The following is a 55062-nucleotide window of genomic DNA, read 5'->3' on the forward strand; positions in this document are numbered from 1 at the left end:
CCCCGCCCGCCGCCGAGCCCCCCGCCCGCCGCCGGGGGGGGCCCCCCCCCCCCGCCGGGGGGGGGCGCCCCCCCCCCCCCCCCCCCCCCCCCGCCTGTTCGGCGAACTCGTCCCAGGTCCGGGCGGCTTCGAGCCCGTAGTGGTCGAACAGGTCGGCGCGGTAGTGCATCACCATGGGCTCGACGTCCAGCGGCACGGCGAACACCCGGCGTTCGAAGGTGGTCAGGCCGAGCGCCTGCGGCAGCAGCTTGCGGCGCAGACCGTCGCTCATCAGGTCGGTGATGTCACGGGCCACGCCGTCGATGGCGTATCCCGGGACCTGCGGATACTCAAGGGTGGCGACGTCGGGCGCGTTCCCCGCCCGGGCGGCGTTGCTGAGCTTGGCGTAGCCGCCCTGCCCGCCGGAGGGGATCTGCTGGAACTCCACCTGGACGGTGCGGTGGGTGCGGTTGAACGCGTCGACCACTTCCTGGCTGCCGCGCAGGGCGGACCAGAAGGTGATGCGGGTGGTGGTGCCCGTGCGGGCCGACGATGCACCGTTCCCCCCGCTGCAGGCGCTCACGGCTCCTGTCAGGGGTAGGGCGGTCATCGCGGCGAGCACGGAGCGACGGCTGGGTCGTCCGGGCATGGCGCCTCCGCGGCTCCTGCGGGTCCGCGCGGGTGCGGACACGACTCTTCGAGACACCCGGAATCCTGAACGCCCTGCCTCAAACGGTCAATAGATCGATCAGAAGAAAATGAAACGCTCAAACGCTCATTCGTCGAGCGGTTCGGCCGGCCGGTCCGTCGACCCCCGCACCATCAGCCGCGGCAGCAGCTCGACGCGCCGGCCCGGCTGCCGGCTGCCGGGCGCCTCGGACAGCCGCTGGAGCAGCAGCTCCGCCGCCGCGTGCCCCACCTCGGCCTTCGGCGGCGACACGGCCGTCAGCGGCGGCGAGGCGAGACCGGCCACCACGTCGTCGTACGCCACCACCGAGCAGTCCTGCGGCACCCGCACCCCCTCCTCCGCGAGCCGCTGGACCACCATCAGCGCGTCCGCGTCACCGTGCAGCACCATCGCGGTCGCGCCCACCTTGCGCATCAGCACCGGCAGCTCGGCCGTCTCGTCCGCCGAATACGGTCCGTCGACCCCGGCCTCCGGCGCGACCAGCGTCCACGCCCACCGCTCCACCAGGGGGTGGGCCCTGGCGATCTCGGTGAAGGCGGCCCGCAGCGAGCGGGCGGTGGGACTGTCGTGACGGGTGGCGAACACGATCCGCCGGTGCCCGAGCCCCACCAGGTGCTCCACCGCCAGATGCGCGCCGTACCAGTGGTCCGAGCAGACCGAGTCCAGGGCGTGCAGCGCGCTGCCGCGCCACGGGCGGCGCTCCATCAGCACCGTCGGCACCCCGGTACCGGCCAGCCACTCGTGGTCGGCCTCCTCGTCGGCCCGGCCGCGCCAGCGCGGGGCGATCAGCAGCCCGTCCGCCCCGTCCGCCAGCGCCCGCTCCACCAGCGGACGCTCGGCACCGGACGCCTGCGGCGCGAGGTGCAGGGCCATGCGCACCCCGGCCCGCTCCAGGACCGTGCGCGCGCCGTGCAGCGTCTCGGTGAGGTAGGAGTGCCGTACGGGAACGACCACGGCCACCCGGTCCCCGCCTGCCGGAACCGGATCGGGGGCCGTCTCCCGGGCCGGCAGCGTCGACCGCACGACCCCGTGGCCGCGGCTCAGCCTGCCCTCGCGCGTCAGCTCCTCCACGTCGCGGCGCACGGTGACCACCGAGACCTGCAACTCGTCGGCGAGGTCACGCACCCGCGCGGTACCGCGCGCCTGGACCGCCGCGAGTATCCGCTGGCGCCTGAGATCGACCGGCTCCCGCATCAGGTCTCCCCACCCGAGAATGTTCGTTTGAGCGATTCCGCGTCATCATAACGATCGCTCGCGCCGGGTGCCGGTGTGTCCCTACGGTTCCGGGTCGGAGAGGAGGCGGCCCAACGGGCCCAGGTCGAGGTTCAGGTCGGAGCGGCTCAGGCCGTGCTGGGCGCACAGGTCGTCCATGCGCTCGTCGAGCAGCATGAGCGCCGTGCCGAGCCGGTCCTCCTGCTCGTCGCTCAGCGTCCCCTCGTCGAAGCGGCGCACGGCCTGGCGCTCCATGAGCTGGCGCAGCAGCTCCACCACGGTCAGGACCAGCGCGGCCAGGTCGTTGGTGACCCGCTCCGGATCCAGGTCGAGGGCGTGGGCCCCGGCCGCGGTCACAGCGGCCCGCTGTCCGGCCAGGGAGCGGGCACCCGCTCGTTCACCGACGACAGCAGGGCGTGCAGGGAGATCCGCACCAGCGGCACGTCCGCGACGGCCAGCACCAGATCGCCGCTGACCACGACCCCGGTCGCCAGCACCCGGTCCAGCAGGTCGACCAGAGGCACCCCGACCGGTGCGTACGGCTCCGGACCGCCCCAGGGCACGGGGGCCGGGCCCGGCGTACGGGCGTCCGGGACGGTCATGCGGGGACCTCCTGAACCGGGCCGGCCTGCGGGTCCTCGTCCCAGCGCGCGAAGGAGTACGGGATCCACGGGCCCGAGGCGTCCACCCGTACGGCCGGATGCCGGCCGTCGGCGGTGAGCCGCGCAAGCGCCTCGGCGAAGGCGGGGCGCCGCGCGTCCTCCACCAGGTAGGCGATGTTGAGCAACTGCGGGGCGCGGCGGCCCGTCAGCCGCTCGCTCTGCGGGCGGTGCCGTGTCGCGGCGACCGCGTACCGCCGCAGTTCCGCGTCGACGGCCTCCGCCTCGGCCAGTGCCTTGTCGTGGGCGCTGCGCCGGTCACGCCGCCGTGCGCTCACCCGGCTCAGGTAGGCGCGTCCGCCGGCACCGCCGGAGCCGGTGGGCGCACCGGTGTCCGGGGCGGCCCCGGACGGGGCATCGGCGGCGTGCACCTTCACCGCCCACTCCGTACGGTCCCGGAGGCGGTCGAGCAGTGTGTCCAGCACCGGTTGCCGGGCGGTCACCGCCCGCGCCGCGGTCAGGTCGCCGCGGTACAGGGTCGCCATCGGCAGCGGCACGACGGGGCCCCGCCCGGCCGCGGCCTCGACACCCCGGTGATGGGCGCGCGCGCAGCGTTCCAGGTCGGCGGGCCGGTTGAGACGCTCCGTCAGCGCCTCCTCGTCGAACAGGGCCGCGGGGACGTCCTGGACGACCAGGCACAGGCCGCCCGCGCTCAGGACGCGCAGCGGACCGCCCTCCTCGTGGCCCCTCGCCGCTGCCAGCGCCGCCGGGTCCGGCGGGGTGCGGGTGACGGCGAAGGCGCAGACGATGCCGGGGTCGGCCGATCCGGCGGCGGTCGTGCTCATCGCACGGCTCCCGTCGTCTGTTCGGCGGCCCCTTCCAGGGCGTCGAGGCGCTCCCGCAGCCGTGCGTTCTCCTCGGCGAGCGCGTCCCGCGCGGCCCGGGAGGACAGCGCGGGATCGGTCTCCCACCAGTCGATGCCCGCCTTCTTCGCGGTGTCCACCGAGGCGATGAACAACCTCAGGCGGATCGTCAGCAGTTCGATGTCGAGCAGGTCGATCTTGATGTCGCCGGCGATGACGATGCCCTTGTCGAGGACGCGTTCGAGGAGGTCGGCGAGGCTGCCGGACGGGGGCCCGTAGGGCTCCGCCTCCAGGCCCGGGTACCGGTGGTCGAGGTCGGTCACCGCGTACTCCCCGCGGCGGCGTCAGCGACGCGGGCGGGCACGTCCGTCGTCCTCGTCGTCTTCCTCGTCCGCATACGGCTCCTCCTCGTCGTCCTCGTACTCGTCCTCTGCGTCCTCTTCTTCGTCTTCACCGTCGTCGTCTTCGTCGTCCTCGTCGTCTTCGTACCGGGACTCGTCGGGTTCTTCGCTGTTCTCCTCCTCCAGCGCTTCCTCGTGGCTCTTGACGACCTCGCCCTCGCGGATCTCGCCGCGCCAGCCCTCGATCTCCTCCTCGTCCGCCAGCGTCACGTGCCGCGCGAAGTGCTTCAGATCCAGCCGCAGCCGGCGTCCCTGGGCGCGCCAGAGGTTGCCGGTCTTCTCGAAGAAGCCCGCCGGGTAGTACTCGACGACCACGACGACGCGGGTCAGCCGGGGCGCCAGTTCGTGGAAGCTGACCACCCCGTTGGTACTGCCCTTGGCGCCCTCGGAGGTCCAGGTGATCCGCTGGTCGGGGATCTGCTCCTGGACGGTCGCCTTCCAACTGCGCGTCGAGAAGGCGATCTTGGCGGTCCAGTCCGAGGTCACCTCGTCGTGGGGGCTGACGCTCTGGACACCCTTGGTGAAGCCGCTGAAGTCCTGGAGCTGCGTCCACTGGTCGTAGACGGTGCGCAGGGGGACGCCGATGTCGACGGTCTCCATGATGTGCGTGGCCTTGACGCTGCCACCGCCGCCCTTGGAGCTGCCACCGCCGCCCTTGGAGCTGCCGCCACCGCCGCTCTTGCCGTTGCCACCGCCGCCGTTGGAACGACCGCCGCCGTTGGAGCGACCGCCCCCGCCGTCGGAGCCGCCGCCGCTCTTGGAGCCGCCGCCGACCGACTCGGTCAGGCGGTCGGTCAGGGACCCGACCCGTTCCCCCGCCTTGCCGACGAGACCGTGGCCCGCCGCGGAGAGGTAGCCGCCCAGCGCGTCCTTGAGGTCGCCGAGGGGAGACGTTCCGCCGTCGTCCTGCCGGTCGGGGGTCATGCGCGCCCACCCCCGCGCCCGGCACCACGGCCCGCCGTCCGCTTCGCCGGTCCGGCCGCCTTCCCGGCGGCGGTCGACTTGGCGGCGGTCTTCTTGGCCGCCTTCTTCGCGGGCGGCGCGGCCTTGCGCGGCGGAGCCTTCTTGGCCGTCCTGCGGGGCGGCGCGGGCCGACGGTCCTCCTCGCGCTCCTCCTCGTCGAAGTAGGCGTCCTCGTCCCGGGTGTCGTCGCCGTCGTCACGGCCGTCGTCCCGTCGGCCCCCGCCGGCGAGCGCGTCGGTACGGTCGCGGAGGGTGTCCGCGAGGCCGGTGAGGCGGCGGTTCGCGGCGGCGCTGACGGCCGCGCGTCCGGCGGTCAGCAGCTCGCCCCGGACCTGGTCGCTCAGCTCCTGGAACTGCGGGGCCCGTTGCAGGCTGCCCAGTCCCTGGCCGAGGACCTGGCCGGGGGAGAGGCCGACGCGCCGGCCCACGAGATAGGAGCCGACCGCGAAGGCGAGCTTGGCCTTCTTGGTGCGCCCCAGAAGATATCCGCCCGCCACGGCAGCCGCCATGGCCGTCCTGCTGTCGTTCATACGTGTCGTCTCCGCGCTGGATTCGTGGTGGTGGTACGGCCGGTGGGCCGGGCCGGGCGTTCCAGGAGGGTGAGCAGACGCTCCTCCTCCCGTTCGAAGGCCGCCTCGTCGATGGCGCCCTCGTCCAGGGCCCGGTTGAGCGCGGCCAGCCGCGCCTGTACGGCACGCGGGTCGTGGGCCTGGCGCCGGGCTTCCTGAAGCAGGTGGTCCGCGATCCACGCCGTGCCGCGCACCGGTGCGAGGGGCAGCAGGAGGAGACCGCTCACGATGCCCATGCGGTCACCGGCCGGCCGGTGTCGCGGGGCGCGGGTCGACGAAGCTGTAGCAGGGCAGGGGCCCGGTCACGCTGAGGGCCAGCCGGTCGCCGCAGGCCCGGGACCGCTCCGCCACCGCTTGCCTGAACCGCGGTTCGTCCCCCTCACGCAGCAGGAACGACGCGCTGAGGACCTGTTCGTCGTCGGTCGTGCCCTGCACAGTACGCACCGCGAGCGGTGCCAGTCGGTCGACGACCTCGCGGGCAGCACGCCGTGCCTCGCGGCGCACGCCGAGGGCGATCGCCTCGCCCAGCCGGACGTTGGCCTCGTAGTCCGGCCGCCGGCGGGTCCGCAGGGCCAGATTCCGCAGCTTGTCGTCTCGGCGCACCAGGTCGGCGAAGTGGCCGGGCACCACCGTCCCCTTGACGTTGAGTTCCACGCACCCTCGTACGTCTTCGAGCTGCCGCGTCAAGTGGTCCGCGTCCGAGCGCAGTTGGGCGAGCAGGGTGTCGGTCCGCGGGCTGAGGACGGCGAACCGCATGGGCAGCACCGGTCCCTGCGCCGCCAGTTCGTCCAGGACGGCCTGGTGGGCCAGCAGATCACGGCGCCGGGGACGCAGCCGCGGGGGCGCGGCCGACACCGCGGCGCACAGCCCGGACTCGGTCAGCAGCCGCACGGTGGCGCCGTCGACGCCGTGGGACCGCGGGGTGCGGATCCCGGCGGGCGCGATGCCGTAGACGTAGAGGGCCTTCGGCGCGGCGGCCGGCTCACGGGCGGCTTCGGGGGCTGTGGTGGCGGGCGCGGTCATCGGTCCTCCTCCTCGGTGCGCCGGCGGGGGCGGGAGCGGGGGCGGTCGTCCTCGTCGCGGGGACGTGCGGCGGAGCGGCCGCGCGGCCGCTGCGTGCTCCTGGTGCGCTCCGCGCGTTCACGGGGCCGGGTCTCCGTCTCCTCCGCTTCCTCCTCGTGCCCGGACGCGTGCTCGGGCGTGAGGACGTCGCGCACCTTGTCGGTGAGGGAGCGCGCCGTCCGCTTGGCGCCCGCCTTGCCCACGGTCCTGGCCACCGGGCTGCCGAACATCTCGGGCACGGTCTTGGAGCGCACGTCGTGCTCCAGGTCCAGCCGGTTGCAGGCCTCGGCGAAGCGCAGATAGGTGTCGACGCTCGCGACCACGATGCGCGCGTCCACCTTGAGGATCTCGATGCCGACCAGGGAGACGCGCACGAAGACGTCGATGACCATGCCGCGGTCGAGGATGAGTTCGAGGACGTCGTAGAGGGTTCCGGCGCGGGGCGCGCAGACGACCTCGTCGTCGTAGGTGATCATGCGGTGGTCCTTCCGGGCGCGGGCCTCGCGGCCCGCTCACTGGTCCTGGGCACCGCGCCGGTAGCGCGCGATCCTGCGGTACTGGATCAGGTCGCCCGCCGGGTCCAGCTCGACCTCGTAGGTGGCGAGCAGACTGGTGGTGTCGGGGATGCGTGCCACCTCCAGCACGTCCACGTCGACGATCCAGCCGCCGTCCTCGCCCCGGCACACCGCGGAGACCCCTTCGAGGTGGTGCCGGATCAGCTCGGACAGGGCGTCGGCGGCGTGCCGGGCGGCGTCGCGCGCGTCCCGCACGCCACGTTCGCGGGTGGCCGTGGAAGTGGAGCGGCGCCGTCGCTCGCCAGGTTCTGTCATGCTGCCCACTCTGACCGCGGGACCCCGGTCCGCGCGTGCGCAGTTACCCCATCCGGGGCTGGCCCGTGCGCCGGCAGTGCAGGAAGAGGTGCGGCTCCGGCCGGGCGTCCGGGTGGGCCGGGGTGAACATCGACGCCTCCTCGGCCAGCACCTCCAGGCCCGCGTCCTCGGCCAGGGCGACCAGTTCCTGCGCGGGGAAGCTGGTCACACGCACCGGCTGGCCCATGAAGGCGGCGTCGACGCCCTCCACGTCGAGCGGCACGGTGGCCAGCACCAGGTAACCCTCCGGCCTCAGCAGCCGCACAAGACGCCGTACGAGATCCGTCTGCTCCCGCCGGTCCAGCTGGAGCAGCGAGAAGTACACGCAGACGGCGTCGAACGAGCCGTCCTCCAGCGGTACGTCACGGACGTCCGCGCACCGGAAGGTGGCGGCGGGCACCTGCCTCGCGGCCAGCTCCACCATGACGGGGGAGACGTCGATGCCCAGCACCTCGTGCCCTGCGTCCGCGAGGGTCTCGGCGGTGGGCCGGCCGGTCCCGCTGCCCACGTCCAGCACCCGGCTGCCCGGCGCGAGCCGCGCCAGCAGCCACTCCAGCGAGTGGCGGTGCTCCCTCGACCCGGCGAACGCCTTCTCGTACTCGGCGCCCAGCGCGTCGAACGCGGCGGCGGCCCGCGGGCGGTCCTGGTCGTCGGTCACGGCGGTCCCTTCGGTGCGGCGAGCCGGTGCCCCGGGCATCGTTCCACCGGGAACGAGCCCCCGGCAAGGGGCCCTTCGGACGAGGGGTCCCACGCCGGGACTAGCTGTCGTCGTCCTCCGCGGTCCCCGGCTCGGCCATCCGGCGGTGCACGGCGGCCTTGACGCGGTCCGGCAGCACCTTGTCCGCCACTCCCTGCGCCTTGGTCTTCGCCGAGCCGGTGACCAGCTTCCCGCGGCCCTTCATGACGGCGTCGAACGCCTGCCGGGCGACCTGCGCCGGGTCGTCCTTCGGCATGGTGCCGACCTTGGTGTCCTCCATGCCCGCCCGGCGGAAGAAGTCGGTCTCCGTCGGCCCCGGCATGAAGGAGGTGACCGTGACGCCGGTGTCTCCGACCTCCTCCTGGAGAGCCTGGGCGAAGGACTGGACGAACGACTTCGACGCGTTGTAGACGGACTGGAAGGAGCCCGGCATCGTCGCCGCGACCGAGGACGTGAACATGAGCCGCCCGACCCCACGTGCCACCATGTCGCGCACGAGGGGCTTGGCGAGCCGCACGGTCGACGTCACGTTGAGGTCGATGACGGACTGGTCGTCAACGAGGTCGGTGTCGACGAAGGCGCCGCCCTGCCCCACCCCGGCGTTGAGTGCCGCCACGTCCACCGCGAGCCCGCTCAGGGCGGCGACCAGCTGGTCCACGCCCTCGGGGTTCCTGAGGTCCGCGCGTACGGCCCGTACCTCCACGCCGGTCTCCCGCAGCCGCCGGGCGGCGTGCTCCAGCCGTTCGTCCTCGGCGTTGACCACGAGGTCGTGGCCGTGCTCCGCGAACAGCGCCGCGAGTTCGTACCCGATACCGCTGGAGGCCCCAGTGACCAGGGCGAGCGGCCTGCTGCCGTCCATGGCTCCTCCGTCCTCGGCGCACCCGCGCCCCTGACGTCCGCCGGGTGCCCCGATCCGGGCCTTCGCACCCTCACGGACCGGCACCCGGCCGCACCGCTCACCGCGGACGGGCCCCGTCCAGCGCCAGGTCCACCAGCCCCCGTACGAGTACGTCGGCCGGCGGTGCCCCGCCGAGCAGCACCCGCGTGAACAGCGGACCGCTGACCGCCTCGATCAGCAGCCCGGGATCGGTGTCCGCGGCCAGCTCGCCCCGCTCGGCGCCGCGCCGGACCATCACCACGGCGCGGTCCAGACGCTCGCTCCAGTAAGGGCCGCGCCGGTCCTCCAGGGTGTCGTCGTGCTCGACGCTCAGCCGCAGCAGTGCCCGGCCCTGCGGGGTGGCGAGGAGCCGCGCCAGGGCGGAGAAGAACGCCAGCAGGTCGTCCCGGACCCGCCCGGTGTCCGGGACCGGCAGCGCGGCGTCCAGTTCTGTGGTCAGCGCGTCCAGGATCAGGTTCTCGCGGGTGCCCCAGCGCCGGTACACGGAGGTCTCGTGCACCCCGGCCGCCCGGGCCACGGCGCCGACCGTCGCGCCCGCCAGGCCCTGGCTCGACAGCAGCTCCACCGTGGCCGCCAGCACGGCCTGCCGCATCCGCTCCCCGCGGCGGCGCAAGGGTGGGGCGGCGGGTTCCGGTGAGCTCATCGGACCAGCGTAAAGCAAGTGGCCCTGCGTTGGGTGTACGGTTAACGCAAGTCGACCTGCGATGGTCCGCTGTGGACCGTCCCGAGGCCGCCGCCGCACCGAGGAGGTCCCGCCATGGCGCAGATGCTCGCCGCCCGCCTGCACGTCCCGAGCCGCACCCTGCGGCTCGAAGAGGTGCCCCGTCCGCAGCCGGGCCCCGGGGAGGTGCTGGTCAAGGTCGAGGCGGCCGGGGTGTGCCTGTCCGACGTGCACCTCGTCGACGGCACCCTCACCCCGCTGCTCCTCCAGGGAGACACGGTCACCCTCGGCCACGAGGTCTCCGGCACCGTCGCCGAGACCGGTGCGGGCGTCACCGCGTGGTCGCCGGGACAGCGGGTCGTGCTGCACGCCGGCGAGGCGCGGGACGGGGCCGTGTACACCCGCGGCGTCGACTACGACGGCGGCTGGGCCGAGTACGCCCTCTCCGCCGCCGACGCGATGACGCCGCTGCCCGACGCCATCCCCTTCGAACAGGGCGCGATCATCCCGGACGCGGTGTCCACCCCGTGGGGCGCGATCACCGAGACCGGCCAGGTCCGGCCCGCCGAGGCGGTCGGCGTATGGGGCGTCGGCGGCCTCGGCGTCCACGCCGTGCAGCTGCTCCGGGCGATCGGCGCCTGCCCCGTCGTGGCCGTCGACCCCAACCCCGTCGCCCGCGAACGCGCCCTGGCCGCCGGTGCCGACCTGGCCCTGGACTCCGCCGACCCCGAGCTGCGCCGGACGGTCCGGGCGGCGACCGGGAGTCTCGGGCTCGCCGCCGCCTTCGACTTCGCGGGTGTGCCGGCCGTGCGGGAGCAGGCGGTCTCCGTCCTCGCGCCCAAGGGGCGGCTGGTCCTGGTGGGTCTGACCGACAAGCCGCTCACCGTCACGGACGGGACCCGTTTCAGCTACCTCCAGCAGCGCGTCCTCGGCCACTACGGCTCCGACATGCCGGTGGCCCTGCCCCAGCTCCTGCGGCTGATCCAGGGCGGCCGCCTCGACTTCTCCGGTTCCGTCAGCGGGGTGCTGCCACTCGCCGAGGCCGCCGAGGCGGTCGCCCGGCTCGAGAAGAAGCAGGGCGACCCGATCCGGCTGGTGCTGCGCCCGTGAGGTGAGGGAAACCTGAGAATTCCAGCGGCGGTTGAACGCTCCGGCCCCCGGTTCCGTATGGAGCCGGGGGCATTTCATGTCCAGTCCGTCACGACACAGGAGCACGCCTTGGGACACAACAGGCGCAGACGCCCGACCGGGGCGCGGCGCGCGACCTTCGGAGCGGTCGCGCTGATACTGGGGGGCAGCGGCCTGGTGGCCGTCAACGTCTTCGCCTCCGCGACCGAGTCCGGCAACGCCGCGGTTCCCCTGGGCAGTTCCGGTGTCGCCGCCACCGTCGACTGCCCCGACCTGACCGAGCGGCTCACGGCCGTCCCGGAGCAGGCCAGGCCGGAGGTCGACAAGCAACTCGCCCAGCTCGACGAGCAGATCGCCGCCGCGTACGGCGGGCTCCAGGAAGCCGCCCGCACCGCGGACGACGGCACCGTCGACGAGGCCGCGATCCTGGACCCGCTGAAGAAGGAGCGCGCGGCGACCATCGAACGCATCGCCGCCGCCGTCGGCCGGGCCGGTGACCGCCCCGAGGGCCTGGACACCCTGGCCCAGTGCACCCTGCGCCGTACAGAGATCGCGTCGACGGACGCGGGCAGCGGCAGCCCGGACGAGCAGGGCCAGGGGCAGGAGCAGGGCCAGGGCCAGGAGGACGGCAAGGGCGAAGCGTCCGGTGACGAGCAGCAGCCCGGCAACGGCGGACAGGCCGGCAACGGCCCCGTGGCCGCGGACTACGCCGACATCAAGTCCGTCCAGCCCGCCGTCGAGCGGGCGGGCCGCAAGAAGAACGCCTCGACCGGCTCCTTCGCCACCAGCTGCGGTGTCAACGCCGAGGGCCTGTTCAACTCGGACAACCTGATCGCCGCCCCCGGCGTCGGCAACGGAGCCCACCACTTCCACGACTACGTCGGCAACCAGGGCAACAGCGCCTTCGCCAGCGACGACGACCTGGCCGCCGCCGGCACCAGCTGCGCCGACCAGGGCGACAAGTCCTCGTACTACTGGCCGGTGCTCCGCCTCCAGAACGGCACCGCCGAGCAGGACGCCGAGTCGCCGGGCGGCGGCATCGAGGGCAACGCGGGCGAGATCGTGACGCCGGCGGAGGTCACCCTGACGTTCGAGGGCAACGAGCGCGGCAAGGTCACGGACATGCCGCGGCTGCTGCGCATCATCACCGGCGACGCCAAGGCGTTCGTCAACGGCGACACCAACGCGAACGCCTCTTGGAGCTGCACCGGCTTCGAGGACCGGCAGCTGAAGGACAAGTACCCGCTCTGCCCCTCGGGCAGCGACGTGGTGCGCACCTTCACCTTCCAGAGCTGCTGGGACGGCCGCAACATCGACAGCGCCAACCACCGCACCCACATGGCCTTCGCCGCCGCCGACGGCAGCTGCCCGGAGGGGTTCCGGCCCGTTCCGCGACTGGTGCAGCGGGTCGTGTACGACGTGGCAGCGCCGAGCCTGGCGGACGGGGGCAGGACCGTCCCGCTCTTCGCCGTGGACTCCTTCCCCGAGCAGCTGCACAAGCCGGTCACCGACCACAGCGACTTCATCAACGTCTTCGACGAGGACCTGATGCGCGAGATGGTCGAGTGCATCAACTCCGGCCGCGAGTGCGGTGCGGACACGCCCCCCGGGTCCCAGCCGGGCGAGGGTGAGGAGCAGCCGGGCGACGGCGACGGCCAGACCGCCGAGCCCCCGGCCGAGCAGACCGCCACGGCCTCCGCACCCGCGGACACCGGCCAGGACGACCAGGCGGGCGGAGCGGACGACGGAAAGGACGACGGGAAGGGGGACGGGAAGGCCCCCGGCCAGAACGACGGCCAGAACGACGGCCAGAACGACGGCCAGAACGACGGCCAGAACGACGGCCAGAACGACGGCCAGAACGACGGCCAGAACGACGGCCGACCTGGCGGTGCCGAGACCGCACCCCCGGCCACCCGGACCCAGGACGCCGGTGCCTCCGCGAGTGCCGAGCCCAGGGCCGCGACGACACCGGCGGACACCCCGGGCGACGTGAGCAGCGCCGTGGCCGCACCCGGAAAGACCCAGAACACCGGCAACGGTGGCAACGGCGGCGGTGCCGGGTCGGCCCCCGAGCCGCAGGCGCAGGGCGGGCTCGCCGAGACGGGCTCCGGTCTCGGGCTGTGGCCCGCTGCGGTCGGCGGCGTGCTCTTCGCCGGCGGGTGTGTCCTGCTGGTCCGCTCCAGGCGACGCGTGCTGTGACGGCTGCGGCAGCGGCATGACGACGGGTGGGCGGGGCATTCCCCCGCCCACCCGCCGGGCCGAGACGCATCGAACGCGTCGAAGGTGTCGAACACGCCACCGCGCCGCGGGAACTGGCTCATTCGGGGTGTTGTCAATCTCTTTACCCGGGCGCAGCCTGGTCTGCGAAACGTCTTGGGAGCGCTCCCACTAGTGCTCGCCAGGTCCCGCACCGTCCCCCCACGTGAAAGAAGGACCCATGACTTGTCATGATCGCGTCAATAAGGTCATGCCTGCCGGAAGAGCCCGACGGGTGACGACCCTCGCCCTCAGCACCCTGACCGCGGCCCTGCTCACCCTGATCCCCTGGAGCGGCACCGCCGTCGCCCACGGTTCGGTCGTCGACCCCGCCTCCCGCAACTACGGCTGCTGGGAGCGCTGGGGCGACGACTTCCAGAACCCGGCCATGGCCGACGAGGACCCGATGTGCTGGCAGGCGTGGCAGGACGACCCCAACGCCATGTGGAACTGGAACGGCCTCTACCGCAACGGCTCGGCCGGGAACTTCGAAGCCGTCGTTCCCGACGGGCAGCTCTGCAGCGGCGGCCGGACCGAGAGCGGCCGCTACAACTCCCTCGACGCCGTGGGGCCCTGGCAGACCACGGACGTCACCGACGACTTCACCGTCAAGCTCTACGACCAGGCCAGCCACGGCGCCGACTACTTCCTGGTCTACGTCACCAAGCAGGGCTTCGACCCCGCCACGCAGGCCCTGACCTGGGGAGACCTCCAGCAGGTCGCGCGTACGGGCAGCTACGGGCCCAGCCAGAACTACGAGATCCCGGTGAGTACCTCGGGGCTGAGCGGCCGGCACGTCGTCTACACGATCTGGCAGGCGTCCCACATGGACCAGACGTACTTCCTGTGCAGCGACGTCGACTTCGGCTGACCCGCCCCGTCCCCGTCCCCCACCCCCGCCGGGCGCACCGCGTCCGGCGGGGACACCGGTCGGGACACGGCCGGTGCGACCGTGGGCCGAAGCGCTCCGCGACCATCCCCGGGTGCGGTATACGTCCCCTCATGGACTACTGCGACCTGGGTGGTGCTGCGCCACGGACCACTGACCCTTCGGGGCCGTGTCAGACGTTGACGCCGAAGTCCGCGGCGATGCCCGCCAGCCCCGAGGCGTAGCCCTGCCCGACCGCGCGGAACTTCCACTCGGCCCCGTGCCGGTACAGCTCGCCGAAGACCATCGCGGTCTCGGTCGAGGCGTCCTCGGACAGGTCGTAGCGGGCGATCTCCTGGCTGTTCGCCTGGTTGACGACCCGGATGAAGGCGTTGCGGACCTGGCCGAAGCTCTGGCCGCGGTTCTCCGCGTCGTGGATGGAGACCGGGAAGACGATCCGGTCCACCTCGGCCGGGACCGCGGCGAGGTTCACCTTGACCGCCTCGTCGTCGCCCTCGCCCTCACCGGTGAGGTTGTCACCGGTGTGCTCGACCGAGCCGTCCGGGCTGGTGAGGTTGTTGTAGAAGACGAAGTGCCCGTCCGAGAGCACCTTGCCCGACGCGTCGAGGAGCAGCGCGGAGGCGTCGAGGTCGTAGTCGGTGCCGGTCGTGGTGCGCACGTCCCAGCCCAGACCGACCAGCACGGCGGTCAGGCCGGGCGCCTCCTTGCTGAGCGAGACGTTGCCGCCCTTGGCCAGGGAAACTCCCACTGCGTTCTCCTTCGTCGAGTTCGTCGAGTTCGTCGTGATCGTCGCGTTCCGTGTTCCTGGGTTCAATCTACAACACTGTAGAAGAAGGCCTTCTATACGATGTCGCCTCGGAAGACGATCGGCGGCGGAAGGAGGCGGGCGGTGACGGATGACCGGCGTCCGCGGCGACGGGGCCAGGGTGAGCTGGAGGCACTGGTGCTGTCCGCGCTGCGCGAGGCGGACCGGCCGGCGACGGCCGGCTGGGTGCAGGAGCGCCTCGGCGGCGACCTCGCCTACACCACGGTGATCACGATTCTGAGCCGCCTGCTCGAGAAGGGCGCCGTCAGCCGAGAGCGCGCCGGCCGGTCCTTCGCCTGGACGCCCGCCTCGGACCAGGCCGGACTGGCCGCCCGGAAGATGCGCAAGGTCCTGGACGCCGAGAGCGACCGGGAAGCGGTGCTGGCCAGCTTCGTCACGGGCCTCGACCCGGACGACGAACGGCTGCTGCGCGAACTGCTGGGGCACGCGCGTGCCGCGGAGGACGGCTGACACCGCATGGGGGTCTTCGTCTTCCTGCCACTGGTCCTGCCGCTGACGGCGTGGCCGATCGCCAGGCTGGCCGAGCAGCACCTGCACCCGCGCACCGCGACCAGGCTGCTCACCGTCGTCGCCGCCGTGATGGCCCTGTGCAGCACCCTGTGCCTGGCCCTGGTGATGGTGGTCGGCACCGCCCAACTCCCGGGAAACCCGCTGCCCGACGCCTGGTCGGACCCCGAGGTGCGGGCGGCGGTGCCCTACGACGAGGTCGTCGGCAAGGCCGCGATCCCCGCGCTCTGCGCGGTCGTTGCGGCCTCGGTGCGGGCCCTGTGGCGGCACGGCAGGGTGCGCCGCCGCGCCCACCGCGCACTGGCCGGGCTGCCGGGCACCGGGGTCGCCGTACTGCCGGACGACGTGCCCTACGCCTACGCGCTGCCCGGCGGACGACGGGAGCGTGTGGTGGTGAGCACGGCGCTGCTCGACTGCCTCGAAGCGGGGGAGAGGCGCGCCCTGTTCGCCCATGAGCGGGCCCATCTCGCCGCCCGGCACCACCGCTTCCTGCTCGCCGTCCGGCTCGCCGCGCTGGCCAACCCGTTCCTGCGCCCCCTGCGCACGGCCGTGTCCTACACGGCGGAGCGGTGGGCGGACGAGGCGGCCGCACGGACGGTCGGCGACCGCCGCGCGGTGGCGACCGCGATCGGCAAGGCGGCCCTCGTCTCCCGCGGCACCCCCGTCGCCACCCTCGCCGGTCTTGCGGCGCCCGGCCCGGTGCCCCGCCGGGTGGCCGCCCTGCTGGGTCCCGCCCCGGCCGTGCGCACCTGGCCCCCGGTGTTCACGTCCGTGGGGCTGGCGGCGTGGGCCGCGGCCGCCGGGACCGCCGTCTCGGCGATGTCGTCCGCGAACGCCGCCGTCACCATGTTCCTCATCCTGCGGGCCTCGACGCCGTTCTGAGGGTCTCTCACTCCCCGTCTCTCACTCCCTGTGGCGTCTTCGGGAAATCCCCAGGTCACAGGTGCTCTCCTGAAACTTCCTCACTCGATCGGGTGAGGAACCAATCCGGACCGGGGCCTGCTCCGGATTCCCCGTGTGAGGGAAGAACCGAGACCGTGCCGACCGCGAACCGGCGGCTGACCCCGGATCCGGGTCGGCCGGCCGCCACGTAACGGCACCGCCTGCTCGGCGGCCCGCCGCACACCACTTCAGCTCCGCACCACGACTCCGCACCGACGCAGCCTTCGAGCTGCCCGTTTTCAGGGAGATTTTCCATGAACGCCCGCATTCGCCGCTCCGCCGTCGCCGTTGTCGCGGCCGCCGTCCTGCCCCTGTCCCTGGCCGCCTGTTCCGACGACGGCGACAGCGGCTCCTCGGACTCCGCGCAGGCCTCCACCTCGGCCCCCGCGGCGGGCGACGACCAGTCGGCCGACACCTCCGGCGGCATGGCGGACTCCGACGAGCCCTTCGGCCCGGCCTGCTCCACGGTGCCGAAGGAGGGCGCCGGTTCGTTCGACGGCATGGCAAAGGACCCGGTCGCCACGGCCGCCTCGAACAACCCGGCCCTGTCCACGCTGGTGTCCGCGGTGAAGAAGGCCGGCCTGGTCGACACGCTCAACAACGCCGAGAACATCACGGTGTTCGCGCCGACCAACGACGCCTTCGCCAAGATCCCGAAGGCCGACCTGGACAAGGTCCTCAATGACAAGGCGATGCTGACCGACATCCTGACCTACCACGTGGTGGGTCAGAAGCTCGCCCCCAAGGACCTGGAGAACGGTTCCTTCGACACGCTGCAGAAGTCCAAGCTGACCACCTCGGGATCGGGCGAGTCCTACAAGGTCGACGACTCCGCCCAGGTCGTCTGCGGCAACGTGAAGACCGCCAACGCCAACGTGTACATCATCGACACCGTCCTCATGCCCAAGAGCTGACGCTCGGGCCCGGGGAGCGGGTCGGGCAGTGGCCCGCTCCCCGGGGGCTCGGCGGCCCTGTGGTAGCCGGCGCAGGCCAGTCGAACTCACCTGGTGGGTCAGGGAATCCGGTGCGAATCCGGAACTGACGCGCAGCGGTGAGGGGGACGGGCGGAGCACGGGCCACTGGGCGGCGCAGGCCGTCCGGGAAGGCGTTCCGCCCGGTCGAACCCGAGTCCGAAGACCTGCTGGCACCCGTGCCGCGTGCGGCGCGGGCCGCATCGTACGGACGGGCTTCGCGCATGAGCCCTCGACGCCAGTGGATCCTCCTTGCCCGCCGCACGCCCCTGGCGTGGGCGGCGGCCGGGGTCGTCGCCCTGTGCGCCTCCGTGGCCGTCGCCGTCACCATCGGTCCGGCGGACATCGGCGTCGCCGACGTGTGGTCCGTGATCGCCGCCCATCTCGGCGCCGGCACCGCCGCCGGGGACGTCTCCCCGCTGCGTGACGGGGTCGTCTGGGACCTGCGGCTGCCGCGCACCCTCCTCGCCGCGGTGTGCGGCGCCGGACTCGCCGTGTGCGGGGCCGTGCTCCAGCCCTGCTGCGCAACCCGCTCGCCGACCCCTTCGTGCTGGGCGTCTCTTCGGGCGCCTCGACCGGCGCCGTCCTGGTCGTCGTGCCCGGTGTGGGCGGCGGTGCGCTGTCCGTCCCGGGCGGGGCCTTCGCCGGGGCGGTCTGCTCCTTCGCGCTGGTGCTGCTGCTCAGCCGGCGGTCGCCGGGCCGAAAAGGCCCGGGGATCAGTCCTCCATCAGGCCGGCGGCGAGGGTGGCCCCCAGTTCCCAGCAGGCCCGCAGGTCGGCCTTGCCGGGCTCACCGGCCACGGTCACCGCGGGCGCCGCACGCTGCCAGCCGAGGCCGGTCGCGACCGACTCGATGCCGCGCACCGCGCCGGTGGTGTCGCTGCCCCCGTGGACGTAGTAACCGAAGGGACGGCCACGCGTCTCGTCCAGGCAGGGATAGTAGACCTGGTCGAAGAAGTGCTTGAGCGCACCCGACATGTAGCCCAGGTTGGCCGGAGTGCCGAGCAGGAACCCGTCGGCCTCCAGCACGTCGACGGCCGTGGCCGCCAGGGCCGCCCGCCGGACCACCCTCACCCCCTCGATCTCGGGCGCGCTCGCCCCGGACACGACGGACTCCAGCATCGCCTGGCAGTTGGGCGACGGCGTGTGATGCACGATCAGCAAAGTGGCCACACCGGCAGCCTGCCGCCCGGCACCCTCCGACCGCAAACGGGACACTACGGCAGCCGGGAGGTCCGCCTTGGCCGACGCCCTGCTCGCACCGGCGGCCCGGCCGCGAAGGCCCGGTCGAACTGCTCGGAAGGTGCCGCTTTCGGCGCGATCAGGTGGGCGACGGCAGCGGTCGCGGTGCGGTGCCAGCGGGCGTGGTGGCGGAGCATGGCGTGGTCGCCGTCCGCCATGAGCAGCATGCCCGCCCGGGCCCCGGCCGCGCGGGCCCGGGAGACGTACGCGACGGACTCGGCGGGGTCCGTGACGCGGTCGCGGTCGCCGTGCAGAAGGAGCACGTCCCGGCCGCGCAGCTGGGCGACGGGCTCGCCCGGCGGGCACCAGGGCGCCAGGGCCACCACGCCGCGTACCCCGTCGGCGTCCGCCGCGCGCAGGGCCGCCCGGCCGCCCATGGAGTGGCCGAGCAGGACCACCGGCACGTCACCGACGAGGCCGTGCAGCTCCTCAAGGGCGCGTCGGGTGTCCCGCAGCGGCTCCGCGGCGCCCCCGTTCCAGCCGCGGCTGCGGTAACGAACCCGGGCGAGGAGCACGTCGTCGTGGCCGGAGACCGCCGCCAGCGACCGCAGGAACGGGTGCATCCGCAGCGCCGCGAGCTGCCAGGGCCGTGCCGCGCTGCGGCTCCGGGCCCGGCCGCCGTGCAGTACCAGCACGGCGGCCCGCGTCCGGTGCGGCCGTCGCCGCACCCGCAGCGCGCCCTCCGTCGACGGATCGTGCTCGACGCCCATGCCCATGCTCATGCCCGTCCTCTTCCCTTCCGCTGCCTTGTTCTCCCCGGGCCCCGCCCGTCCCAGGTGATCCGTTGCCGGGCCGCCCCCGGACTGGTGGCGGTCCGCAACCCGCTCCAATCCGCACGCCCCCCGGCTCCGGATTACCCACGCAAGCGTTGATCACAGTGGGGTGGAGGAGCAGCGAAATGCCGCGAGCAGCAGGGGAGGCCGCACGTCGCACCGCCGTCGTCGGCAGCGGAGTGGCGGGCCTGACCGCCGCGTACGTACTGGGCCGCGCGCATCGCGTCACCCTCTACGAAGCCGACGACCGCCTCGGCGGGCACGCCCACACCCACGACCTGACGGCCCCCGACGGCCGCGTCCACCGGGTCGACTCGGGGTTCATCGTGCACAACCGCCGCACCTACCCGAACCTGCTGCGCCTCTTCGACGAACTCGGGGTGGCCACGCAGGAGTCGGAGATGAGCATGTCGGTGCGGTGCGAGGGCTGCGGTCTCGAGTACGCCGGCGCCCGCGGCCCCGCCGGACTGCTCGCCCGCCCGCGCAACGCCCTGCACGTCCCCTACCTGCGCCTGCTCGCGCAGGTGCCCCGGTTCCACCGCGCCGCCCGCAGGCTGCTCGACGGCGGTGCGGCCGACCGGGCCCCGACGCTCGGCGAGTTCCTGGACCGCGAGGGCTTCTCGCCGTACTTCCGCGCCCACTTCATGACGCCCGTGGTCTCCGCCGTCTGGTCCTGCGACGCCGCCACCGCCCTGCGCTACCCGGCCGCCTACCTGTTCCGCTTCCTGCACCACCACGGCATGCTCGCCGTTGGCGGCTCCCCGGTGTGGCGCACGGTCACCGGCGGCTCCCGCTCCTACGTCGACCGCATCGCCGAGCGGCTGCCCGACGTGCGCACCGGCGCCCCGGTCCGCTCGGTGACCCGGCACGCGGACGGCGTGGACGTCACCGCGGCCGACGGCACCACCGACACCTACGACCACCTCGTCGTCGCCGTCCACCCGGACCGGGCACTGGAGTTGCTGGCCGACCCGACGCCCGACGAGAAGGAGGTACTCGGCGCCTTCCGGTACTCCCGCAACGCCACCCTCCTCCACACCGACACCGCGCTGCTGCCGCGCTCGCGCGGAGCCCGGTCCTCCTGGAACTACCTCATGCCGGCCTGTGACGCCGGCGCCGACCGGGTCCGGGTCAGCTACGACATGAACCGGCTGCAGCGCCTCGACGCCGCCGACACCTACGTCGTCACGCTCGGCGGCGGGGACCGCGTCGACCCCGGCCGGGTACTGGCCCGGATGACCTACGAACACCCCGTCTACACCCCCGAGTCGGTCGCCGCCCAGCGGCGCCTGCCCGAACTGCGCACCCCGGTCACGGCCTACGCCGGTGCCTACCACGGCTGGGGCTTCCACGAGGACGGCTGCCGCTCGGGGGTCCAGGCCGCCGCGTCCCTCGGAGTGACCTGGTGACCCCGGCCCCGACAGCACGTCCCGGTCTCTACCCGTGCGAGATCGGGCACGTACGCCTCGACCCGGTCCGGTACACGCTGCGCCACCGCACCTACATGTGGCTCGTCGACCTCGACCACCTGCCCGGACTTCCGCGCCCGCTGCGCCCGTTGGCCGGCTTCCGTGCCCGCGACCACCTCACCGGCGACGCCCCCTCACTGCGCGCGGGCCTGGAGCGCTTCCTCGCCACCCGCGGCGTCGACCTGGAGGGCGGCCGGGTGCTGATGCTCACGCACGCCCGCGTCCTCGGACACGTCTTCAACCCGCTGACCCTGTACTGGTGTCACGGCCCCGACGGCACCCCGCGCTGCGTGGTCGCCGAGGTGCACAACACCTACGGCGAACGCCACACCTACCTGCTGCACCCCGACGAGGCGGGCGTCGCACACGTGGCCAAGGACTTCTACGTCTCGCCGTTCCTCCCCGTCGACGGCGCCTACCGCATGCGGCTCCCGCTGCCCGCCGACCGCCTCGACCTGACCGTGCGCCTGGACCGCCCCGGCGCCCGGCCGTTCACCGCGACCGTACGGGGCACCCGGCGGGAGGCGACCCCCGCCAACCTCCTGCGGCTCGCGCTGCGGCACCCCTGGTCGACCCTCGCGGTGTCGGCCGGCATCCGCGGGCACGGCATCCGCCTCCACCTGCGCGGCCTGCCCGTCCAGCCGCGCCCGAGTCACCGCACCACGGAGAAAGCGACATGACCGCAACCCACCACCCGAACCCCGCCGCTGCCACACCCGTCCCGTCGGGCAGCGGCACACCGGTCGACCCGCCCCGCCGGCCCGACGTCGCCGCCCCGCCCCGGACCTCGTGGGCCCGCCGCGCCACCGCCGCCGCCGTCGTACGCCGCGCACTGCACCGGCTGCCGCTGCGGGTCCGCTTCGCCGGCGGCGACACCGTCGGGCTCGGCGGTCCGCTGGTCGAGGTCCACGACCCCGACGCCTTCCACGGGCGGATCGGCGCCCAGGGCCTCATCGGCTTCGGCGAGTCCTACATGGCCGGCGAGTGGGACGCCCCCGACCTGGTCGGCGCCCTCACCGTGCTCGCCGCCGACGCGGCCGGCCTGGTCCCCGCCCCGCTCCAGCGGCTGCGCGGCCTGTGGCACCAGCGGCAGCCCGCCGCCCGGCGCAACACGCCCGAGGGCGCGCGGGACAACATCAGCAGCCACTACGACCTGTCCAACGACCTGTTCGCCCTCTTCCTGGACGACACCCTCAGCTACTCCTCGGCCGTATTCCTCGGCTTCCCGGCCCGCCGCGAGTCCCTCGCCGCCGCCCAGCAGCGCAAGATCGACCGACTGCTCGACCTCGCCGGGACCGGCGACGGCACCCGGCTGTTGGAGATCGGCACCGGCTGGGGCGAACTCGCCCTGCGCGCCGCCGCCCGCGGCGCCGACGTCACCTCCCTCACCCTCTCCCGCGAACAGCGCGACCGTGCCCTCGAACGCGCCCGCGAGGCGGGCCTCGCCGACCGGATCCGGGTCGAACTGCGCGACTACCGCGAGGAGAAGGGCACCTACGACGCGATCGTCAGCGTCGAGATGATCGAGGCCGTCGGCGCCGAGTTCTGGCCGGTCTACTTCCGCACCCTCGACGAGCGCCTCGCCCCCGGCGGCCGGGCCGCCCTCCAGGCCATCACCATGCCGCACGACCGCATGCTCGCCGCCCGCCACACCCACACCTGGATCCAGAAGTACGTCTTCCCCGGCGGCCTGATCCCCTCCACCGACGCGATGGAGAGGACGGTCCGCGACCACACCGGCCTGCGCCTCGCCCGCCGCGACGCCTACGGCGCGCACTACGCCGAGACGCTGCGGCTGTGGCGCGAAAGGTTCACCGAGCGCGCCGACGAGGTGGACGCCCTCGGCTTCGACGAGACCTTCCGACGCCTGTGGACCTTCTACCTCGCCTACTCCGAGGCGGGCTTCCGCGCCGCCTATCTCGACGTCCAGCAGTACCTGTTCACCAAGGAGGGCCCCGCCACGCCGGGGGAGCGGTACGAGCGGCCGGACCGCCCGTGAACGGCCTCCCGTGGGGCGCGTTCGCCTCCGGTCTCGGCTGGGCCGCGGCGGCCGCGTTCGCCGTCATGCTGGCCACCTTCGCCGTCGCCGTGCGCAAGGGCGTGCACCGGGTGGTGGACGTGGCCTGGGGCCTCGGCTTCGCCGCCGTCGCCGTCGTCGGCTGCGCGGTCGCGGCGGCGGGCGGGGAGGGCGACGCGGGGCGCCGGGCACTGGTCGGGGTCCCGACCGTCGTATGGGGCGTGCGGCTGGCCGTGCACATCGCCCGGCGCGGCCGGGGCCACGGGGAGGACCCGCGCTACGACGCCATGCTCGGCAAGGCCCGCGGCAACCGGAACCTCTACGCCCTGCGCATGGTCTACCTGCTCCAGGGCGGCCTGGTGTGGCTGGTGTCGCTGCCGGTGCAGGCCGCCTCGTACGCGCCGGGGGCGCCGTCGGTCCTGGCCTGGGCGGGGGCGGCCGTATGGGCGGTGGGGCTGGCCTTCGAGGCCGTGGGGGACGCGCAGCTGGCCCGGTTCAAGGCCGACCCGGCCAACCGGGGGCGCGTCATGGACCGCGGACTGTGGAGCTGGACCCGGCACCCCAACTACTTCGGCGACTTCTGTGTCTGGTGGGGCCTGTACCTGATCGCCTGCGACGCGGGCCCCGCCGCCGCCGCGGTGTCCGTCGTCTCCCCGCTGGTGATGACGTACCTGCTGATCGGCGGCAGCGGGAAACGGCTGCTGGAACGGCACATGGCGGACCGGCCGGGGTGGGCCGAGTACACGGCGCGCACCAGCGGCTTCTTCCCGCTGCCGCCGCGCCGGTCCGTGTAGGGACCGGGTGCGCGGGGTGTGAGGGCCGCGGCCCTCACACCCGGTCAGGCCGGCATGCCCAGCAGTGCGACCGGGTCGGAGGTCGGCTGCTTCGACCCGCCGGCCGGCTCGACCGTGACGCCCACGCCCGCCGCACCGTCGACGGCACCCTCCAGCAGCACCGCCTGACTGGTGCTGCCGGCATCCATCAGACCCGCCGGGCGCATCGTGCCGTGGTCGTCGAACCAGAGCTGGTACACCTTGCCGCTCGGCGGCTCGGCCATGCCCGAGGCCAGGAACACCGCACGGTCCTGCCGCTCCGAGACGACCAGCGTCCCGCTCGCCCCGCCGGCCAGCCGCGCCGTACGGGACTCCGCGTCCGGTGCGGCCAGCACCCCGGCGAGGGTCTCGGCCCGCCGCTCGGCCTGCGCGGCCCGCTCCCCGGCGTCCTGCGCGCGCTCGTACTGCCACACCGCCGTACCGCCGAGGCCCGCAGCCGCGGCCAGGCAGGCGGCCAGCGCCCAGCGGGCCAGTCCGCGCCCGCGGGGCACGACGCGCAGTGCCCTGTCCACGGTGCCGCCGCCCGGCGGGACCTGGCGCACGGTGGTGACGCGGTGCAGCACCCGGTCCTTGAGCGCCGGGGCGGGCACGACGGTCGCGGCCAGCCCCAGCCGGGCCGTCGCGGCGGCGAACTCCCGGGTCTCCTGCTCACAGGAGGCGCAGTGCGGCAGATGGCGTTCGAAAGCGTCCCGCTCGTCGTCGGGCAGGGCGTGCAGGGCGTAGGCGCCCGTCAGGCTGTGCAGGTCCTCGGTGCGCATCACGCGTTCACCCCCAGGCAGTCACGGAGCCGGATGAGACCGTCGCGCAGCCGCGTCTTGACCGTGCCGAGCGGGAGCGCCAGCGCCTCGGCCACCTGCCGGTAGGTCAGGCCGCGGTAGTAGGCGAGGGTCACGGACTGGCGCTGGATGTCGGTCAGGGTGCGCAGACAGCGCCGCACCTGCTCCCGCTCCAGCCGGGTCTCGACCTGCTCGGTCACCTCGTCGTACTCCGGCGTCCGGTCGAGCAGGGCGGCCTTGTGGTCACGGGCCGCGGCCGCCTCCACCGACCGCACCCGGTCCACGGCCCGGCGGTGGGCCAGAGTCAGGATCCAGTTGACCACCGTGCCGCGCTCCGGCCGGTAGCGGGGCGCCGTGCGCCACACCTCCACCAGCACCTCCTGCGCGACCTCCTCCGACTGCGCCCGGTCGCGCAGCACCGCCCGGGCGGCCCCGAGCACGGACCCCGCCACCGCGTCGTACACGGCGGCGAAGGAGTCCTGATCGCCCAGGGCCACCTCCCGGATCAGCTGCTGCAGATCGGGTTGGGACGATGGATTTCTGCCGATGTGTACGGCTTCCTTCACGACGGTTGCTCCAAAGAACGTGCGACGGGCGGGGATGCCCCCGCGTAATCCGGGGCCGCGCGGACCGCGGATTGGTCCCGGGCCCCGGGAAGTCGCGGTGACCCCGCCCGACGCACACCCTCCCACGGGTAGAGTGGCCGCCGTCCGCGTGCGTACCGGGCTCCATGGGAGCGGGAAGAACCGGGAGGTGAGGTCGATGACCGTGCTCGACGCCGTCCTTCGCGGCGCCCGGATCTCCCTCGCGTCCCGAGCGGCGGCCTGACCCCGCATCCCCCGTACGCACACCCGAAAAGGACTCCAGTCCCGTCATGTCTTCGTCTCGTTCCCGCTCTCACTCCCGTCCTCGTTCCTGGGCCACCCGCACCGAGACCGGTGCCGATGCCGAGGTCGTCCGCGACATCGTCCGGGCCGCCTTCCCCACCCCGGACGAGGCTTTCCTCGTCGACGCGCTGCGCGCCGACCCCGGGGCGTGGATCGAGGGCCTGTCCCTCGTCGCCGTGGACGACGCCGACCGCCCGGTCGGCCACGCCCTGCTGACCCGCTGCCACATCGGGGACCGCCCGGCGCTGTGCCTGGCCCCCGTCGCCGTCCGGCCCGAGCACCAGAACACCGGTGCCGGTTCGGCCGCCGTCCGGGCCGCCCTCCGCGCGGCCGAGCGCCTCGGCGAGCACCACGTCGTGGTCCTCGGGCACCCCGAGTACTACCCGCGCTTCGGCTTCACCAGGGCCTCGGCCCACGGCATCGGGCTGACCGTCGACGTCCCGGACGAGGCCCTGATGGCCCTCACCCTGGACGCCGCCCACCCGCTGCCCTCCGGCACCGTCCGCTACGCGGCGCCGTTCGGCATCTGACCCGGCACCCGTGGGGGCTGCGGGAGATCGTCCCGCAGCCCCCACAAGGTTTTCCTCGGCGCAACCCCTTGACCCGCCGCCCGCGGTCCTTCACATTACTGGTTAATGCGCATTAGGTAATGCGCATTAACACTGACGGCGGAGCGACGGAGAGGAGTGGCGGTGGCGAAGGAAGCCGCAGGGCGGGCGAGGCCGGGGAGGGCCCCCGCGCCGGCCGGCCGGCGAGCCCGGCCGAGGCAGGCGGAGGTGGCCGGGCTCGCCGGTGTCTCGCAGGCGACGGTGTCCCTGGTGCTCTCCGGGCGCGACATCGCGACCGGGCGGCCGATCTCGGCGGAGACCCGGGCGAAGGTCCTGGACGCCGCCCGAAGCCTCGGCTACGTACCCGACCCGGCCGCCAGCCGCCTCGCCGCCGCCCGCAACAACCTGGTCGGCGTCTTCAGCTTCACCGCCACCTTCCCGACCGACGTGCGGCACTCGTACTACCCCTTCCTTGTCGGGGTGGAGCAGGAGGCCGCCGCGCAGGGCTACGACCTGGTGCTGTTCACCGGGTCGAGCACCGGGGGAGCGGGGGCGGGCGGAGCCGGCGCCCTCAACCGGGTGCGGCTGGCGGACGGCTGCCTCTTCCTGGGCCGCCACGCCCCCGCGGACGAACTGCGCCGCCTGGTGGCCGACGACTTCCCGGTCGTCCACGTGGGCCGGCGCGACGAGCCGGACGGCCTCGCCTGGGTCGGCGCCGACTACGTCAGCGCCAGCCGCGAGGTCGTCGGCGCCCTCTCCCGGCTCGGTCACCGCCGTGTCCTCCTCGTCCGCGAGGACGACGACGCGCCCGCCTCCACCGACCGCGAACGCGGCTTCCTGGACGGGCTCTCGGCGAGTGGACTGCCCGCCGGACCCGAGGCCGTCTTCCGCTCCGCGGACCCGCGCCGCGACCTCACCGCCGACCGGGTCCGGGCCTGGGCGGCCGACGGCGTCACCGCCTTCGTCGCCGAGGAGACCGACACCGGCGCCGCCTGGCGCGCCCTGCGCGCCGCCGTGGACGACGCGGGCCTGGACTGTCCCGGGGAGGTGTCCCTCGCACTGCTCGGCAGCCCGCCCGCCGACCTCGCGGACGGGCCGGTGCCCATGGGCTTCGACATCCCGCGCCCCGCGCTGGGCGCCGAGGCCGTACGGCTGCTCGCCGCACGCATCGCGGGCGGGCCCGCCGTCGGCACCCTCGTCGCCTGCGCCTTCCGGCCCGGCGCCACCGCGGGCCCCCCGTCCGGCCCCTGAATCCACCGCCCACCACCCACAGAACCGACCGCACCACCTAAGGAGCAGCAGCGTGATACCGGAACCCGACATCCTCGTCGTCGGCGGCGGCCTCGGCGGCGTAGCCGCGGCGCTCGCCGCCTGCCGGGCCGGCCGCAGCGTCGTCCTGACCGAGGAGACGGACTGGATCGGCGGCCAGCTCACCAGCCAGGCCGTACCGCCCGACGAGCACCCGTGGGTCGAACAGTTCGGCACCACCGCCGCCTACCGACGGCTGCGCGAGGGCATCCGCCAGTACTACCGCCAGTGGTACCCGCTGCGCGCCGAGGCCGCCGCCCTGACCGACCTCAACCCGGGCGCCGGCCGGGTCAGCAAGCTCTGCCACGAGCCGCGCGTCGCCCTCGCCGTCCTGGAGGGCATGCTCGCCCCGCACCGGGCGGCCGGCCGGCTCACCGTCCTCACCGAGCACCGTCCGGTGGCCGCCGAGACCGACAACGATGTCGTCCGCGCCGTCACCCTGGAGGACCTCCGCGACGGCACCCGCCGCACCGTCCCCGCCCGCTACGTCCTGGACGCCACCGAGACCGGCGAACTGCTCCACCTCGCCGGCGTCGAGCACGTCAACGGCGCCGAGTCCCGGGCCGAGTTCGACGAACCGCACGCCCCCGACCGGGCCCAGCCGGGCAACCAGCAGGGCATCACCGTCTGCTTCGCCCTCTCCCACCACGAGGGCGAGGACCACACGATCGACCGTCCCGCCGACTACGGCTTCTGGCGCGACTACAAACCCGACTTCTGGCCCGGCCCGCTGCTCGGCTTCGAGGCCCCCGACCCGCGCACCCTCGAACCGGTGCCGCGCACCTTCGTACCCAACCCCGACCTCGACCCGCTCGCCGTCAACGCCGACCAGAGCGCCGACGCGGGCGACAAGGAACTGTGGGGATTCAGGCGCATCCTCGCCCGCAAGCTGCACACCGACGGCGCCTTCGACTCCGACATCACCCTCGTCAACTGGCCGCTGAACGACTACTGGCTGAGGCCCTACATCGGCGAGGAGGCCGAAGCCCTGCGCGAGGCACGCCAGTTGTCCCTGTCGGTGCTGTACTGGCTGCAGACCGAGGCGCCCCGCGCGGACGGCGGCACCGGCTTCCCCGGACTGCGCCCGCGCCCCGACGTGATGGGCACCGCCGACGGCCTCGCCAAGGCGGCCTACGTCCGCGAGTCCCGCCGGATCAAGGCCGTCACCACCGTCACCGAGCACGACGTGGCCATCGACCTGATCGGCCCCTACGGCCGCACCCGTCACCGCGACTCCGTGGGCGTCGGCAACTACCGCATCGACCTGCACCCCTCCACGGGCGGCGACGGCTACGTGGACATCGGCTCCGTGCCCTTCGAGATACCGCTCGGCGCCCTCGTGCCGCGCCGGGTGCGCAACCTGCTCCCGGCCGGCAAGAACCTCGGCACCACCCACATCACCAACGGCTGCTACCGGCTGCACCCGGTGGAGTGGAACATCGGCGAGGTCGCCGGAGCCCTCGCCGCACACTGCCTCGCCGAGGGCGTCGAACCGCACCAGGTGCAGGCCGAGGACAAGAGGTTCGAGGCGTTCGCCGGAGTGCTCGACCGCGACGGCGTACAGCGTCACTGGCCCGACGTCAGGGGCTACTGAACCACCCCGCGCGCGGCGCGAGTTCGGGCGGGGCAGCACCACCTGCCCCGCCCGGTGACCGCCCGCGTGCGGACCGACCCAGCACAAGGAGGTGCCCGGACATGACCACCCACCGCATCCGCGTCGGCATCGACGTGGGCGGAACCTTCACCGACGCCGTGGCGGTCGACGCCACGACGCTCAGGCTCGTGGGCCAGGTGAAGGTCCCCACGAGCCACCATCACGAGGACGGTGTCGCGCACGGCATCGTCGAGGCGCTCGACCGGCTGCTGACGCAGACCGGACACGACCCCGCCGACGTGGCCTTCCTGGCGCACGGCACGACCCAGGCTACCAACGCCCTGCTGGAGGGCGACGTCGCCACCGTCGGCCTGCTCGGCATCGGCACCGGCGGCGGCACGTACTTCACCCGCCGGCTCGCCACCCTCGCCAAGCTCGAACTCACCCCCGGCAAACGGCTGCCGCTGCACTACGCGCACGTGTCCGACCCCGAGGACGCCCCCGCCGTACGGGCCGCCGTCGAACAGCTCACCGCCGCGGGAGCCCAGGCCCTGGTGGCCAGCGAACCCTTCGGCGTCGACCGGCCCGAGGGCGAGGAGGCGGTCGCCGACGCGGCCCGCACCACCGGCCTGCCGACCACCGCCGCGCACGAGATCACCTCCCTGTACGGCCTGCGCAAACGCACCCGCACCGCCGTCGTCAACGCGGCGATCCTGCCGCGCATGCTGGCCACCGCCGACCTCGTCGACGCCTCCATCACCAAGGCGGGCGTCACCGCGCCGCTGATGGTGATGCGCTGCGACGGGGGAGTGATGTCCCTGGACGAGATGCGGCGCAGGCCCCTGCTGACCGTGCTGTCCGGGCCGGCCGCCGGGGTCGCCGGGGCGCTCATGCAGGAACGCGTCAGCGAGGGAGTGTTCCTGGAGACCGGCGGCACCTCGACCGACATCAGCGTCGTCAAGCGCGGCAAGGTCGCCGTGCGGCACGCCGTGCTGCTCGGCCGGACCTCCTACCTCAACGCCCTGGACGTGCGCACCGTCGGCGTCGGCGGCGGCTCCATGGTCCGGGTCGCGGGCGGCCGGGTCACCGGCGCCGGGCCGCGCAGCGCGCACATCGCCGGTCTCCCGTACGCCTGTTACGCCGACCCGGCCGACCTGCGGGACGCGAGGCTGTCCACCATCAGCCCGCTGCCCGGCGACCCCGGCGACTACGCCGTCCTCGACGCGGCCGGCGGCAGGTTCGCCCTCACCATGACCTGCGCCGCCAACGCGCTCGGCCGAGTGCCGGAGGGCGACTTCGCGCACGCCGACCCGGACACCGCCCGCGCCGCGCTGGCGCCGCTCGCCGCCGCGCTCGGCACCGACGTGGACACCGCGGCCGCCCGGCTCCTGGACGCGGGCACCGACCAGGTGAAGTCCGTCGTGGACGACCTCGTACGCGAGTACCGCCTCGACACCGACACCGCCGTCCTGGTCGGCGGGGGCGGCGGCGCCGCGTCCGTCACGCCGCACCTGGCCGCCCGCTCCGAGATGACCGGCCGGATCGCGCGGCACAGCGAGGTCATCAGTCCCATCGGCGTCGCCCTCGCCCTGGTCCGCGAGCAGGTCGAGCGGATCGTGCCCGGCGCCACCCAGGAACAGATCCTCGCCGTGCGCGCCGAGGCCGAGAGCGCCGTGGTCGGACAGGGTGCCGCCGCCGACGGCGTCGAGGTCGAGGTCACCGTCGACCCGCAGACCAACGTCGTACGCGCCGTCGCCACCGGTGCCACCGAACTGCGCACCCAGGACCGCTCCCACCGGGCCGACGACGCGGAGCGGCTGCGCCTGGCCGCCACCAGCCTGAAGACCGACCCGTCGCACGTGCACGTCCTCGCCGGCACCCCCGCGCACACCGTGTACGGCACCGAGGTCCACCGGCGCTTCCGGCCCGTCCGCCACCCGGTGCGGGTCGTCGACGCCGACGGGGTCGTCCGCCACCACGCCCCCGACGCCCGGGTCGAGGCGACCACCGTCGCCGCCGCCCCCGAGGTGCTCGCCAAGCTGGTCGCCGAGCACACCTCCTACGGCGACGGAGGCGTCCGCGCCCCCGCCGTGCGGCTGCTGCTCGGCTCCCGCATCGCCGACCTCTCCGGCGTCCTGGACCCGCAGCCGCTGCTCGCCCTCGCCCGCAGCGAGCTGCGCTCCCGCGCCGCCGACGAACCGGTGGTCGCCGTACTGGAGGTGCGCGAATGAACGGGTCACCGGCACCGGTGACGGACGGTCTCGCCGCCACCGACGACATCGGATGGGCCGTGCGGCTGCTGGCCGCCACCCCGACCCACGAACACCGCGACCCGGGGCTGCTGCGCCGGTGGGCGCGGGCGGCCGACGCGTTCGGTGCCGCGCTCGCGCCCGTCCGGTGCGAGGCGAGGGTCGTGGAGCGCGACGGCGGTCTGCAGCTGGGGCTGCTCGCCCGGTACAGCTCCAGACCACCCACCGTCGAGCTGTACACCGACACGATCGAACTCGCCGAACGGGTCGTCGACGCCCGGGGCTGGCGCGACTGGTACCCGCCCGGCTCCGTACGGGCGGCCGCGCTCGCCCACGAGGCGGTGCACGTCCACCTCCACCACGGCCCCGCGAAGGCGGCCCTGAAGCGCGCCCTCGGACACAGCGCCCTACGCCTGGGCCGGCTGCGCGTCCCCGGTCATGTCGCCGGGGCCGAGGAGGTGGCCGCCCACGCCTACGCCCGAACCGTCTGCGGACTCGGCCGCAGCCCCCTGCTGCTGACCGCGGCCCTGGCCGCCGAGAGCGAGTCCCGTACCCGGACCGTCGCCGGGGACACCCCGCCACCCGCACGCCACGCAAGAAGAGAGAACTGACCCATGGGTGTCGTCATCCTCCTCGTCATGGCGGCCGGTGTCGCCGCGATGCTCACCCGCAAGCTCCCCACGGCCTTCGCGCTGGTGCTGCTGGCCGTGGTCATCGCCTTCCTCTCCGGTGCGCCCCTGACCGGAAAGAACAGTGTCCTGGACACGGTGCTCCAGGAGGGCGCCCCGGCGCTCGCGGCGACGATGGTCGCCATCATCCTCGGCTCCTGGCTCGGGAAGCTGCTGGACGAGACCGGCATCGCCGGCACCCTCGTCCGCAAGATCGTCGAGTTCGGCGGCGACCGGCCCACCGTCGTCGCCCTCGGTGTCCTCGCCGTGTCGGCGCTCGTCGGCACCGTCACCGGCTCGGCGCCGGCCGCGATGCTGGCCGGCATCATCGGCATCCCCGCGATGGTCGCCGTCGGCGTGCCCAAGGTGACCGCGGCGGGCACGGTGCTGATGGGCATCGCCGTCGGCGTCCCCTTCGAGCTGCCGGTCTGGCAGTTCTTCTCCACCGCCCTCGACCTGCCGGTCGACACCGTCCGCGGCTTCATGGTGAAGCTGTTCCCGTTCGCCCTGGTCGCCGCCGTCGCCTACGTCGTCATCGAGAACCGGCGGCGCGGCACCGAGCACGCCTGGTCCCTCAAGTCGGTCTCCGCCCGCCCGGCCCCGCGCCGCGAACGCCTCGGCGACGCACCCTGGTACGCGCTGCTCGCCCCCGTGATCCCGCTCGTACTGGCCCTCGGCCTGGAAGTGGCCATCATCCCCTCGATGCTGGCCGGCGTGCTCTACGCGCTGGTCACCACCACCCGGCCCGGCGAGATGAACAAGCGGCTGCTGCGCACCCTGTACGGCGGCTTCGAGGTGGCCGCGCCGCCGCTGGCCCTGTTCGTGGCGATCGGCATCCTGCTCGCGGCCGTCAAGCTGCCCGGTGCGGTGGACGCGCTGGAGCCGCTGATGAAGGCGGTCAGCCCGCAGAACCCGGTGCTGTTCGTCGTCGTCTTCACCGTGCTGGTACCGCTGTGCCTGTACCGCGGCCCGCTCAACGTGTTCGGGCTCGGCGCGGGCATCGCGGGCGTCCTGATCGCCACCGGCATCTACCCGGCCGTCGCCGTCCTCGGCATGGCCACCTCGTACAACCAGGTCTTCGGCGTCGCCGACCCGACCAGCACCCAGACCGTGTGGGCCGCGCAGTACGCGGGTGTCAGTCCGCAGCAGGTCATGGTCCGCACCCTGCCCTACGTGTGGCTGGTCGCCCTGGGCGGCATGTGCGTCACCGCCGCCCTGTACCTGTGACATCCCCCCTCACCCAGGAGTCGACATGCACGAGCCGCACCTCGACCGCCGTCTGTTCCTGAAGGGCACGGCCGGCGCCGGCGCCGCCCTCGCCCTGGGCGCGACCGCCGCGCCCGCCGCCTCCGCCGCACCCGGCGGCTTCCCCGACTACACCTACGTCCGCACCCTGCTGACCCCGTCCCGGCTCGCCTACAACCCCACCGGCGAGATCATCTTCCCGACCGTCCGGGGCGTCTACGACCGGCTCCCGGCGAGCGGCCGGCTCGGCCGCTACTACCTGTACTACGCCCCGCACGACGCCCCCGGCGGCATCTGCCTGGCCTACGGCGACTCGCTGGAGGGACCCTTCACGGAGTACCCGCACAACCCGATCGTCTCCAACCAGTGGTCGCCGCACTACTCCGTCAGCCACGTCTCCTCGCCGCACGTGATGTGGCATGCCGCGAGGAAGGAGATGTGGCTCTACTTCCACGGCGAGAACACCACGACCAGGCTCGCCCGTTCCACCGACGGCATCCACTTCACCTACGACAAGGTCGTGCTGAACACCTCGATGCTGCCGTCCGGCACCACCGAGACCTCCTACGCGCGCGTCTTCCCGCACGAACTGCCCTCGCGCGGCGCGCACTACGTCATGGTCTTCATGATCAACAACACGTCGAACCACCGCGACATCGGCTGGGGATGGTCCGCCGACGGCCGCTCCTGGACGTTCGCCCAGGAGCCCTTGGTGCGCCACGGCGACGTCGGCGCGGTCAACGTGGGCGGGCCGCACCTGCTGTACCGCGGCGGCACCACGTACGTCGTCTACAACAAGGACAAGGAGAGCGGCGGCGACCTGATGATCACCGAGGTCGGAAACGACTTCTCGCTCCGCAGGCACCTCGGTGTCTTCTACGACTCCCGCGGCTCCGCGCCGGAGAACGGCCGCGCGGCGGCGCCGAGTTTCGGCACCGACCACGGCGTGCCGTACATGGTCTACGAGGCGGGCGAGCGGCTGGCCGGCTCGATCGCGATGGCCCGGGGCTGACGGGCACCCTCCGTCGCCGTGCAAGACAGCGGGGCCGCCCGTCCGGATCGGACGGGCGGCCCCGCTGCGGCCGGGTGCCTAGGCGACCGGAGCCGCCGGGTCCTTGCCCACCTGCACGGTGAGGTCCCCGCCGGACTCCTCGGCCAGACGCTCCATGCCGCTGGTGGTCTTCAGCGGCTTCTCCTTGATGAAGACGACGGCGACCAGCGCGAGCACCGCGAACGGCGTGGCGACCAGGAACAGGTCGGCCGTGGCGACGGCGTAGGCGTGCTCGACGATCGCGCGCATCGGGGCGGGCAGCGTGGACATGTCCGGGACGCTGCCCTCGCCCGAGCCGGCACCGCCCGGCACGGTGATGCCCGCGTCGCTGAGGCCCTTGGCCGTCTCACTGGCGACCCGGTTGGCGAGGATCGCGCCGAGGACGCTGACGCCGATGGTGCCGCCCATGCTGCGGAAGAAGGACAGCACGGAGGTCGCGGCGCCCAGGTCGGCGGCGGGCACGTCGTTCTGGGCGGCCAGCACCAGGTTCTGCATCAGCATGCCGACGCCGATGCCCAGGATCGCCATGTAGAGGCTGAGCAGGCCGAAGTCGGTCTTGGCGTCGATCGTGGCCAGCAGTGCCAGGCCGACGGCCATGACGACCGCGCCCGCCACCAGGTACCGCTTCCACTTGCCGGTCCGGCTGATCACCTGTCCGGCGACGGTGGACGACACCAGCAGACCGAGGATCATGGGCAGGCTCATCAGACCGGCGACGGTCGGCGACTTGCCCAGGGAGATCTGGAAGTACTGCGAGAGGAAGACGGTCCCGCCGAACATGGCGACACCGACCAGGAGGCTGGCGACGGTGGTGAGGGTGACCGTGCGGTTCCGGAAGATGCCGAGCGGGATGACCGGCTCGGCGGTGCGGGCCTCGACGAACACCGCCGCGACCAGCATCAGCACGCCGCCGCCGGTGAGGGCACCGGTCTGCCAGGACGCCCAGTCGAACTCGTTGCCCGCCAGCGACACCCAGATGAGCAGCGCGCAGACACCCGCGACGATCAGGAGGGCGCCGAGCCAGTCGATGCGCACCTCGCGCTTCACGGTGGGCAGGCGCAGGGTGCGCTGGAGCAGCGCGATGGCGAGCAGCGCGAACGGCACGCCGATGAAGAAGCACCAGCGCCAGCCCAGCCACGAGGTGTCCACCAGGACGCCGCCGACCAGCGGTCCGGCCACGGTGCCCACGGCGAAGACGGCACCGAAGATACCGGCGTACTTGCCCAGCTGGCGGGGCGGGATGACGGAGGCCATCACGACCTGCGCGAGCGCGGTCAGACCGCCCGCGCCGATGCCCTGCACGACCCGGCTGAAGATCAGCAGCCCGACCCCGTGCGAGAAGCCGGCCAGCAGCGAGCCGACCACGAACATGCTCAGCGACAGCTGGAGCAGCAGCTTCTTGTTGAAGAGGTCGGAGAGCTTGCCCCACAGAGGCACCGTCGCGGTCATCGCCAGCAGCTCCGAGGTGACGACCCACGTGTAGGACGACTGGCTCGCGCCGAGGTCGGCGATGATCGTGGGCAGCGCGTTGGCCACGACCGTGCCGGCCAGGATCGCGACGAACATGCCGGCCATCAGGCCCGACATCGCCTGGAGTATCTGCCGGTGGTTCATGGAGGTGGGCGGCGCGTCGGCAGGCGCCTGTGCAGCGGTCACGGCTTCTCTTTCGGTGGTGGTGGGTCCTGTGGGGTCGCGAGCCGGGCGCGGAGGCTACGCGGAGGGTGCCGGGAGACCGGCGGCGAGGAGGGTGAACACCTCGTGGAAGACGTCGAGGAAGGCGGCTTCCTCCTGATGGGCGGACCAGTGGTCCATGCTGGTGCGCACCGCGGCGCCCGCCACCGCGGCCAGCAGCCGCGGGTAGAGCCCCGACCCGGCGCCGCCCGTGTCGCCGGCCCCGCGCAGGCGTTCGGCGATGGCGTCGGCCAGGTCAGCCTCGGCCGCCATGTGGGCTCCGACGCCGCGCGCCAGGAGGTGCGGCGAGGCGTGCAGGACCTCGGCGTGCAGCCGCCACAGCTCGTGCTGCTGCTCCGCCTCGGCCAGCTCCGCCGCCATGGCCTCACGCAGGGCCGCCAGCGGGGAGAGTTCGGCCGGTGCTTCGAGGACCGCGCGCCGCATACGGGCACCCGCGTCGTCGTCGATGACGACGAAGGCGTCGTCACGGCTGTCGAAGTAGTTGAAGAAGGTACGCACGGACACCCCGGCCGCGGCGCTGATCGCCTCGACGGTGACCTTCTCCGCCCCGTGTTCGGCGGCGAGCCGTACCGCGGCCTCGGCCAGAGCGGCACGCGTGGCCCGCTTCTTCCGCTCCCGCAGACCGCCCCCCGCGGCACCCTTCTCCGACATAAGTTGCATGGTATGCAAAGATGCACGGCATGCAAAATTGACGGGCGCCGACACCTTTCCGGGTCGTCGGCGCCCGTTGTTCTCCGGCTCGGCCCGGGCCGCTGTACGGAGAGCGGTTCAGGCCGACAGCCGAGCCAGCGTCTCCTCGAAGGGGACGGTTCCGCCGCCGGGCCTGTTGTGGGGCAGCCGGGCCAGGGCCGCGGCCATGCCGCAGGTGTCGGTCACTCCGGAGAAGACCAGCCCCGCGCCTATCGCGCCGGACAGCCAGTGCGCGGGGCGCCAGAAGCGGCCGGCCACGAAACCGGCGGCGACCAGCGATCCGGCGGCGAGGCGCACCTGCCGGTCCATGGGCCACGGCGTACGCGCCCCGGCCGGGCGCTCGACGGGGTGACCGGCCGCCGCCCAGGAGTTCGTGCCGCCCTCCAGTGTGGCCGCCGCGACGGCACGTGCCGCCAGGCGCGCGCAGCCCTTCGCGGACCGGTTGCCCGAGGCGCACACGAGCAGCAGCGGTCCGCGTGCCGCGGCCGCCGCCAGGGCGTCGGCGCCCTCGTCGAGGCGTTCCAGCGGCACGTTGTGCGCGCCGGGCAGGTGGCCCCCGGCGTGCTCGCCGGGGGAGCGGACGTCGACGACGGTGAACTCGGACAGGCGGGCCGCCGCCGCTGCGACGGTCACGGTGGTTCCGGCCGGGGTGACGGCGGGTTCGACGGGGTTGATCACGAAGTGAGACCTTTCTCGTTGTTCTCCCCCCGCGCGGTAGGATACCCGCGGGGGTATGTGGGGATCGGTGGGGTATCGGGTGAAGGAGAGGGAGAAGCGTGGAACTCGACATGTCGGCCGACGAACTGAAGTCGGCGCTCAACCGGCTGCGTCGCGCTCAGGGGCAGCTCGCGGGAGTCATCCGGATGATCGAGGAGGGCCGCGACTGCGAGGACGTGGTCACCCAGCTCGCCGCCGTCTCCCGTGCCCTGGACCGGGCCGGCTTCTCGATCATCGCCACGGGGCTGCAGCAGTGCATGACCAGTGAGGACCCGGAGGTCCGGGACTCGGCGCAGATGCGGGCCCGGCTGGAGAAGCTCTTCCTCTCCCTGGCCTGACGCCCGCCGGGCGCGGCGCGGATCACAGCACCGACGTCGCGCCCATCGCCAGGGCCACGGCGAGCAGCACGGCGCCGAAGACGCGCCGCAGCGTCCCCGGGGAGACCTTCGCCGCCAGCCGCCTGCCGTCCCACGCGCCGAGCACCGCGGTCGCCAGGAACGGCAGGAGCAGCGCGAGGTCCAGGTGCACGGCCGTGTACGCCCGGCCCGCGAGGGCCACCAGCGCGTTGGCGGCGATCACCAGCAGGCTCGTGCCCACCGCCGCGCCCATCGGCACCGCCAGCACCGTCACCAGCGCGGGCACCGCGAGGAAGCCGCCGCCGACCCCCAGGAAGCCGGTCACCGCGCCGAGGCCGGCCCCGGCCCCGGCCGCGCGCGTCCCGGACACGGTGCCCTTACCGCGTGACGTGCGCCGGCCCAGCATGTGCAGGCCGGCCAGTGCGGCCAGGGCCGCGAACAGCAGCGTCAGCACCGCCTCCGGGACCCGCGCCGACAGGGCTCCGGCCGCGGCGGCGGGCAGTACACCCGCCGCCGCGAACAGCAGCCCGGCCCGCCAGCGCACGGCGCCCGCCCTGGCGTGCGCCACCAGCGCGGTGACCGACGTGACGATCACGACGACCAGGCTCGCGGTGGTCGCCGCGGCCGGGGTGAAGCCGAGCAGGTAGATGAGCGCGGGCACGGTGAGGATGCTGCCGCCCGCCCCCAGCGCACCCAGGGACACACCGGCCACGGCGCCGGCGAGCAGGGCGAGGACGAGCGGCGTCATGCGGCCGCGTCGTCCGAGGGCGTCACGAGCGGGAGACCGGCCTCGGCCGCCGCGGCGAACCCGTCGTCGACCGCGACCACCTCCCGGCCGGCGGCGTCCAGCACGGACGCGGCGACCGCCGCGCGCATCCCGCCCGCGCAGTGCACCCACACCGTGCCCGGCGGCACCTCGTCCAGGCGCCGGTGGATCTCGTGGACGGGCAGATGCACGCTGCCCCGGACCCACCCGTGGGCGCGCTCGGCCGCCCGGCGCACGTCGACGACCACCACGTCCCCGTCCTGCCGCCGCGCCGCGGCCAGCTCCGCGAAGGTGGCCCGGCGGAAGGAGGCGGGCCGGTCCCCCTCCCTGACCCAGTCGGCCGGTGAGCCCACCGCCGCCGCGGCCGGGCGGTCGATGCCCACCCGGGCCAGTTCGCGCTGGGCGCGGGCGACGTCGTCCGCGCTGTGTGCGAGCAGCGTCACCGGCCTGCCCCAGGGGACCATCCAGGCCAGATAGGTCGCGAGCCGTCCGTCGACCTCGAAGTTGAGCGACCCGGCGACATGGCCGGCGGCGAAGGCCACCCGGGAGCGCAGGTCCACGATCCACTCGCCGGCGGCGAGACGCCGGGCCACTTCGTCCGCGTCGGCGCGCCGGGGTTCGGTGAGGTCCAGCGGGGCGGGGCCGCCGGCGTTCACCGGCGCCATGTGCGCGTAGTACGCCGGCACGTCGTCCAGCCCCGCCAGCAGCTCCCGTACGAAGGTCTCCACGTCCTGGACGAGCGCCGGGTTGGCCGCCCTCTCGGCGCCGACGGTGCTGTGCTCGCCGCCGGAGGCGGAGGAGGAGCAGAAGCTGCCGAAGCCGTGCGTGGGCAGCACGCTCACGGCGTCCCCGAGCTGGTCCGCGAGACGGTGCGCGGAGGCGTGCTGCGCGCGGGCCAGCTCCTCGGTGAGCCGTGGCTCCACGAGGTCGGGCCGGCCCACGGTGCCGATCAGCAGCGAACCGCCCGTGAAGGCCGCCACGTCGTGCCCCGCCTCCCGGAGGACGTACGAGGTGTGGTGCGGGGTGTGGCCCGGCGTGGCCACCGCGCGCAGCTCCAGCCCCGCGTCGACCGGCTTCACGTCGCCGTCGGCCACCGCCACGCGCGCGTACGCCACCTCGGCCCCGGCCGGCACCAGGTAGCGCGCGCCGGTGAGGCGGGCCAGCTCCAGGCCGCCGGTGACGTAGTCGTTGTGGACGTGGGTCTCGGCGACGGCGGTGATCCGCACTCCGCGCCGGGCGGCCGCGGCGACGACGCGGTCGATGTCCCGCGGCGGGTCCACGACCACGGCCGAACCGGGACCGCCCGCCAGGTAGCTGCGATTGCCCAGTCCCTCGGTCTCCAGGACGTCGACAAAGAACACGGCGCGCTCTCCTTCCGCTTTCGAATTACCCCCGGGGGTATCTCTCCCGGCCACCGTAACAGATATACCCAGGGGGGTATTCTGGGCGTCGTTCGGAGGGTCTTCCGGAGCGTCTTGCGGAGCACCGCGGGCCCGCCGCGCCGCCGTCCCGCAGATCCGCCGCAGAACTCCGGCAACTCCTGTGTACGACGCAGAAGTTGGGGTACCCGCTGCACCAGCACGGTCGACACCGGGGTCGGCGCCGGTGACGGCCGTGCTGCTCTCGTCGCGCACCGCCGCCCACCGCACCGCGGCAACGGCGTCCCGTGACCCGTTCGGAACACCACGTGACCCGAACGGCCCTCTCGGGTACCCGCCCGGTCGGCGCAGGGTTGGGATGTGCACGGGCACCCCGTGCCCGCGCGCCCCGACCGGCTGTCCCGACACGGAAGGACCACCGATGTCCGTCGACACGCAGCAGGCGCCCCCCGAGCTCACCGACGAGGAGCTCGCCCAGCTGGACGCCCACTGGCGCGCCGCGAACTACCTCTCCGTCGGCCAGATCTACCTGATGGCCAACCCCCTGCTGGCCGAACCCCTGCGCCCCGAGCACGTCAAGCCGCGCCTGCTCGGCCACTGGGGGACCTCACCCGGCCTCAACCTGGTCCACACCCACCTCAACCGGGTGATCAAGGCCCGCGACCTCGACGCCCTGTGCGTCTGGGGGCCCGGCCACGGCGGGCCCGCCGTACTGGCCAACGCGTGGCTGGAGGGCTCGTACACCCGGACCTACCCGGACATCACCCGGGACGCGGCCGGCATGGCCCGGCTGTTCAAGCAGTTCTCGTTCCCCGGCGGCGTACCCAGCCACGTCGCGCCCGAGACACCGGGCTCCATCCACGAGGGCGGCGAACTGGGCTACGCGCTCTCGCACGCCTACGGCGCCGCCTTCGACCACCCGGACCTGGTGGTCGCCTGCGTGATCGGCGACGGCGAGGCGGAGACCGGACCGCTGGCGACGTCCTGGCACTCCAACAAGTTCCTCGACCCGGTGCACGACGGCGCCGTCCTGCCGATCCTGCACCTCAACGGCTACAAGATCGCCAACCCGGCGGTCCTGGCCCGCCTCCCCGAGACCGAGCTGGACGAACTCCTGCGCGGCTACGGACACGACCCGATCCACGTCACCGGCGACGAACCCGCCGCCGTCCACCGCGCCATGGCCCGCGCCGTGGACACCGCCCTGGACCGCGTCGCCGCCATCCAGCGGGCCGCCCGCGAGGAGGGCGCCACCGGCCGCCCCCGCTGGCCGATGATCGTCCTGCGCACCCCCAAGGGCTGGACCGGCCCCGCCGAGGTCGACGGACTGCCCGTGGAGAACACCTGGCGCGCCCACCAGGTGCCCCTGTCCGCCGTACGGACCAACCCCGAGCACCTGGCGCAGCTGGAGCAGTGGCTGCGTTCCTACCGCCCCGAGGAGCTGTTCGACGACGCCGGAGCCCCGCGGCCCGCCGTCCTGGCCGCCGTCCCCGAGGGGCACCGCCGCCTGGGCGCCACCCCCTTCGCCAACGGCGGCCTCCTCCTGCGCGAGCTGCCCCTGCCGGCGCTGGAGACGTACGCCGTGCCCGTCGACGAACCCGGCGCGAGCATGCACGAGCCCACCCGCGTCCTCGGCGACCTGCTCCGGGACGTCATGGACGCCACCGCGGACCGGCGCGACTTCCGCCTCGTCGGCCCCGACGAGACCGCCTCCAACCGCCTCCAGGCCGTCTACGAGGCCAGCGGCAAGGCCTGGCAGGAGCGGACGCTGCCCGTCGACGAAGACCTGGACCGGCACGGCCGGGTGATGGAGATCCTGTCCGAACACACCTGCCAGGGCTGGCTGGAGGGCTATCTCCTCACCGGCCGGCACGGACTCTTCTCCTGCTACGAGGCCTTTGTGCACATCGTCGACTCGATGGTCAACCAGCACGTCAAATGGCTGCGCGTGACCCGCCGGCTGCCCTGGCGCGCGCCCATCGCCTCCCTCAACTACCTGCTCACCTCCCACGTGTGGCGCCAGGACCACAACGGCTTCTCCCACCAGGACCCCGGCTTCGTCGACCACATCCTCAACAAGAGCCCCGAGGCCGTGCGGGTCTACCTGCCGCCGGACGCCAACACCCTGCTCTCGGTCGCCGACCACGCCCTGCGCAGCCGGGACTACGTCAACGTGATCGTCGCCGGCAAACAGCCCTGCTTCGACTGGCTGACCATGGAACAGGCCAAGGCGCACTGCGCGCGCGGCGCCGGCATCTGGGACTGGGCCGGCACCGAGGACGGCACCCGCGAACCCGACGTGGTGCTCGCCTGCGCGGGCGACGTACCCACCCAGGAGATCCTCGCCGCCGCCCAGCTGATCCGCCACCACCTGCCGGAACTCGCCGTGCGCGTGGTCAACGTCGTCGACATCGCCCGCCTGCTGCCCAGCGGCGAACACCCGCACGGCATGAGCGACTTCGAGTACGACGGGCTGTTCACCGCCGACAAACCGGTGATCTTCGCCTACCACGGCTACCCGTGGCTGATCCACCGGCTCGCCTACCGCCGTACCGGCCACGCCCACCTGCACGTGCGCGGCTACAAGGAGATCGGGACCACCACCACACCCTTCGACATGGTGGTCGGCAACGACCTGGACCGCTACCGCCTCGTCATGGACGTCATCGACCGCGTGCCGGGCCTCGCCGTCCGCGCGGCCGCCGTACGGCAGCGGATGGAGGACACCCGGCAGCGGCACCACGACTGGATCCGCGAACACGGCGTGGACCTGCCCGAGGTCGCCGACTGGACCTGGGAGGACTCGCGGTGACCGCGACCCCCTCGACCTGGGACTACGACCACTACGACGCCGCCGAGGAGCGGCTGCGCGAGTCCCTGTGCACCCTGGGCAACGGCTACTTCGCCACCCGCGGCGCCCTGCCCGAGTGCGCCGCGGACGACACGCACTACCCGGGCACCTACGTGGCCGGCTGCTACAACCGCCTCACCTCCACCGTCGCCGGACGAGAGGTGGAGAACGAGGACATGGTCAACCTCCCCAACTGGCTGCCGCTGCGCTTCCGGCCCGCCGGAGGGGACTGGCTCACGCCGGACACCGCCGACGTGCTCGACCACCGCCAGACCGTGCACCTGGAATCGGGCGTCCTGGAACGGCTCACCCGCTTCGGGCTCGACGGGGAACGTGTGCTGTCCGTGCGCCAGTTGCGGCTGGTGCACATGGCCGATCCCCACCTCGGCGCCCTGCGCACGGAGTTCACCGCCGAGGGCGGCCCGGTCGACCTGGAGGTGGAGGCCGGCCTCGACGGGGGAGTCACCAACTCCGGGGTGCCGCGCTACCGAGACCTGGAGGGCGCCCACCTCGTCCACGTGCACACCGGGAGCGCCGACGACGACACGGTGTGGCTGCGCTGCCGGACCCGCACCTCGGACATCCGGATCGGGCTGGCCGCCCGCACCACCGCCGACGCGCCGGTGACCGCCGCGCGCGAGCACCTGTGCGTCACGCAGCGCACCGCCCTGCGCGCCGAACCGGGCCGCACCGCCGTAGTCGACAAGGTCGTCGCCCTGCACACCTCGCGCGACCCCGCGATCAGCGACCCGCTCCAGGCCGCCGTCGAACGGGTGGCCGAAGCCCCCGGCTTCGACGACCTGCTGGTCAGCCAGCGCACCGCCTGGGGCCAGTTGTGGCGCCGGGCCGAACTGGAGGTCCCCGGCGAGGCGGGCAGCATCCTGCGCCTGCACCTTTTCCACGTGCTCCAGACCCTCTCCCCGCACACCGCCGACCTCGACGTGGGCGTACCGGCGCGCGGACTGCACGGGGAGGCCTACCGCGGCCACGTCTTCTGGGACGAGCTGTTCGTCCTGCCCTACCTGAACCTGCACTTCCCCGAGGTGTCCCGCGCCCTGCTCCACTACCGGCACCGCCGCCTGGAGCGGGCCCGCTCCGCCGCCCGCGCGATCGGCAGGCGCGGCGCGCTCTATCCCTGGCAGAGCGGCAGCGACGGCCGCGAGGAGACCCAGCAGCTGCACCTCAACCCGCGTTCGGGCCGCTGGCTCCCCGACCACTCGCACCTCCAGCACCACGTGGGCTCCGCCATCGCCTACAACGTGTGGCAGTACTGCGAGGCCAGCGGCGACACCGAGTTCCTGCACACCAAGGGCGCCGAGATGCTGCTGCAGATCGCGCGCTTCTGGGCCGACTCCGCCATCTGGGACGAGCAACTGGGCCGGTACCGCATCCGGGGCGTCGTCGGTCCCGACGAGTACCACGAGGCCTACCCCGGCGCCGACCGGCCCGGCCTGGACGACAACGCGTACACCAACGTCACCGCCGCCTGGGTCCTGTCCCGCACCCTCGAAGTCCTCGACGCCCTGCCCGAGCCCCGCCGCCGCGAACTCGTCGAGCGCACCGCCCTGGACGACACGGAACTGGAACAGTGGGACAGCGTCTCCCGCACCCTCCACGTCCCCTTCCACGAAGGCGTCGTCAGCCAGTTCGAGGGGTACGGCGAACTCGCCGAACTCGACTGGGCGGGCTACCGCGAGCGGTACGGAGACATCCGGCGCCTGGACCGCGTCCTGGAGGCCGAGAACGACAGCGTCAACAACTACCAGGCGTCCAAACAGGCCGACGTGCTCATGCTGGGCTACCTGTTCTCCCCGGCCGAACTCCGCTCCCTCTTCGGGCGTTTGGGGTACCGCCTGGACCAGGAGACCTGGCAGCGCACCGTCGACCACTACCTGGCCCGCACCAGCCACGGATCCACCCTCAGCGGACTCGTCCACGGCTGGATCCTGGCCCGCGCCCGCCGCGCCGAGGCCTGGGCCTACTTCCAGGAGGCGCTCAAGGGCGACGTCGCCGACCTCCAGGGCGGCACCACCGGCGAGGGCATCCACCTCGGCGCCATGGCGGGCACCCTCGACCTCGTCCAGCGCGGACTGACCGGCCTGGAGACCCGAGCGGGCGCGCTCTGGCTGGACCCGGTGCCGCTGCCGGAGCTGTCGTCGTACGGGTTCTCCGTCCGCTACCAGGGCCACTGGGGCGTGCGGTTCCGGCTGGAGCACGGCCGGCTGGAGATCGCCGTGCCCGCCGCCGGCCCGCTGCCCATCGACATCAGGCTGCCGGACCGAGAGGTGCGCCTCCAGCCCGGCGACACCTGCCGGCTGGTGCTGCCGGACTGACCGGCCGGCCCGGTGGCCCCCGGCCCGTCAGCCGGGCAGGGGGTAGGTCACCGTGCGGGACGATCCGTCCGGCCTGCCGTCGGTGTAGGTGAGGGTGATCCGGGTGAAGTGGCGCTCGCCGGCGCCCTGCTCCCCGCCCGTCGGCATGTCGAGCCGCACGGTCACCGGGTACGAGTGGAAGGCGCCCGCGGCGCAGTAGGGATCGCAGTCGTTGACGGCGTTGGTGCCCCGGCCCACCGCGGCCTGCGGGTCCCAGCGGAACCAGCGCAGCGAGACCAGGCGGCTGTTGCCGTCCCCGCAGGCGAGGACGTACGACTCCGGGCCGATCTGCGGCTGCCCGGAGCAGTCGACCAGCGCCGGATCCCGCGTCTGCTGGGTCCGCGCCGCCGGCTGCGCCGACGGTGTGGCATAGGCCGTGCTCAGGGGTACTGCCAGCGCGGCGGCGGCACAGAGTGTGACCGCTGCCCTCATCGGGTTCCTGCCCATGTCTGCTCCCGGCCGTCTCGGGGTCGCTTGTCTCCGCTTCCCGCTTTCCCCGTTCGACCGTACGACCGCCTCCGCGAACGCACCACTCGTACGGCGCAGCGGACGCGGCCGCGGGGCCGCCGGCCTGCGCTTCTGCCCGGCCGGCCGGTTCGTGCGACAAGACGCCGATTGCATCCGCCGTGTGGTCCTCGCGGCCCTCCGCAACCGCCGTCGGCGCCGCGGTGTCTCATGCCGTCAAGAACGGCGCCCCAACCGGGCGACCCATCAAGTGGAGGACCGCGGTATGCACACGACGACTGCTCCGACCGCCGCCGCCCCGACGCGCTCGCGCGCCTGCGACACCCGGGGCGACTTCCTGCTCCAGCCGCCCGACCCCGCCGAGCGCGTCCCGTGCCGCGTCGACCCCGTCGACCTGCGCCGCCTGGACCTGCTCGCCCTGCTCACCGCCGCCGGCATCGCGCCCTCCGCCGGGGACCGGGCCGCCGTCGAACAGCTCAGCCTGCTCCCCGGCAGCGTGCACACGGCGCTCCGCCGGTGGCTGGAACAGGCGTACGGCTTCTGCCGCTGAGGCCGGCGGGGTCAGAAGTCCACGGGGTCCCGCACCAGGGGACACGTCATGCAGTGCCCCCCACCGCGCCCCCGGCCCAGTTCCGCGCCCACGATGGTGACGACCTCCACCCGGGCCTCGCGCAGCAGCGCGTTGGTCAGGGTGTTGCGGTCGTAGGTGAACACCACTCCTGGTTCCACCGCGAGGGCGTTGTTGCCGCTGTCCCACTGCTGGCGCTCGGAGGCGTAGGCGTCGCCGCCCGTCTCCACCACCCGCAGCTTCGGCTGCCCGAGGGCCTTGGCGACGACGTCGACGAAGGGCGTCGACCCCTCGTCGATCACGTCGAAGCCGGGGGCCCGGTCGCCGGGGCGCAGCGAGAAGGTGCGCACCGCGTCCATGACGCGCGGGTAGAGGGTCACCACGTCGCGGTCGGCGAAGGTGAACACCGTGTCCAGGTGCATGGCGGACCGCAGCTTCGGCAACCCGGCGACGACGACGTGGCCGGCGGCCCCGTCGCGGAACAACGCGGCGGCGACCTGGGTGATGGCCTGCCGCGAGGTGCGCTCGCTCATGCCCATCAGGACGACGCCGTTGCCCACCGGCATGACGTCACCGCCTTCGAGGGTGGCCTGGCCCCAGTCCCGCTCGGGGTCGCCCCACCACACCGTCGAGCCCTTGAAGTCCGGGTGGAAGGCGTAGATCGCCTTCATCAGCAGCGTCTCGTCGTGCCGCGCCGGCCAGTACAGCGGATTGAGGGTGAGACCGCCGTACAGCCAGCAGGTGGTGTCGCGCGTGTACAGGGTGTTGGGCAGCGGCGGCATCAGGTACTCGCGGGCGCCGGTGGCCTCACGGGCCAGTGCGAGGTGCGGGGAGCGGAAGTCCTCGGGCAGGTCGGCGGTGGCCAGCCCGCCGACGAGGTACTCGGCGAGTTCCCTCGGCGACAGCGTCTCCAGGTAGGCACGGGTCGCGTCGACGAGGCCGGTGCCGACCCGGTTGGCGACGATCTTCCGGTCCAGGAGCCACGCCTTCGCCACCGGGATCGCCATGATCTGCGCCAGCAGGTCGTGCAGTTCCACCACCTCCACCCCGCGCCGGCGCAGTTCGCCCACGAAGGCGGCATGGTCGCGCTGGGCGTTCTCCACCCACATGACGTCGTCGAAGAGCAACTCGTCGGAGTTGGTCGGGGTCAGCCTCCGGTGCGCCAGCCCGGGAGAACACACCAGGACCTTGCGCAGCCTGCCGACCTCGGAATGGACGCCGAGCGCGGGCCTCGCGGCGCTCTCGTTACTGGACACACGGCCTCCTCGAAGGATGGTGACCACTGTTCCACCTCACTGGGCGGTGCGCAGATCCGCGCCGCGCCTGGCCAGGCTGAGGACCCCCACGACGACGAGGGACACCCCGAGCAGCTGCGGCACGACCCACCAGTCGCCGCGTACGTCCTCCCGGTACAGGACCACGCCGAGCAGGAGACTCACCGTCGCGTCGCCCAGCGTGAGCGCGGGCTGGGAGGCGACGAGCGGACCGCCCTGCATGGCGTGCTCCAGCAGGAGCACGGCGCACACCCCGGCCGCGGCGAAGCCGTAGGTCTGCCAGGCGGTGAAGAAGCCGACGACGCCGTCGGCGCCCAGGACGCGCATGGAGTCCTTCATCAAAGCCGCGGTCAGCGCGTAGCACACCGCCGTGGCCGCGCCGAGGCACCCGGCGCGGGCCTTGCCGACGGGCCGCTTCAGACCCGCCGCCGCCAGCAGTACGGCCGCCCCGGCGCAGGCCGCCAGGGCCGGCATCCAGCGGTCCAGAGGCACGTCGGCCGTCCCGCCGTCCGGCGCGGCGGAGGCCAGCGCGACACCGAGCCCCACGACCACCCCGCCCACGGCGAGCCACATGACATCCGGCAGCCGGTTGCCGGTCAGCAGCGAGGCCAGCAGCAGGGCCAGCGGAAGTTCCAGTACGAACAGGGGCTGTACGAGTGACAGCGGCCCCGTCGCCAGGGCCACCGCCTGTCCCACACCGGCCACCACCACCGCCAGCATGCCGCCGAGCCACACGGGCCGCCGCAGCAGGTCGAGGACGAGCCCGGGGCGGAAGCCCTGGGACTGCGGCACGCTCAGCGCGGCGCGCCGCTGGAGCACGGTGGCCAGCGCGTTGCTGAACGCGGCGAGGAGTGCGAAGAGCACCGGCAGTACAACACCCATCCACCGATACTCACCCCGTTCCCACCCGGCCGCGCGTCGCGTCACGCCGGGTGCCGGGGGCTGCTCAGCTGCGGCTCTGCTCGGACGGGGTCTCCGCCGCGGCTTCCTGCTTCTGCGCGGACGTGGACGCGGCGGCGGGCGCGGCGGTGGCCGTGTAGTAGACCGAGGTGCCCTGCTTCGTGCGCTGGGCCTGGTTCTTGGCGACGAGCCCCTCGAGCGTGGTGCGCACGACCGTGGTCTTGACGGTGCGTCCGGCGTGGGCCTCACCCAGCGCCGTGGCGACCTCGGCGGCGGAGCGCGGCTCACGCTGTCCGGCGAGGTGCTCGCGCACCAGCTCCACCAGCGTGGGCTGCGCGGCGGCCCGGGCCGGTGCCTTCTTCGCCGCGGCCCTTCCGGCGGGCTTGGCGGTGGGCTTGGCGGCAGTCTTGGCGCTCGACTTGCCGGCCGGCTTCGTGGCCGGCTTGCCGGCCGCCCCGGTGGCCGTCTTGGCCGTGGCCGTCGGCCTGGCGGCCTTCTTCGCGTTCGGTTTCGTGGCCGGCGCGGCACCCGGCTTCGCGGCGGTGCCGCGCTTGGGCGCGGTGGTGGCCGTCCTGCCCCGTGTCCGCCTGCCCGTGGCCGGCTTCGCGGCGGTGCCGCCGCGCGGTGCCGGCACGGTGGCCGCCTCCGCCGCGGGCTCCGGCGCGGGCGCCTTGGGCGGCGAGGTGATGCCGAGTGCCTGCTGCATGTTCACCAGCAGGGCGTGGTCGTGTTGCAGCGCGGCCAGTTGCTGCTGGAGAGCCGTGATCTCCGTGCTGACACGTTCCTGCTCCTTGACGTTGCGCTCCAGGTCGTCATTCACCTGGACGCTGTACTGCGAGGCCAGTTCCGTGGCGGACTGCGTCGTGCTCTCGGACATGGTGTTGACTCTCCTTAGTTCACGGCCGTGAAGGCTGGTGCACAGCCCCGGTTGTTGCCCTGTTCACTGCCGAGTCGGTATACCACGTACGGCCGTTGTCGGGGTATGTGCCGCCGCAACCCAGAGCGTGTGTTCGGACCGCGGAGACCGGCGGTCACCCGCCCTCGGGCACCCGCACGACCTTGCCGTGCTCGTCGACGGTGTGTGTCCGCCAGTAGGTGTCCCACTCGTCACCCACGTGTTCCGGGACCTTGCCCTCGGGGTAGCGGGTGTAACCCTCGGGCGGCTCCTCGCCGTTGGGCACACACGCCGAGCCGGTGCCGCCGACGCTCAGGACCGGGTACTCGCCACCGCCGCAGACGGCGTCCTCCATGGAACAGCCGGTCAGGACCGCCGCGGCGGCGACACCGGCCAGGAGCAGAGCGCGAACGGATCGCACGGCGCCGGCGCCGGGCGCGGTGGCCGACGGCCGGTGAACTCGATTGGTGACGGGCACGGTTGACTCCCTGTGGGTGGATCGTGCGGTCGGCGTCCCCCGGTGGGGGGAAGCACCTCATGAGTACGGGTACTCAATCGAACGAGCCTCATGACCCGCCCCGGCCGCCCGGATGGTCCACCCGGCGCGTGCTCGCCCGTGCCTCCCGCTCGGCCTCGGCCAGTGCGCGCCCGGCCGCACGGTCCCGCTCCCCGGCCTCCCGCCGGTCGTGTTCGGCCCGGCCGCGGTCCTCGTGTGCCGCGCGCAGCCGCTCCTCGGCGTCGGTCACCGCCTCCTGGACACGGGCGAGTTCGTCGTCGGCGGCGCGAAGCGACTCCTCGGCGTCCGCCCGTTCCGCTCGTGCCTCCCGCAGCCGACGCGCCGCACGCTCCGCCTCTCGCTCGGCTCGGGCCAGTTCCTCCCGGCGTCTGCGGCGCCGCTCGGCGAGTTCGTCCTTCGCCCGGGACTGCGGCGAGGCACGGGAGGACTCGGGGCGCGGTGCCGGCTCCGGGCCGTCCCGGGCGGGTTGTGCCGGAGCGCTGCCCGAGGGGAAGACCGACGGCGGGGTCAGGGAGACCTCCAGACGTCCCCCGGCCCACCGGTCGGCCGCGTCCGGGTCCGCGAGGACCGCGCGCAGGGTCGACTCGACCTCGCGCTGCGCCGCCTGGGGGAGCCGGTGCCCGGCCTCGCCGGCGAGCTGCGCGGCCTGCCGGGAGAGGGCGGCCACGATGCGCCGGCGCTGCGCCGACAACTCCTTGAGCCCGGCGGCGTCCAGGGTGCGGTGTGCCTCGCGCAGTGCCTGTCCCAGCTCCAGGAACCGCCGGGCCTCCTCCGGCCGGGAGCGCGTCAGCAGGTTCGCCGCCCAGGCCGCGAGCGTGGGCCGGCGGGCGGCGTGGATACGGCGGGCGTCCTCCTTGCGACCGGCCGTCCTGGCGGCTGCGGCGCGTTCCTCACGGCGGGCGACGAACGCGGACGGAGGCGTGCCGTACAACTCGTCCAGGACCTGCTCGACCGCTCCCGCGTCCGGTCCGCCCGTCTCCCCGCGACGCCCGCCCTTGCGCTGCATGACCCTCCGCCTCCGCCTCGGACCGGACCGCTACGACCGCCCCGACGACGGCCCGGCCGACCGCGCCCCCGCCTCCTCGTCGTCGTAGACGAGCAGGCCGTCCGGCCGCAGCCGTGCGCCCGGGGTGGGGGAGTGGGCCGACAGCCGGCCGTCGTGCATGAGATGGTCCGAGGGGACGCCGCGGGCCAGTACCGCGAAGTCGGCGATGAGACGTCGGTGGCACCGCCACCACACCGCCTCTCCGCACATGACCGCGGTGCGCTCGTGTGCCGCCTGGGCCAGCAACTCGTCCATGGCGGCGACGAACTCCGGCGACCGGGTGTGCCCCGCGTACGCCCGGAAGGACGCGTTGCGCCAGACGACGTCGGGCGAGTCGGGCGCCGGCTTGCGGAAGCCGCCCAGACGCCGGTCCCACCGGTAGGCGAGGCCCTCCTCGGGCATCCACCGGGCCAGCCGGTCCCGCAGCAGGTCGGGGTCGCGGCGGCTGCCGGGGGCGGTCCTGACGTCGACCACGGAGGTGACACCGGCACCGCGCAGCAGCCCGGCCAGCTCCGCGCGCCCCGCGGTACCGTGCCCGACCGTGACCAGATGAGGCTGCGACATGTCGTTGCCGGTCCCCTCGCTGCCTGCGCCCATGCCTCCTGTCTACGGTCACCGGGGCCGTATCGCGACCCGGACGGCAGCCGGCCCCCGGGCGGGGCGCGGCCCGGCGGCGTCAGCCGAAGGCGCGCCGGTAGGCGTGCGGGCTGATCCCCGTGGTGCGTTTGAAGCGGTCGCGGAAGGCCGTGGGGGAGCCGAAGCCGACCTGGGAGGCGATGCGTTCCACGGAGTGCTCCGTCGTCTCGAGGAGGTGCTGCGCCTGCCGGACGCGGGCGCGGTGCAGCCACTGCAGCGGGGTGCTGCCGGTCTGCTCGCGGAAGCGGCGGATCAGCGTCCGGGTGCTCATCCCGGCGTGGGCGGCGATGTCGGCGAGGGCGAGGTCGCGGGCCAGGTTCTCCCGCAGCCAGGTCAGCAAGGGCTCCAGGGCGGAGCCGCGGGGCACGGGGGCGTGGTCGTGGACGATGAACTGGGCCTGTCCGCCCTCGCGTTCCAACGGCATCACCGACAGCCGGGCGGCGTGCGCGGCGACCGCCGAGCCGTAGTCGCGCCGGATCATGTGCAGGCACAGGTCGAGGCCCGCGGCGGCGCCGGCCGAGGTGAGGATCTGACCGTTGTCGACGTACAGGACGTCCGGGTCGACATCGATGTCCGGATGGGCACCGGCCAGGGCGTCGGCGGCGATCCAGTGGGTGGTGGCCCGCAGACCGTCGAGCAGGCCGGTGGCGGCCAGCGGGAAGGTGCCGGAGCAGATGGAGGCGATCCGTGTGCCGCGCGCCGCGGCCGTGCGCAGCGCGTCGCGGACGGCGGGGGAGAGCGGGTCGGTCGGGGCGGCCGTACCGGGGACGACGATCGTGTCAGCGTCCCGCAGTCCGTCCAGTCCCCGGGGCGCGCGCAGCGTGAAGGCGCCGGCGTCGGTCTCGGGGTGCTCGGCACACACCCGGACCTGGTAACCGGGTCTGCCGTCGGGGAGCCGGGTGCGGGTGAAGACCTCGAGCGGGGTGGACAGGTCGAACGGGATCACCCGGTCCAGCGCGAGAACGGCGACGGTGTGCATGGCCGGAACGTACCTCCCCGTGGGACGGCGAGCGCAGGCCGTGGCGTTTTCCCGTCGAACGCTGTCACTCCTGCCACGGGAGGCCATGCCCCGGTTCCTGCGAGGCCCACTATTTTGCCTAATGCTATTAGGTATATGCTGAATTGACGAAGGAATGCGCGACCCCGCACGACGCGCCACCACCGGAGGGCGACATGAACACCACGGACGACTGGATCACCACGCCGATCACCCCGGCCCTCCTGCGGGGCGCCCTCGACCTGGAGCGCACCGACCGCGGCCTGCTGCCCCACCGGCTGCCCGCCCGGGCCCGCGCACAGAACACCGACGGCCAGCTGGCCATGGCCGAGTCCCAGCCCTCCGGCGTACGTCTGGCCCTGCGCACCCGCGCCACCGCCCTGGAACTGGACACGCTGCCGACCAAGCGTGTCCACGTCGGCGCCCCGCCGCGCCCCGACGGTGTGTACGACCTGCTCGTCGACGGCCGTCCGGCGGGCCGGGCCAGTGTCGCGGGCGGCAACACCCTGACCATCGGCATGACCGCCGGCACGACCGCCTTCGAGCCCGGCCCGGCCGGCACCCTCCGCTTCGCGGACCTGCCCCCGGGCAGCAAGGACATCGAGATCTGGCTGCCGCACAACGAGACCACCGAACTCGTCGCCCTGCGCGCCAACGCCCCCGTCGAGCCCGCCCCGGACCCCGGCCGACGGGTCTGGCTGCACCACGGCAGCTCGATCAGCCACGGCTCCGACGCCGCGAGCCCCACCACCACCTGGCCCGCCCTCGCCGCCTCCCTCGGCGGCGTCGAACTGGTCAACCTGGGGCTGGGCGGCGGCGCCCTGCTCGACCCGTTCACGGCACGGGCGATGCGCGACACCCCGGCCGACCTGATCAGCGTCAAGATCGGCATCAACGTGGTCAACGCCGACCTCATGCGGCTGCGTGCCTTCGGCCCCGCCGTGCACGGCTTCCTCGACACCGTCCGGGAGGGCCACCCCAGCGCACCGCTGCTGGTCGTCTCGCCCGTCCTGTGCCCCGTGCACGAGGACACTCCCGGCCCCCTCGCCCCCGACTTCGCGGGGGGACGCGTGCGCTTCGTCGCCACGGGCGACCCGGCGGAACGCGCGAGCGGGAAGCTCACCCTGAACGTCATCCGGGACGAGCTGTACCGGATCGTGACGGAGCGGGCCGCCGACGACGAGAACCTGTACCACCTCGACGGCCGCGAACTCTACGGCGAGGCCGACGCGGCAGACCTGCCCCTGCCCGACGGCATCCACCCGGACGCCGCCACCCACCGCCTCATGGGGGAACGCTTCGCCAAGCTGGCCTTCACCGACCGGGGCGCCTTCCGGGGCTGAACCCCACCGACCCGGTCAACACCGGCCGCTCTCACGACCCGACGACGACCGCGGCGAAGCGCCTGGCCACCTCGCGCCAGACCGCCTCGGACGCGGGCTCGTCGAGTTGTGCCCGGCGGGAGAGCTCCACCGGATCCAGCCCCCGGGCGCGAAGCCGACCGGCGTCCCACGACCTGACCCGGTCCGCCCCCGCCTCGGGATGGAACTGAACGCCCCACGCCCGCTCGCCGACCCGGAACGCCTGGTACGGGCACCGCTCGCTCGCCATGAGCCACACGGCGCCGGGCGGCAGCGCGGTGACGGCGTCCACATGGTGCTCGACCGCCGTCACCCGCTCCGGCAGCCCCCGGAAGAGCGGGTCGGACCCGGCCTCCGGCCGCAGCGTCAACGGCGTGCTGCCCACCTCGGGCTCACCGTGTTCACCCCGCACCGTGCCTCCCGCGACCTGGGCGAGGAGCTGCCCGCCCAGGCAGATACCGAAGACCGGCACACCCCGCTCCACGGCCTCGGCCACCAGAGCCCGGGTGGCGGCGAGCCACGGCGCGCGCACGTCGTCGTCGGGCAGGTGGCCGCCACCGAGGACCAGCACACCGTCGTGCTCAGCACGCCGGGGGAGCGGCGCACCGGCGTAGGCGTGCACCACGTCGGGTGACACCCCGTCCGCGAGCAGCCAGTCGCCGAACCGGCCCGGCCCGCCGCCCCGATGGTTCTGCACGACCAGGAGCCGCGCCATCTCCCACCCCCTCGCGGCACGCCCCTCAGCGGCGCGCCATGTACAGGGCCACAGCCTTGTGCAGCACCCTGTTCAGCGGATATTCCCACTCGCCGAGGTACTCGACGGCCTCTCCGCCCGCACCGACCTTGAAGCGGAGCAGCCCCAGCAGGTGGTTGTTCTCGTCCAGGGTGTCAGTGATGCCGCGGAAGTCGTAGACGGCCGCGCCCAGTTCACGGGCGTCGCACATCATCCGCCACTGGAGGGCGTTGTTGGGCTGCACCTCACGCCGACGGCCGGTGGACGCGCCGTACGAGTACCAGACGTGCTCGCCCACCGTCAGCATCGTCGCCGCGGCGAGCACCTCGCCGTCGTGATGGGCGAGGTACAGGCGCATGCGGTCCGGGTCCTCGGCCGTCAGCGCGGTCCACATGCGCTGGAAGTAGGCGAGGGGGCGCGGCACGAACCGGTCCCGCTCCGCGGTCTCCACGTACAGCTCGTAGAAGGCGGGCAGGTCCTCCTGGCCGCCCCGGACGACCTTGACGCCGGCCTTCTCGGCCTTCTTGACGTTGCGACGCCACTGCTGGTTGAAGCCGCTCTGCAGATCCTCCGGGGAGCGCCCGGCGAGCGGCACCTGACACACGTACCGGGGCTGGCCCGCGGCGAAGCCGTCCTCGCCGCCCGCCCCGGTACGCCGCCAGCCCATCCGGCGCAGCCGCGCGGCGACCTCCTCCGCGCCGGGCTCGCTCACCGTCGCCTCCACGTCGCCCAGCCGCCGGGCCCCGGGATCGGCGATCGCCGCCTTGACCGCGTCTGCGCTCCAGCGCCGGGCCACCACCGGGGGCCCCATCCGCACCGTGAACGCGCCGCGTTCCCTCAGGTGCCCGAGCATCGGCTCCAGCCACCGCTCCAGATCGGCCGCCGCCCAGTCGATGACCGGACCCTCGGGCAGATAGGCCAGGTAGCGCCTCACCCGCGGCAGCGGGCGCAGCAGCACCAGTCCGGCCCCCACCAGTTCACCGCCCTCGTCGAACCAGCCCAGGCTCTCCGCCCGCCAGTCCGGCTTCACGTCGCCCCAGGAGGGGACCTGCAGATGGCTCACGGAAGGCCGGGCCGTGACGAATCGCAGATGCTCCTCGCGGGTGATCGGCTTCAGGCGACAGCTCATGGGGCGTCCCTCTGTTCGGATCTGTTCCGGCGGTGTCCGGACTTCGTCGACTCTCCGGCGGGGAGACGGCCGGGGCG

General features: G+C 73.7%; 56 protein-coding genes, 2 pseudogenes and 1 riboswitch. Of the genes and pseudogenes, 23 read left to right on the forward strand and 35 right to left on the reverse strand.

All coding sequences use genetic code 11. From position 1 onward, the window contains the following. From ACIQFU_RS06905 to ACIQFU_RS06975, 15 genes and pseudogenes are all read right to left on the reverse strand, one after another. Positions 1-628, reverse strand: a pseudogene (locus ACIQFU_RS06905) (ABC transporter substrate-binding protein); the annotation flags it as partial. 126 nt (positions 629-754) lie between these two features. Then, the gene (locus ACIQFU_RS06910) at positions 755-1861 is read right to left on the reverse strand and encodes a substrate-binding domain-containing protein (protein ID WP_402549558.1); all 1107 of its coding nucleotides are present in this window, start codon (positions 1859-1861) and stop codon (positions 755-757) included. A gap of 81 nt (positions 1862-1942) precedes the next feature. Next, entirely contained in the window at positions 1943-2236 is a 294-nt protein-coding gene (locus ACIQFU_RS06915) for a gas vesicle protein K (protein WP_402549559.1), read from the reverse strand. Further along, positions 2233-2481, reverse strand: a complete 249-nt coding sequence (locus ACIQFU_RS06920; RefSeq protein WP_016325204.1) for a gas vesicle protein — start codon at positions 2479-2481, stop codon at positions 2233-2235. The genes ACIQFU_RS06915 and ACIQFU_RS06920 overlap by 4 nt, the downstream gene beginning before the upstream one ends. Next, entirely contained in the window at positions 2478-3323 is an 846-nt protein-coding gene (locus ACIQFU_RS06925) for a GvpL/GvpF family gas vesicle protein (protein ID WP_402549560.1), read from the reverse strand. Before ACIQFU_RS06925 ends, ACIQFU_RS06920 begins: the two co-directional genes overlap by 4 nt. Continuing rightward, the gene (locus ACIQFU_RS06930; protein WP_402549562.1) at positions 3320-3664 is read right to left on the reverse strand and encodes a gas vesicle protein; all 345 of its coding nucleotides are present in this window, start codon (positions 3662-3664) and stop codon (positions 3320-3322) included. The genes ACIQFU_RS06925 and ACIQFU_RS06930 overlap by 4 nt, the downstream gene beginning before the upstream one ends. Positions 3665-3685: 21 nt before the next feature. After that, on the reverse strand, positions 3686-4666 hold the full coding sequence (locus ACIQFU_RS06935; RefSeq protein WP_402549563.1) for an SRPBCC family protein: 981 nt from the start codon (positions 4664-4666) through the stop codon (positions 3686-3688). Continuing rightward, on the reverse strand, positions 4663-5235 hold the full coding sequence (locus ACIQFU_RS06940) for a hypothetical protein (RefSeq protein ID WP_402549564.1): 573 nt from the start codon (positions 5233-5235) through the stop codon (positions 4663-4665). The genes ACIQFU_RS06935 and ACIQFU_RS06940 overlap by 4 nt, the downstream gene beginning before the upstream one ends. Beyond that, positions 5232-5510, reverse strand: coding sequence for a gas vesicle protein GvpG (locus tag ACIQFU_RS06945; RefSeq protein ID WP_007389500.1), 279 nt, complete (start codon positions 5508-5510; stop codon positions 5232-5234). Before ACIQFU_RS06945 ends, ACIQFU_RS06940 begins: the two co-directional genes overlap by 4 nt. 4 nt (positions 5511-5514) lie before the next feature. Then, complete coding sequence (locus ACIQFU_RS06950; RefSeq protein ID WP_402549565.1) at positions 5515-6297, reverse strand: GvpL/GvpF family gas vesicle protein; 783 nt, start codon at positions 6295-6297, stop codon at positions 5515-5517. Beyond that, complete coding sequence (locus ACIQFU_RS06955; RefSeq protein WP_402549566.1) at positions 6294-6812, reverse strand: gas vesicle structural protein GvpA; 519 nt, start codon at positions 6810-6812, stop codon at positions 6294-6296. The genes ACIQFU_RS06950 and ACIQFU_RS06955 overlap by 4 nt, the downstream gene beginning before the upstream one ends. 36 nt (positions 6813-6848) lie before the next feature. Then, entirely contained in the window at positions 6849-7166 is a 318-nt protein-coding gene (locus ACIQFU_RS06960; RefSeq protein ID WP_402549568.1) for a gas vesicle protein, read from the reverse strand. Between the two features lie 43 nt (positions 7167-7209). Then, positions 7210-7863 (reverse strand): class I SAM-dependent methyltransferase, encoded by a 654-nt coding sequence (locus tag ACIQFU_RS06965; RefSeq protein ID WP_402549570.1) that lies wholly within the window; start codon positions 7861-7863, stop codon positions 7210-7212. A 100-nt stretch (positions 7864-7963) separates the two neighbouring features. Beyond that, complete coding sequence (locus ACIQFU_RS06970; RefSeq protein WP_402549571.1) at positions 7964-8761, reverse strand: SDR family NAD(P)-dependent oxidoreductase; 798 nt, start codon at positions 8759-8761, stop codon at positions 7964-7966. Positions 8762-8858: 97 nt separating this feature from the next. After that, a complete protein-coding gene (locus ACIQFU_RS06975; protein WP_402549573.1) occupies positions 8859-9443 on the reverse strand; it encodes a TetR/AcrR family transcriptional regulator in 585 nt (194 codons plus the stop codon). 114 nt (positions 9444-9557) lie between these two features. Here ACIQFU_RS06975 and ACIQFU_RS06980 point away from each other — a divergent pair, with 114 nt between their 5' ends. The 3 genes from ACIQFU_RS06980 (at position 9558) to ACIQFU_RS06990 (ending at position 13719) form a co-directional block, all read left to right on the forward strand. Beyond that, entirely contained in the window at positions 9558-10571 is a 1014-nt protein-coding gene (locus ACIQFU_RS06980; RefSeq protein WP_402549575.1) for a zinc-binding dehydrogenase, read from the forward strand. Between the two features lie 195 nt (positions 10572-10766). Beyond that, positions 10767-12791 (forward strand): DUF1996 domain-containing protein, encoded by a 2025-nt coding sequence (locus ACIQFU_RS06985; RefSeq protein ID WP_402550017.1) that lies wholly within the window; start codon positions 10767-10769, stop codon positions 12789-12791. 238 nt (positions 12792-13029) lie between these two features. Beyond that, a complete protein-coding gene (locus ACIQFU_RS06990; RefSeq protein WP_402549576.1) occupies positions 13030-13719 on the forward strand; it encodes a lytic polysaccharide monooxygenase in 690 nt (229 codons plus the stop codon). 190 nt (positions 13720-13909) lie between these two features. Here ACIQFU_RS06990 and ACIQFU_RS06995 read toward each other — a convergent pair whose 3' ends face one another. Next, positions 13910-14485, reverse strand: a complete 576-nt coding sequence (locus ACIQFU_RS06995; RefSeq protein WP_402549578.1) for a TerD family protein — start codon at positions 14483-14485, stop codon at positions 13910-13912. Positions 14486-14584: 99 nt separating this feature from the next. Here ACIQFU_RS06995 and ACIQFU_RS07000 point away from each other — a divergent pair, with 99 nt between their 5' ends. The 4 genes and pseudogenes from ACIQFU_RS07000 to ACIQFU_RS07015 form a co-directional block, all read left to right on the forward strand. Then, positions 14585-15013 (forward strand): BlaI/MecI/CopY family transcriptional regulator, encoded by a 429-nt coding sequence (locus tag ACIQFU_RS07000; protein WP_402549580.1) that lies wholly within the window; start codon positions 14585-14587, stop codon positions 15011-15013. A gap of 6 nt (positions 15014-15019) precedes the next feature. Further along, entirely contained in the window at positions 15020-15952 is a 933-nt protein-coding gene (locus ACIQFU_RS07005; RefSeq protein ID WP_402549582.1) for a M56 family metallopeptidase, read from the forward strand. A gap of 314 nt (positions 15953-16266) precedes the next feature. Then, positions 16267-16926: a fasciclin domain-containing protein gene (locus ACIQFU_RS07010; protein ID WP_402549583.1), complete on the forward strand. Its 660-nt coding sequence runs from the start codon at positions 16267-16269 to the stop codon at positions 16924-16926. 60 nt (positions 16927-16986) lie between these two features. After that, positions 16987-17173, forward strand: a riboswitch (cobalamin riboswitch). Positions 17174-17207: 34 nt separating this feature from the next. Then, positions 17208-17683 (forward strand): annotated as a pseudogene (locus tag ACIQFU_RS07015) (iron chelate uptake ABC transporter family permease subunit); the annotation flags it as partial. Positions 17684-17699: 16 nt separating this feature from the next. Here the strand turns inward: ACIQFU_RS07015 and ACIQFU_RS07020 are convergent. Together ACIQFU_RS07020 and ACIQFU_RS07025 are read right to left on the reverse strand one after the other, a co-directional pair. Further along, complete coding sequence (locus tag ACIQFU_RS07020) at positions 17700-18155, reverse strand: flavodoxin family protein (protein ID WP_402549584.1); 456 nt, start codon at positions 18153-18155, stop codon at positions 17700-17702. A gap of 44 nt (positions 18156-18199) precedes the next feature. After that, positions 18200-18946 (reverse strand): alpha/beta fold hydrolase, encoded by a 747-nt coding sequence (locus tag ACIQFU_RS07025; RefSeq protein ID WP_402549586.1) that lies wholly within the window; start codon positions 18944-18946, stop codon positions 18200-18202. A gap of 176 nt (positions 18947-19122) precedes the next feature. Between ACIQFU_RS07025 and ACIQFU_RS07030 the strand changes: the two genes are divergently transcribed. Genes ACIQFU_RS07030 through ACIQFU_RS07045 form a run of 4 tightly spaced genes read left to right on the forward strand, consistent with a single transcriptional unit; the run spans position 19123 to position 23277 of the window. Further along, positions 19123-20406, forward strand: coding sequence for an NAD(P)/FAD-dependent oxidoreductase (locus ACIQFU_RS07030; RefSeq protein ID WP_402549587.1), 1284 nt, complete (start codon positions 19123-19125; stop codon positions 20404-20406). Then, positions 20403-21146, forward strand: coding sequence for a DUF1365 domain-containing protein (locus ACIQFU_RS07035; RefSeq protein ID WP_402549588.1), 744 nt, complete (start codon positions 20403-20405; stop codon positions 21144-21146). Before ACIQFU_RS07030 ends, ACIQFU_RS07035 begins: the two co-directional genes overlap by 4 nt. Further along, positions 21143-22465 carry a class I SAM-dependent methyltransferase gene (locus tag ACIQFU_RS07040; RefSeq protein WP_402549590.1) on the forward strand — a complete coding sequence of 441 codons (1323 nt, stop codon included), beginning with the start codon at positions 21143-21145 and terminating at the stop codon, positions 22463-22465. The genes ACIQFU_RS07035 and ACIQFU_RS07040 overlap by 4 nt, the downstream gene beginning before the upstream one ends. After that, complete coding sequence (locus ACIQFU_RS07045) at positions 22462-23277, forward strand: DUF1295 domain-containing protein (protein ID WP_402549591.1); 816 nt, start codon at positions 22462-22464, stop codon at positions 23275-23277. The genes ACIQFU_RS07040 and ACIQFU_RS07045 overlap by 4 nt, the downstream gene beginning before the upstream one ends. Before the next feature lie 44 nt (positions 23278-23321). Here the strand turns inward: ACIQFU_RS07045 and ACIQFU_RS07050 are convergent, their stop codons facing one another. Next, positions 23322-24074: an anti-sigma factor domain-containing protein gene (locus ACIQFU_RS07050; RefSeq protein WP_402549592.1), complete on the reverse strand. Its 753-nt coding sequence runs from the start codon at positions 24072-24074 to the stop codon at positions 23322-23324. After that, on the reverse strand, positions 24074-24658 hold the full coding sequence (locus ACIQFU_RS07055; protein ID WP_402549594.1) for a sigma-70 family RNA polymerase sigma factor: 585 nt from the start codon (positions 24656-24658) through the stop codon (positions 24074-24076). Before ACIQFU_RS07055 ends, ACIQFU_RS07050 begins: the two co-directional genes overlap by 1 nt. Positions 24659-24966: 308 nt before the next feature. Here ACIQFU_RS07055 and ACIQFU_RS07060 point away from each other — a divergent pair, with 308 nt between their 5' ends. The 7 genes from ACIQFU_RS07060 to ACIQFU_RS07090 all read left to right on the forward strand — a co-directional run bounded on the left by ACIQFU_RS07060 (position 24967) and on the right by ACIQFU_RS07090 (position 33603). Beyond that, on the forward strand, positions 24967-25509 hold the full coding sequence (locus tag ACIQFU_RS07060) for a GNAT family N-acetyltransferase (RefSeq protein WP_402549595.1): 543 nt from the start codon (positions 24967-24969) through the stop codon (positions 25507-25509). Between the two features lie 162 nt (positions 25510-25671). Continuing rightward, a complete protein-coding gene (locus ACIQFU_RS07065) occupies positions 25672-26778 on the forward strand; it encodes a LacI family DNA-binding transcriptional regulator (RefSeq protein WP_402549597.1) in 1107 nt (368 codons plus the stop codon). 52 nt (positions 26779-26830) lie between these two features. Continuing rightward, the gene (locus ACIQFU_RS07070; protein WP_402549598.1) at positions 26831-28429 is read left to right on the forward strand and encodes an FAD-dependent oxidoreductase; all 1599 of its coding nucleotides are present in this window, start codon (positions 26831-26833) and stop codon (positions 28427-28429) included. A gap of 101 nt (positions 28430-28530) precedes the next feature. Continuing rightward, positions 28531-30660 (forward strand): hydantoinase/oxoprolinase family protein, encoded by a 2130-nt coding sequence (locus tag ACIQFU_RS07075; protein WP_402549599.1) that lies wholly within the window; start codon positions 28531-28533, stop codon positions 30658-30660. Next, positions 30657-31289 carry a hypothetical protein gene (locus ACIQFU_RS07080; RefSeq protein WP_402549600.1) on the forward strand — a complete coding sequence of 211 codons (633 nt, stop codon included), beginning with the start codon at positions 30657-30659 and terminating at the stop codon, positions 31287-31289. Before ACIQFU_RS07075 ends, ACIQFU_RS07080 begins: the two co-directional genes overlap by 4 nt. A 3-nt stretch (positions 31290-31292) precedes the next feature. After that, positions 31293-32573: a TRAP transporter large permease subunit gene (locus tag ACIQFU_RS07085; protein WP_402549602.1), complete on the forward strand. Its 1281-nt coding sequence runs from the start codon at positions 31293-31295 to the stop codon at positions 32571-32573. Positions 32574-32598: 25 nt separating this feature from the next. Beyond that, entirely contained in the window at positions 32599-33603 is a 1005-nt protein-coding gene (locus ACIQFU_RS07090; RefSeq protein ID WP_402549603.1) for a hypothetical protein, read from the forward strand. A 78-nt stretch (positions 33604-33681) separates the two neighbouring features. On the opposite strand, the gene ACIQFU_RS07095 is transcribed toward ACIQFU_RS07090, so the two are convergent. The 3 genes from ACIQFU_RS07095 to ACIQFU_RS07105 all read right to left on the reverse strand — a co-directional run bounded on the left by ACIQFU_RS07095 (position 33682) and on the right by ACIQFU_RS07105 (position 36702). After that, the gene (locus tag ACIQFU_RS07095) at positions 33682-35298 is read right to left on the reverse strand and encodes an MDR family MFS transporter (protein ID WP_402549604.1); all 1617 of its coding nucleotides are present in this window, start codon (positions 35296-35298) and stop codon (positions 33682-33684) included. Between the two features lie 54 nt (positions 35299-35352). Then, complete coding sequence (locus tag ACIQFU_RS07100; RefSeq protein ID WP_402549606.1) at positions 35353-35994, reverse strand: TetR/AcrR family transcriptional regulator; 642 nt, start codon at positions 35992-35994, stop codon at positions 35353-35355. 108 nt (positions 35995-36102) lie between these two features. Further along, on the reverse strand, positions 36103-36702 hold the full coding sequence (locus tag ACIQFU_RS07105; RefSeq protein WP_402549607.1) for a rhodanese-like domain-containing protein: 600 nt from the start codon (positions 36700-36702) through the stop codon (positions 36103-36105). A gap of 98 nt (positions 36703-36800) precedes the next feature. Here ACIQFU_RS07105 and ACIQFU_RS07110 point away from each other — a divergent pair, with 98 nt between their 5' ends. Next, on the forward strand, positions 36801-37079 hold the full coding sequence (locus tag ACIQFU_RS07110; RefSeq protein ID WP_102930309.1) for a metal-sensitive transcriptional regulator: 279 nt from the start codon (positions 36801-36803) through the stop codon (positions 37077-37079). 22 nt (positions 37080-37101) lie between these two features. Here ACIQFU_RS07110 and ACIQFU_RS07115 read toward each other — a convergent pair whose 3' ends face one another. Both ACIQFU_RS07115 and ACIQFU_RS07120 read right to left on the reverse strand, forming a co-directional pair. Further along, positions 37102-37845: a sulfite exporter TauE/SafE family protein gene (locus ACIQFU_RS07115; RefSeq protein ID WP_402549608.1), complete on the reverse strand. Its 744-nt coding sequence runs from the start codon at positions 37843-37845 to the stop codon at positions 37102-37104. Then, positions 37842-39224 (reverse strand): rhodanese-like domain-containing protein, encoded by a 1383-nt coding sequence (locus ACIQFU_RS07120; protein WP_402549609.1) that lies wholly within the window; start codon positions 39222-39224, stop codon positions 37842-37844. Before ACIQFU_RS07120 ends, ACIQFU_RS07115 begins: the two co-directional genes overlap by 4 nt. A gap of 439 nt (positions 39225-39663) precedes the next feature. On the opposite strand from ACIQFU_RS07120, the gene ACIQFU_RS07125 reads away from it, so the two are divergent. Both ACIQFU_RS07125 and ACIQFU_RS07130 read left to right on the forward strand, forming a co-directional pair. Further along, positions 39664-42054 (forward strand): phosphoketolase, encoded by a 2391-nt coding sequence (locus tag ACIQFU_RS07125; RefSeq protein WP_402549610.1) that lies wholly within the window; start codon positions 39664-39666, stop codon positions 42052-42054. Further along, entirely contained in the window at positions 42051-44426 is a 2376-nt protein-coding gene (locus ACIQFU_RS07130) for a glycoside hydrolase family 65 protein (RefSeq protein ID WP_402549612.1), read from the forward strand. The genes ACIQFU_RS07125 and ACIQFU_RS07130 overlap by 4 nt, the downstream gene beginning before the upstream one ends. Positions 44427-44453: 27 nt before the next feature. Here the strand turns inward: ACIQFU_RS07130 and ACIQFU_RS07135 are convergent, their stop codons facing one another. Then, positions 44454-44912 carry a hypothetical protein gene (locus ACIQFU_RS07135; RefSeq protein WP_402549614.1) on the reverse strand — a complete coding sequence of 153 codons (459 nt, stop codon included), beginning with the start codon at positions 44910-44912 and terminating at the stop codon, positions 44454-44456. 283 nt (positions 44913-45195) lie between these two features. Here ACIQFU_RS07135 and ACIQFU_RS07140 point away from each other — a divergent pair, with 283 nt between their 5' ends. Then, positions 45196-45480, forward strand: coding sequence for a hypothetical protein (locus ACIQFU_RS07140; protein WP_402549615.1), 285 nt, complete (start codon positions 45196-45198; stop codon positions 45478-45480). 11 nt (positions 45481-45491) lie between these two features. Here the strand turns inward: ACIQFU_RS07140 and ACIQFU_RS07145 are convergent, their stop codons facing one another. From ACIQFU_RS07145 to ACIQFU_RS07175, 7 genes are all read right to left on the reverse strand, one after another. Beyond that, a complete protein-coding gene (locus ACIQFU_RS07145; RefSeq protein ID WP_402549617.1) occupies positions 45492-46754 on the reverse strand; it encodes an arginine deiminase in 1263 nt (420 codons plus the stop codon). A gap of 36 nt (positions 46755-46790) precedes the next feature. After that, on the reverse strand, positions 46791-47654 hold the full coding sequence (locus tag ACIQFU_RS07150; protein ID WP_402549619.1) for a DMT family transporter: 864 nt from the start codon (positions 47652-47654) through the stop codon (positions 46791-46793). Positions 47655-47718: 64 nt separating this feature from the next. Further along, complete coding sequence (locus tag ACIQFU_RS07155; protein WP_402549620.1) at positions 47719-48549, reverse strand: hypothetical protein; 831 nt, start codon at positions 48547-48549, stop codon at positions 47719-47721. A gap of 154 nt (positions 48550-48703) precedes the next feature. After that, entirely contained in the window at positions 48704-49045 is a 342-nt protein-coding gene (locus ACIQFU_RS07160; protein WP_402549622.1) for an SCO0607 family lipoprotein, read from the reverse strand. A gap of 88 nt (positions 49046-49133) precedes the next feature. After that, positions 49134-50090: a hypothetical protein gene (locus ACIQFU_RS07165; RefSeq protein WP_402549623.1), complete on the reverse strand. Its 957-nt coding sequence runs from the start codon at positions 50088-50090 to the stop codon at positions 49134-49136. Positions 50091-50120: 30 nt separating this feature from the next. Continuing rightward, positions 50121-50726 (reverse strand): DUF488 family protein, encoded by a 606-nt coding sequence (locus tag ACIQFU_RS07170; protein ID WP_402549624.1) that lies wholly within the window; start codon positions 50724-50726, stop codon positions 50121-50123. A gap of 79 nt (positions 50727-50805) precedes the next feature. Next, positions 50806-51744 carry a GlxA family transcriptional regulator gene (locus ACIQFU_RS07175; RefSeq protein WP_402549626.1) on the reverse strand — a complete coding sequence of 313 codons (939 nt, stop codon included), beginning with the start codon at positions 51742-51744 and terminating at the stop codon, positions 50806-50808. 194 nt (positions 51745-51938) lie between these two features. On the opposite strand from ACIQFU_RS07175, the gene ACIQFU_RS07180 reads away from it, so the two are divergent. Further along, positions 51939-53105 carry a GDSL-type esterase/lipase family protein gene (locus tag ACIQFU_RS07180; protein ID WP_402549627.1) on the forward strand — a complete coding sequence of 389 codons (1167 nt, stop codon included), beginning with the start codon at positions 51939-51941 and terminating at the stop codon, positions 53103-53105. Between the two features lie 31 nt (positions 53106-53136). Here the strand turns inward: ACIQFU_RS07180 and ACIQFU_RS07185 are convergent, their stop codons facing one another. Then, the gene (locus ACIQFU_RS07185) at positions 53137-53838 is read right to left on the reverse strand and encodes a type 1 glutamine amidotransferase (protein WP_402549629.1); all 702 of its coding nucleotides are present in this window, start codon (positions 53836-53838) and stop codon (positions 53137-53139) included. Between the two features lie 25 nt (positions 53839-53863). Continuing rightward, positions 53864-54985: a lipid II:glycine glycyltransferase FemX gene (locus tag ACIQFU_RS07190; protein ID WP_402549631.1), complete on the reverse strand. Its 1122-nt coding sequence runs from the start codon at positions 54983-54985 to the stop codon at positions 53864-53866. Between the last annotated feature and the right edge of the window lie 77 nt (positions 54986-55062).

Origin of the sequence: Streptomyces sp. NPDC093065 (assembly GCF_044754585.1) — a bacterium.
GTDB lineage: Bacteria > Actinomycetota > Actinomycetes > Streptomycetales > Streptomycetaceae > Streptomyces.

Bases quoted from the DNA above. Each gene is read 5' to 3' on its own strand.
- ACIQFU_RS07100 (WP_402549606.1), bottom strand. From the start codon at position 35,994: ATGCAACTTATGTCGGAGAAGGGTGCCGCGGGGGGCGGTCTGCGGGAG.
- ACIQFU_RS07050 (WP_402549592.1), bottom strand. From the start codon at position 24,074: ATGCGCACCGAGGACCTGCACAGCCTGACGGGCGCCTACGCCCTGCAC.
- ACIQFU_RS07080 (WP_402549600.1), top strand. From the start codon at position 30,657: ATGAACGGGTCACCGGCACCGGTGACGGACGGTCTCGCCGCCACCGAC.
- ACIQFU_RS07155 (WP_402549620.1), bottom strand. From the start codon at position 48,549: ATGTCCGAGAGCACGACGCAGTCCGCCACGGAACTGGCCTCGCAGTAC.
- ACIQFU_RS06955 (WP_402549566.1), bottom strand. From the start codon at position 6,812: ATGATCACCTACGACGACGAGGTCGTCTGCGCGCCCCGCGCCGGAACC.
- ACIQFU_RS07075 (WP_402549599.1), top strand. From the start codon at position 28,531: ATGACCACCCACCGCATCCGCGTCGGCATCGACGTGGGCGGAACCTTC.
- ACIQFU_RS07090 (WP_402549603.1), top strand. From the start codon at position 32,599: ATGCACGAGCCGCACCTCGACCGCCGTCTGTTCCTGAAGGGCACGGCC.
- ACIQFU_RS07000 (WP_402549580.1), top strand. From the start codon at position 14,585: ATGTCGCCTCGGAAGACGATCGGCGGCGGAAGGAGGCGGGCGGTGACG.
- ACIQFU_RS06945 (WP_007389500.1), bottom strand. From the start codon at position 5,510: ATGGGCATCGTGAGCGGTCTCCTCCTGCTGCCCCTCGCACCGGTGCGC.
- ACIQFU_RS06960 (WP_402549568.1), bottom strand. From the start codon at position 7,166: ATGACAGAACCTGGCGAGCGACGGCGCCGCTCCACTTCCACGGCCACC.
- ACIQFU_RS07135 (WP_402549614.1), bottom strand. From the start codon at position 44,912: ATGGGCAGGAACCCGATGAGGGCAGCGGTCACACTCTGTGCCGCCGCC.
- ACIQFU_RS07140 (WP_402549615.1), top strand. From the start codon at position 45,196: ATGCACACGACGACTGCTCCGACCGCCGCCGCCCCGACGCGCTCGCGC.
- ACIQFU_RS06910 (WP_402549558.1), bottom strand. From the start codon at position 1,861: ATGCGGGAGCCGGTCGATCTCAGGCGCCAGCGGATACTCGCGGCGGTC.
- ACIQFU_RS06920 (WP_016325204.1), bottom strand. From the start codon at position 2,481: ATGACCGTCCCGGACGCCCGTACGCCGGGCCCGGCCCCCGTGCCCTGG.
- ACIQFU_RS06975 (WP_402549573.1), bottom strand. From the start codon at position 9,443: ATGAGCTCACCGGAACCCGCCGCCCCACCCTTGCGCCGCCGCGGGGAG.
- ACIQFU_RS06990 (WP_402549576.1), top strand. From the start codon at position 13,030: ATGACTTGTCATGATCGCGTCAATAAGGTCATGCCTGCCGGAAGAGCC.
- ACIQFU_RS07025 (WP_402549586.1), bottom strand. From the start codon at position 18,946: ATGAGCATGGGCATGGGCGTCGAGCACGATCCGTCGACGGAGGGCGCG.
- ACIQFU_RS07175 (WP_402549626.1), bottom strand. From the start codon at position 51,744: ATGCACACCGTCGCCGTTCTCGCGCTGGACCGGGTGATCCCGTTCGAC.
- ACIQFU_RS06950 (WP_402549565.1), bottom strand. From the start codon at position 6,297: ATGACCGCGCCCGCCACCACAGCCCCCGAAGCCGCCCGTGAGCCGGCC.
- ACIQFU_RS07030 (WP_402549587.1), top strand. From the start codon at position 19,123: ATGCCGCGAGCAGCAGGGGAGGCCGCACGTCGCACCGCCGTCGTCGGC.
- ACIQFU_RS06970 (WP_402549571.1), bottom strand. From the start codon at position 8,761: ATGGACGGCAGCAGGCCGCTCGCCCTGGTCACTGGGGCCTCCAGCGGT.
- ACIQFU_RS07180 (WP_402549627.1), top strand. From the start codon at position 51,939: ATGAACACCACGGACGACTGGATCACCACGCCGATCACCCCGGCCCTC.
- ACIQFU_RS07125 (WP_402549610.1), top strand. From the start codon at position 39,664: ATGTCCGTCGACACGCAGCAGGCGCCCCCCGAGCTCACCGACGAGGAG.
- ACIQFU_RS07085 (WP_402549602.1), top strand. From the start codon at position 31,293: ATGGGTGTCGTCATCCTCCTCGTCATGGCGGCCGGTGTCGCCGCGATG.
- ACIQFU_RS07165 (WP_402549623.1), bottom strand. From the start codon at position 50,090: ATGCAGCGCAAGGGCGGGCGTCGCGGGGAGACGGGCGGACCGGACGCG.
- ACIQFU_RS07170 (WP_402549624.1), bottom strand. From the start codon at position 50,726: ATGGGCGCAGGCAGCGAGGGGACCGGCAACGACATGTCGCAGCCTCAT.
- ACIQFU_RS06940 (WP_402549564.1), bottom strand. From the start codon at position 5,235: ATGAACGACAGCAGGACGGCCATGGCGGCTGCCGTGGCGGGCGGATAT.
- ACIQFU_RS07005 (WP_402549582.1), top strand. From the start codon at position 15,020: ATGGGGGTCTTCGTCTTCCTGCCACTGGTCCTGCCGCTGACGGCGTGG.
- ACIQFU_RS07060 (WP_402549595.1), top strand. From the start codon at position 24,967: ATGTCTTCGTCTCGTTCCCGCTCTCACTCCCGTCCTCGTTCCTGGGCC.
- ACIQFU_RS07190 (WP_402549631.1), bottom strand. From the start codon at position 54,985: ATGAGCTGTCGCCTGAAGCCGATCACCCGCGAGGAGCATCTGCGATTC.
- ACIQFU_RS06935 (WP_402549563.1), bottom strand. From the start codon at position 4,666: ATGACCCCCGACCGGCAGGACGACGGCGGAACGTCTCCCCTCGGCGAC.
- ACIQFU_RS06980 (WP_402549575.1), top strand. From the start codon at position 9,558: ATGGCGCAGATGCTCGCCGCCCGCCTGCACGTCCCGAGCCGCACCCTG.
- ACIQFU_RS07150 (WP_402549619.1), bottom strand. From the start codon at position 47,654: ATGGGTGTTGTACTGCCGGTGCTCTTCGCACTCCTCGCCGCGTTCAGC.
- ACIQFU_RS07040 (WP_402549590.1), top strand. From the start codon at position 21,143: ATGACCGCAACCCACCACCCGAACCCCGCCGCTGCCACACCCGTCCCG.
- ACIQFU_RS07010 (WP_402549583.1), top strand. From the start codon at position 16,267: ATGAACGCCCGCATTCGCCGCTCCGCCGTCGCCGTTGTCGCGGCCGCC.
- ACIQFU_RS07115 (WP_402549608.1), bottom strand. From the start codon at position 37,845: ATGACGCCGCTCGTCCTCGCCCTGCTCGCCGGCGCCGTGGCCGGTGTG.
- ACIQFU_RS07185 (WP_402549629.1), bottom strand. From the start codon at position 53,838: ATGGCGCGGCTCCTGGTCGTGCAGAACCATCGGGGCGGCGGGCCGGGC.
- ACIQFU_RS06925 (WP_402549560.1), bottom strand. From the start codon at position 3,323: ATGAGCACGACCGCCGCCGGATCGGCCGACCCCGGCATCGTCTGCGCC.